This is a genomic window from Niabella terrae (genome assembly GCF_054783135.1).
The window spans coordinates 461,372-519,042 of record NZ_BAAGRD010000003.1 but is presented as its reverse complement, the minus strand read 5'-3'; the positions used below and the strand labels follow the sequence as shown (position 1 = coordinate 519,042).

The following is a 57,671-nucleotide window of genomic DNA, read 5'->3' as shown; positions in this document are numbered from 1 at the left end:
GGTCGCTATGAAACGGCATCTCCCTTTATATTTAAGATCGTTTAAGTTATTTTTCCCCCCATGATACTTCGTCCCCTGCATATGATCCTGCTGCTCCTGTTGGCCCTGCTCATCGGTCCGGCCGGCAGCGTAAATGCGCAGGACAACCTGTGGCACGGGCAGCAAAGGATACTGCATTACCGGCCTGCGGGTCAGGATTTTATTTTACACGAGGGAAACAAAAAATTTAACCGCGCCCTGTATGGCACCCATACAGCCTTTAGGGTGGAGACCGGTGACCTGCCGGAGTTTGCCCTATACATGCCCGGCATGGGGGGCAACTGCAAGATCGGTATTATCAGCGGCAGGGAAAGCAAATGGCTGACGGCAGCAGACCAGATCCGTACCCGGTATCGTCCGGGTAGCATGCAGTACGAGATAACCGACCGGCTGCTGGAAAAAGGATCCCTCCGGATCACCGTGCTGGCCATGGCGGACCGGGAAGGCATGGTCCTGAAAATCGACACCCGGTTGCTGCCTGCAGGGACCCGGCTGGTGATCGCTTACGGAGGTGCTTCCGGCAGGAAATTCAGCCGTGACGGCGATATTGGCGCCGATCCGCCCAGCAGTTTTGAATTGCAGCCGGCCTATTGTCGCGACAATATTTTTCGGATCCGGGACCATCGATTTGACCTGCATTACGGTTTCAGTGAACCGTTAAGTGAACAGCAGCGTTATGTCATTCAAACGGGAAAGGAACAACCGGACAGCAGCAAGGCCCGGCCACCCCGGCATCAGCAGGGCATCCTGCCACCAGGATCCCGACTGCAACTCGCGGATGCCCGACAGCAGGCCAGTCCGGCCGTGCTGCTCGGCAGCAAGGCCGCCCCCGCCACCACCATACTGGCTGCCGCAACGCCCGCTGCGGGCACCGGAACCTATTATTTCATGGTAGAGAACAGCAATGCCAACAGGCGGTATGAGACGGCTGCGGCAGTTTTCCGGCAGGCGGAAGCCCGCCGGCAGGCCACGGCAGCGCAGATCGAACTGGAGACACCTGACCCTTATATCAATCCACTGGCCGGGGCATTAGCTGTTGCCGCCGATGCCATCTGGGAAGCACCCAGCTATTTACACGGCGCAGTGGCCTGGCGTATGCGGCTGCCCGCCTGGCGGGGTGCCTATGCCGCAGATGCCCTGGGCTGGCAGGACCGGGCCCGGCAGCATTTTGACAGCTACCTCAGATCACAGGTTACCGGGATACCACCGGGCCGGGTCGAACCTGATACGGTCAGGCATTTTGCCCGCCAGAAAGAAAGCATGGGCAATGCCATGTTTAGCAACGGCTATATCTGCCGCAGTCCTGATGGCAAGATCCAACCCCACCACTATGATATGAACCTGGTCTTTTTTGACCAGCTGCTGACCCATTTACAATATACCGGCGATACGGCCTATATCAGAAAAATATGGCCTGCATTAACCCTGCACCTGCAATGGGAAAAAAGAAATTTTGATCCTGATGATGATGGGCTCTATGATGCCTATGCCTGTATCTGGGCCAGTGATGCCCTGCAATACAGTGGTGGAGCGGTCACGCATGCGACCGCTTATAATTACCGGGCCAACCTGCTGGCCGCCCGGCTGGGCGCTTTGATTGGTGCGGATGGCAGCTCCTATGCCGGCGAAGCCCGAAAAATCCTGACGGCCATGAACCACCGGCTCTGGTCATCACAGGCGGGCGTCTTTGGTGAATACCGGGACCGTACGGGTTTGCAGCGCCTGCATACCGCACCGGGACTCTGGACCATTTACCATGCGATTGATGCCGGTACCGCCAGTCCGCTGCAGGCCCTGCAAATGCTGGATTATATCGACCGCCAGATACCCCATATTCCGGTGCGGGCCCGGGATCTGGATCTGGACAGTCTCTACCTGGTATCCACCACCAACTGGCAACCTTATACCTGGAGCATCAATAATGTGGCACTGGCAGAGAACCTGCAGACCGCCCTGGCTTACTGGCAGGGCGGCGCCGCTGACCGGGCTTTCCATCTCTGGAAAAGCGCCCTGGTAGAAACAATGTACCTGAGCTCCAGTCCCGGCGGGTTCCAGCAATTATCCTTCTATGATGCGGCCAGAGGGGAACTGTACCGCGATTTCGCTGATCCGATTGGTGTGGCGGCCAGAACGCTGACCGAAGGCCTCTTCGGCATCCAGCCACAGGCCCTTAGCGGCCAGTTGCTGCTGCGCCCCGGATTCCCGGCACACTGGGCTTTTGCGCGGCTGAAAACGCCCCGGATCAGTTTCGGGTTCAAGCAGCAGGAAAACCGGCATCAGTATACCATTGACCAGCATTATGACCGCCTGCTGGATCTGCATCTTTCTGTACCGGCGCTCAGAACGGGTCTCAGCAGTGTCCGGGTCAATAACCAGCCAGCGGTCTATCAATGGGATTCGACTGCCGTCGGTGGACCCGTATTGGACATCCGTGCCAGTGCCGCTACCCATTATGATATTCAGATCGACTGGACAGGAGACAGCATCCGGCGTTTGCCTGCCCGGATCAGCGGGCAGCAGGGGCAATGGCAGGAAATCGCGACAGGCCCGGCAAAGGTCCGGACGGTCCGGGACCTCCACCAGACAATACAGATCGACACAACAACCGCGGGGCAACTGAAGTTTTTTCCCACAAAACCCGGGAACCATACCCTCCTGGTAACCCTGCAACAGGGTCCGGCCCACTGGCAGCAGCTGATCACCATCAACGTAAGTCCCCGCATCGGAATGGCTGTTACCGCTGACAGCAGCGATCAGGGATTTGACCTGCAGCTTATCAATCATAGCAAAACGGTACAGAGAGGCCGGCTGCTGGTGAACCGGTTTGAAAAGCCGGTCGAACTGCAGCCCGGTGCCGCTGAACGGATATCACTGGAGCGGGAAATGCTGGAACAGGGCCATAACCGGGTAATTACGGAATGGCAGGATGGTTATCGTACTGATACCCTTTTAGCATACTGGGGCGGTGAAGACCCTGCCCACTACGAATCCCTGGACATCCGTCCCGTACTGAATGCCCGGGTGGCAGCTACTTTTCAGCAGCGCTATCTTGAACCCCGTCCGGCAGTCACCACCCTGCAATTGCCCTGGCAGGGCATCGGCAACTGGTGTTACCCCCTGGTGCAACCAGCGATCAGTAATGCCGGCATCCGCGGTAAGGACAATATCTTCCTGAACCGGATACCCTTTCGACTGGGCCAAACCCTGGATATCGCCTATACTTCCCAATGGGATAATTTTCCGGACAGCATCCGGATACCGCTCGGGGGTAGGGCCACCCACGCCTATCTCCTGATGGCAGGCACGACCAACCACCAGCAGAGTCAAATGATGAATGGAATCGTTTATATTGAGTATACCGATGGCAGCCGGGACTCCCTGCCCCTGATTAATCCGGAGAACTGGTGGCCACTGGAACAGGATTATCAGGACGATGGTTATGCATTCCAGGCGGGTCCGCGCCCCTGGCGTCTGTTGTTACACACCGGGCATTTTACCAGGAATTTTACCCAATATACCAGCATAAAAGGATTTACAGACCGGGCCATTGCCGGAGGTGCCGCTACGGTGCTGGACCTGCCTTTACGGGGTGACCGGAATCTGAAATCGCTCACCCTCCGCACCCTCAGTAATGAAGTGCTGATTGGTCTGATGAGTGTCAGTCTGAAAAGAAGCCCGTCGATTGCCGGAAATAAAAACGAAAAATGAACCGGATCTTCCGGATCCATTATTTAAAACAGCATGTGAATTATGAATTGTAACCGATTGTACCATCTAGGATTTTTTCTGAGCTGGCTCTTATGTTTTCAGCAGGCGGCTGCCGGCTCCCTGACGGCGCCTGGCGACAGTATCCCCTCGCGGCAGCAGGTGGGTGCTGCAGCAATGCCGGCAGCAATCGCACCGATCCGCGCCCCGTTTGACATGCCACAGTTGCAAAGGCCGGTTTTCCCGGATTATACCCTTCAGGTAGACCCGAAGGACCGGGATGCCAAAGGATGGGCAACCGCTGCCATTCAATCCGCCATCGATGCCGTACACCAACATGGAGGCGGCAAAGTGATTTTACCGAAAGGTGACTGGAAGAGCGGCCGGATCCATCTTAAATCCCATGTCAATCTGGAAATAGCGGCCGGAGCCAGTCTCTTTTTCAGTGGTGAGATCGAAGACTACCGCCCTGCCGTATTTACCCGAAATGAAGGTATCGAACTGATGTCGCTTGGCGCCTGTATTTATGCCAATGGACAGCAGCATATCGCTATTACCGGTAAAGGGCGCCTGATCGGACCCGCACTGGGCGGTTCGGTGCGCCGGCAGATCATGACAAAGGATGTTATAGAAAATGTGATTTCCTTCAAGACGCCGGTGGCAGAACGCATATATGAAGGTCGGGACGGTGCATTTATTTTTCCGCCCATGTTTATTTCTCCCATAAACTGCAGCAATGTACTGATCGAAGGCATCCAACTGGAACAGACGGCCTTCTGGAATATTGTACCGGTCTATTGTGACAGTGTGATCATCCGGGGGGTTACCATCCACTCGATAGGTATTCCAAGGGGAGACGGCATTGATATATCCTCCAGCCGCAATGTGCTGATCGAATACTGTACCTTAAGTACCGGCGATGACGCTTTTACCATCAAAGCGGGTCGCGGAGACGATGGACTCAGGGTCAACCGCCCTTCAGAAAATATTGTCGTACGCAATGGTCTGGTGTTGGAAGGTCATGGCGGAATAACCTGTGGCAGCGAAACCGCTGCCATGATCCGGAATCTTTCGGTGCAAAATTGTGTATTCGAAAATACCCGGTCGGCCATTCGTTTTAAGACCCGGCGGCCCCGTGGCGGAGGTGGCGAAAACCTCTACTATGAAAATATTCGCATCAGCGGTGCCAAATACGCTTTTGAATGGGACATGCTGGGCAGTGCCGTCCATGTAGGCCAGGCCGCCGCCCGGTATCCGCCCCGTCCCCGCAATCACCTGACACCCCTGTTCCGTAATATCAAAGCGCATCGGATTTCGGTTTCCCAATCAGAGCAACTGTTTAAAGCCGTGGCGATTCCGGAGAGTCCGCTGGAAAATGTCATGATATCCGGACTGGTATCCGAAACTAAAAAACTGATCAGCGCCAGCGATCTGGACGGCCTGCAACTTACCGATGCCCGGCTCCTTACGGACAGTGCCGATATCCGTTTGCTGGACAGTCGAAATATCAGGTTTAAAAATGTGCGATTCCTGTCGGCTACACCCCTGCGCGTGCTGACCGAAGGTCCCCTGACCGGTGGAATCCGCTTCATAAAATGCCATCCCAAAAAGCCGCAGGGCTGGTCCCGCAAATCCCTTCCTTCAAAAACCGATTAATTTAAAATATGATGATGAAAATATTTCTCAAATCCCTGTTACTCTATGTCTGCTGTCAAATCCAGTTAACCCCACCCTGTGCCGCCCAGGGTCGGCTGGTATTACTCAGTGAGCATCAGGGTCCGGTTATCGGCGCCCGGCACCCCGATGTACTGGCTTCCGGGAACCTGTCCGGTTTTGAAACCGGGCAAGTAATCAAAGAAGCGGACACCTACCATATGTTCGTCAATGAAATGTTCAAAAGGCCGCATCGGGATTTAAGGATTTCTCACTGGAAGAGCCAAGACGCCATCCACTGGAAGCGGGTAGGAACGGTCGTGGAAAGCATTCCCGGAAGAACCGCCTATAATCCCAAATCAGAAGTATGGGTCAATGCGGTTGTTTTTAATGCATCCGAAAATGCCTGGAATATTTTCTATGTTGCTTACCGGGCCGGTGACAGCAGCCGCGGGGAAATCAGCGGAAATGATTACGCGGGCCGGATCTGGCGGGCCAAATCTGTTATCCCCGGAAGAGAAGGCATCGACGGTCCCTATGCCGACATGGGCATCCTGATGCAACCGGATCAGTTCAGCCAGGACTGGGAAGGCCAGCAGGCCGTAGCCTCTTTTTTTCCTTACCGGGCCGGCGCGGGTTGGTTCGCAATGTATGACGGTCACTACCATACCCCCCGCGGAGGCTGGCCGACAGGGATGGCCTATGCTCCGCAACTGGAAGGTCCCTGGAAACGCATGCCGGTGGGTTTTAACCCGCTTCAGGTGGCCGAAGTATTTATGGAAAATGAAATTGTATACCAACTGCAGGATAGCAGCTACCTGATGATTTTTGATTCCTTTGGAGATCAACAAATCGGTTACAGCCGCTCCAAAGACGGCATTCACTGGGAGAAGGAAGAGCGGATCCGCATTCAGCGCCCCGGCAGGATCTGGGCCGAGGATGGCGATCATTTAACCCGGACGCCACTTTGTGCCATCCCGGAATCAGACGGCAGTTTTACCGTACTGTATACGGCACGCACCCAAATGAGCGGCCAACCCTTCTATGCCATTGGCAAATGCCGTATCGGCTGGCAACGATAAACCCGGCTGACGGGTAGCAGTGCCCGTCGGTTTTGAATCAGTACAGCCCAAAGCTTCGCAGCACCCATGTTATTGCTGAAGCGGCGCCTGAATTGCCAGGCCGATCTTTGCGGTTTTCAGGCCCCGGCCACTGACCTTCAGTTGCGCCCGGCCGGCGGTTCGGGCAGCCTGTACCAGTACCACCAGTTTTCCGTTGAAGGTTTGCATGGTGGGTAAATGAAAAGCTTCCAGTGATGTGGCATCTCCGTTACAGGCAGCCCGGTAACGGGCGGCACCGCTTACGCTGAATTGCAGTTGCTTTGCCGCCTGTGGACAGACACGGCCCGCTCTATCCACGATAGACACCGTTACAAAACTGATATCTTCACCATCTGCCTGGAGCAGGGTCCGGTCGGCTTCCAGCCGGATGGCATAGGGGCTGCCGGCAGTTTCCATCGTCGTTTCAGCAGCCGGCCGGCCTTCCTTGTCCAGTGCCACGACCCTCAGGGTGCCGGGCTCATATTTGACATCCATCCACATCAGGCGATAGCGCTCCTGCGGACTACCCCCCTCCTGTTTTTTCCGGATGCCCATGCTTTTGCCATTAACGAACAGTTCGGCGCTGTCATAACTCGTATAGACAAAGACCGGTGTGGTCTGCCCTTCCCTGCCGGGCCAGGTCCAGTGCGGCAGCAGGTGCAGGGTTGGTTCCCGGGTATTCCAGCGGCTCCGATACAGGTAGAACCGGTCCTTCGGCAGGCCAGCCAGGTCATTGATCCCGAAATAGGAACTCCGCGAAGGCCATTGATCATCATAAGGTGTGGGTTCCCCCAGGTAGTCAAATCCGGTCCATACAAATTCTCCGATCACCCAGTCTTTATCATCCTGCCAGATAAAATCATCATCGGGCAGGTTCGACCAGGAACAGTATTCCAGATCATAAGAAGAACATTGCCGGTCTTCGTACTGTCGCTGTGCGGCTTTCACCACCGGGAATTTATATACCCCACGGGAACTCACTGTCGACGCCGTTTCTGAGCCCAGCAACAGGCCTTGTGGAAAAGTCTGGTAAGCCTCTTCATACAAGGGCAGGCGGTAGTTCAGACCCGGTATATCCAGTACGGCGCCAAAACCATATTTCATGGCATTCTGTACCTGATCCATTCCCACGGTTACCGGACGACCGGGATCCTCCCGGTGAAAAACATCCTGTATTTTCCGTGCCAGTTTGGCACCGTCATAGCCCCATTGATCCGGAACCTCATTGCCGGCGCTCCACATCACGATGCAGGGATGATTGCGGGTCGCACGGACCAGGTATTCCACATCCCGAACCATGTCTTTTTCAAAATAAAGATGGTAGCCATTTTTCACTTTGGGTTTGGCCCATTCATCAAAGCTTTCTGCCAGAAACATAAAACCCATTTCATCACAAAGCTCCAGTTGTTCCAGCGAAGGCATATTATGGGAACTCCGTATCGCATCACAGCCCATATCCTTTAAAATACGGAGCTGCCGGCGCAGGGCCGCCTTATTGACGGCAGCGCCCAGTGGTCCCAGGTCATGATGCAGACAAACCCCTTTGAATTTGCGGGTTTTGCCGTTGAGCTGAAAGCCCTGTGCTGCGGAATAACGGATCGACCGGATTCCGAAACGTGTCGTTACCTGGTCTTTTAAAACACCGTTCTGGTAAAAACTGGAAACGGCCTTATATAGTGTGGGCGTTTCCGGGCTCCAGAGCGCCGGGTCCCGAAGGGCCAGGTTTTGCTCGAACTGCTGCTGAAACAACTGGTCACTGGTGTCTGCCGCCACCCGATGATGGGCTGCATCAAATATCTCAGTGACAAGGGTGCCGCTGGACACCGTAATATTGGTGCGCACATTGATTTTGGCAAAACTGTCTGTGGCGATCGGTGTGCTGATCTGTACACCCCATTGATCGATACTTTCCTGATTCTTCAGGATCAGTGATACTTTCCGATACAGACCCGCACCCGGATACCAGCGCGAGGATTCACCGGGATTGTTCAGCCGGACCGCCAGCAAATTATTCTCCTTATTCCGGATCAGCTCCGTAATATCCAAATAGAAATAACTGTAACCATAATGCCAGCCGCCGGCCTTGCGGCCATTGACGAAGACTTCCGGATTGCTCATAGCACCTTCAAAAAGCAGCAGGGCGGTCATACCGGGCTTAAGCGCGGGCGTCCTGAAGTGGTTGCGGTACCAGCCTTCCCCGATATAGGGCAGGGCACCGGTCCGGCCCGTTTTTTCGGTGGCCCTGGTTTCCTGGTTCTGTTGAATGGCGACAACCTGCTGATCGATCTTCTTATCGAAGGGACCATAAATGGCCCAGTCATGCGGAATGGATACCGACTGCCAGTTGCGGTCATCAAAATCAGGCGCAGCCGCACCGGGTTGTGGCCCCCTGGCAAATCGCCATCCATCCTTGAGCAGGGTGACGGTTCTTGTCTGTGCGTACAGGGGGGCATTCCAGAGGCCGGTCAGCAGTAATCCGGCGCAATATATCCATCGAAATCTTTTCAATTTATTCCTTTTAGTAGGGTGTACTTAATCTATCGGTGCATAGCTTTGAAAGGGATGTTTTTTTTCATAATGATTCCAGATAAGCGATGCAATTTTTCGGGTCAGCACCTCGGCTTCATTGGTATCCGTCCAGCTCCGGTCCTGATTATTCTTGGTCAGTATACAAAACACAATATCGCCTCCGGGCGCATTGACCAGTACGACTTCCCCGCGGGCCGCATCCACCGAACCTGTTTTACAAATGGTGCTCACTGTAGCGGGTAGTTGGGAAAGGGATCGTTCATTATAGAACTGATTTTTCAGGTAACGGTACATTTTATCTGAATACCGGGCATCAATAATTTTGCCCTGCCGGATCAGGGTAAACAGCCGGGCCATTTCCCTTGGCGTGGTCTGTCCCCATCCATATTTTTCCCATATCGCCTGACGTCCTTCCGTGCGTGAGTTCACCCGGGTGTCATGGAGCCCCAGATTTTCCATAAGTTGATTGATTACCGCACCACCGCCACTGAGTTCCTGCAACCAGATGGAAGCCACATTATCACTGTACGTAAGCATTAATGAAATCATCGTAGACAAATCGGTCCTGGCGCTGTCCCGATAGAACTGCATCAGGCCGGATCCGCCGTATTCCCGGCTGGAATCGTAGACGAATTCCTGCGCCCGTTTGAAGGTCCCGGATTTGATCTTATGAAAGATACCGACGAGGATGGGTATCTTGACAATACTGGCGGTAGGAAATACTGTATCCGCATGAATCGCCACCACTTTATTCTTTTTAAGGTGATGCACATAGACGCCGATATCACCTTTAAAACCCGCTATCTCCTTTCTGATGGCCGCTTCGAGTGGGCGATCTGTTTTCTGTGCATAGGCACAAATAAAAAATAACAGTAAGGGTAAAAGCGCTAAGAATCGTTTCATAATATCTGTATTGATCCTTTCAAAGATAACGGCAATTACCTGCTTCATCAATAAAATGAATAAGTGATCAGGGCCGGAACCTTCCTTTGTCCGGGCGTCCCGCTGACCGGAATCAGCGGATTTCCTGACCATTGATCCGGACCTGTTTCAGTCCGATATTTCGAATCAGCGTTTTGTCCATCGCAGCATCCCGGGTGGCGGTAATATCGATGCGCTCAAAGGTAAAATCATGCAGGCTGTATTGTTCCGATTTTTTCACATTCCATACCGAGCCGCATTCCAGCATAATATTTTTAAACCGGATATGATGCGCATCCGTACGGCGCATTTCTTTCTCACCTTTCAGATCAAAGAACTGGGTCCAGGCATTGATGTCCAGCAGTACTTCCGCATCTCCCTTTATATTTTCCAGTGTAATATATTCATAGTGCTGCGGCGTATCCGGGCGCATCTTCAGCTGCAGCAGTCTTTTGGCACCGTTTAATTTTGCGTTTCTGAGAATGATATTGCGGTTATGAATGGATTCACTGCCGCAGGTAAGGGCGCTGTGACAGAACCCATATTCACAATCTTCGATTATAATATTATAATTACCCCCATTGGTGGTATCCTTATCAGCGAACGGTCCCTTGCCACCTTTCAGTGCAATGGCATCATCGTTAACCGACATATAACAGTTTTTGATCAGCACGTCTTTGCAGACATCCAGATCAATGGCATCTGAGCTGGGTGCTTTTACGGGTTCATAGGGCGCGTAGATATATAAATCCAGCAGTTTGAGGCGTTCACATTTATAATAGTGCGAAGTCCAGAAAGGTGAATTTATCAGGCTTATCCCGGAGATCTGGACGTCGCGGCTATGGGAGACAAATAACAGGCGGGGTCTTTGTTCATCCTTATTGGTACACTGTGGATTCCATTGCCGCCGCAGCCAGAAGGCTTTCCAGAACCGTAAACCGTTCCCATCCAGACACCCCGTACCAGATATGGTAAATCCATCCACGCCATCTGCATTGATCAGGGCGGCAAAATATTTCAGGGATTGTCCCTCAATCCGGGTAGGCATCACTTTATAGTCAGAAATATCATCGCTGCCCTTGATGCGGCTGCCTTCCGAAAGATACAGATGGGTACCGGGCTTGAAAAACAGCGACCCGCTCAGAAAACAGCCGGCTGGAATGACGATGACACCGCCACCCTGGGCAGCTGCCTGATCAATCACGGCCTGGATGCCGGCGGTCTGTACTTTCGTGCTGTCATTGACGACTCCGTAATCGGTAATGGTATAGGATTTTCCGAGCTGTTCCAGTCGGGTCGGCTGGATCTGGCGGAACCAATCGGAAATCGGTGTGCCGTCCGGAAAACTTTCCTGTGCCATCACCGGCGCCGGCAAGATCCATCCGATTGTCAGTATCAGCAATAAACTGCTTATTTTCTGCATCTGCATTTTTTTAATGTTTACAATAATCTGCATTGAAAGAACGTCGTGACGCCGGACCTTCTTACTGCAGGGGTGTCAGGGTAACAGGACCCAGCAACCCCGAGGAAAGCGGTTGCCAGCCCGCGGCATCAAATCGGCCATTTTTGGCGTTCTCAGGGCGCCGGGCAGCCATATTAATATTGTAAAAAATCTTCCAGTCAATTTTCTGACGATCCATATAAGCGATCCGGTTGGCCATCAGATTTGCTACCCTGATTTCAAGGATATTCTGGCTTTTGAATGCCGATGCAGGCAGCACCAGCTGGAAATTTGGACCGGTCAGGGTACCTACCGGCCGGCCGTTCAGGGTCAGATCAGCGGTCTCATGCACCCGGCCCAGGTCCAGGAGCCAAGCCCTTGCTTTGCCCGGCAGCCGAAACTTCAGGCTGTACTTCGCCAGTCCCGAAAAATTCCGGTATCCCGCATCGGGGAGTTCGGTCCAGGAACGCAGGGAAGACAGGGTTTGGGCTGCGGGCAGTCGGGGTCCGCCTTCCAGAAATTCCAGGCGCCAGTTGCCTTTCAGCGCCACCGCAGATCCGGCTGGGCGGCGATATGGGAAAGCCGCTGCCTGGACCGGGGTAGGAAAACTTTGCAGGATCAGAGAAGCAAAAGGCGGCAGCTGGACCAGGACCTCGGTCCCACCCTGCGCCGACCTGCGCATCCGGGCCAGCCCCTTGCGTCCATCCATGGGATCAAATGCTGCGACAGCAGCAGCGGCATCGCTTAGGGTAATCCAGGATTCAAAATGCCGCTGACTGCGGTTATTGATAAAATAGTTATGACCGCCATCCATGCTGCGGCGCAGGATATATACCGAATCTGCCAGCGCTTCCCGGCGGGCGCCGGCTGCCTGCATCAGGGCCTGCAGATCACTGCTCATAAATATATGACCTGCTCCCAGCGTTGCCCGGGCACCGCCGGCATCTGCTGTGAATTTTATCTGATCCAGGAGGGCGGTTAATTTTTTACGTTCCGGGTCCAGATCACTGAGACCAGGTACATCCCGGGGCAGTTGTTTATAGACCAGCAGTGTGGCGCCCTGTTGCACCAGTTGCATCATTTTTTCGAAGGAAGCCGCGGTAATCAGCTGATTGGCCGGCAGCATCAGGGCCCGGTACTTATTACCACCCGCCTGCAGGCGACCCGCTGCCAACTGAAACCCTTCAAGTTGGCGGTCGGAGAAAAAATCGAAACTGTAGCCCTTTTCACTCATGGCTTCCGCCAACTTTTCAAAATCGGTACCCACGAAATTTCTTTCCATACCATCAAAATGCTGCAGCAGCGCCTGCCCCGGCTGGCTGTAACGATCTATAATCGGATAATACAGCAGTATATCGTTATCCGGCTGGCCTTTCTGCAGGAAAGACTGTATCCGGGTAACGTATTGATTGAGGGCAGCAAAATGGGCCCACTGGGGATTCTCGGACTGAAAATGCACCGCAGCATAAAACAACCAGCCCGGCCATGGGGCCTGGCGCGGGGAATAAGCCGTCCCATGGTAAACAATATGGTTGACCCCGCCCAGAAAATACAGGTCCAATGCTTTTTTTACATCCCCCCAGGAAGAAAGAAAATGTTCATTCAGCCAGGTGGCGGATTCGGCAGCCACCAGTTTTTTACCCGATACATTGGCCGCAGAACTGGCAAACTTAAACCGTAATAATTCGGTGCCTTCGGTTTCCGGAATATCGACCACGCTATAAAGATCCAGGGTATTGGCTGGTGAACCATGGCTTTGATTGCGCAGGATCTTACCCTGGCGGGCGCCCCATTGTTTCCATTTGCGGGTAAAATGATCCAGCAATAACGCATCAATTACCGACCGGTAGTCGTACCGCACCCGGCTGTTACGCTCGGGATCGGCAGCACCAAACAAAGCCGGTAATTCCTGCCGGAGATCATAACCTTTTCGTTGTTCAAACTCCTGGAAGAACAGGGGCGTCCAGTCGGCTTCACCACGGGCATCATCTACTTCATAGGAATCATTGAAAAATCCCCGCAGATAACTGATATCATAACCCTTAAATGCCGTATCAAATTTCCGGAAATAATGGTCCGCTGCTTTGGCCGAAAAATGATCGATCGCATATCCTTCACCGCCTGGCCCTGCCCTTTCTACCATTTTCCCATGCAGGCCTTCAAAAATAGCATACAGGGTCCAGTCTCCACTTCCAGTAGGTGCGGTCCAGTTCAGTTGGCCGGCATCGCCTACTTTCTCCAGGAGATCCAGGGCCGGCTGACCGGGTTTTGAACTATAAGCCATCAGGGCGATCAGTGGCAGATTCCCCGGAAACTGTACCTGGTCCAGGGCCATGGTCTGCAGATCCCCGTTGGCATTAATGGGCTGTTTGATATCGGCCACCTGCAACCGTTTTTGATTGGCCGTGCGTACAAAACCTTCCCTTTCATAGCGGACAGGTTCGGGGAGCCCCTTACCCCCCGCTACCGTATAGGTTTTATGATAAACTGATTTACTGGCATCGGCATCCGTGACCCAGGGTCCCCCAAAAGGCCATCCGGTTGCGTTGGCCAGGTCCACGCCCAGGTCCAGCCGGCGACTCTCTTTCAGGGTGTGGGTAAAAAGTTCCATCCAGCGCGGGCTCAAAAAATCCACAAACTGCGCTTCCTGGCCTTTCACGCCATAAATAGGCGTGATTTCCACGCCCCCCAGACCGGCTTTCTGGTACTGCTCCAGGTTCCAGCTCAGGTCTTTTTCTGTAACCGCCGAACCTTCCCACCACCAACGGGTCCAGGGCCGGTTGTCCCGGGTTATTTCAGGCCAGGAGAGCTGTGCCTGTAACAGGCTGCCACTGAAAAACAGGCCCAGTAGCAAGCTGGTCATCCTTAGTTTTGTCTGCTTCGGTATATAATTCATTATCTATAGAATAAAATAAGGGTGGTAAAAAACTAGCGCAAGAGGCCTGGCACCGGGTCAGGGCATGTAAAATACCTCCTGCAGCGGCAGGGATACGGGAGAATGGTCCTCGTTGGTATCCATAATATCTGCCATATACGCCCACCAGCGCTGCATCACCGGTGCCGCCGGCAGGTCCTCCATCCGATAGCCATCGGCCAGTTTCAGTACGCCGAATAATTCCCCGGTTGCTTCTTCCAGAAAAATGCTGTAATCACTGATGCCATTCGAGTGAAGCAGATCAGTGAGTTCCGGCCAGATTTCATCATGTCTTTTCCGGTAATTGGCCTGCTGCCCTTTATGAAGTTTCATTTTAAATGCAATACGCTGCATGTACAATCGTTTAATGGGTGAAAAACTGACGGGAAAACAGGAAGAAACGCCCTGCTTTCACCGGTTTGCAATATAGAGCAGGCCTGTTATAAAAGCATCCTGAACTGTCCTGCGCATCAAAAAAAAGCCTGTGGCAACACCACAGGCTCAACATCTTTGTTTCCTGAACCCTATTCCGCATCAAAAGCTTCCTGCCAGGCCAGTACGCCGCCTTCCAGGTTGATGGTATTCTTGAAGCCCATAGTATCCAGGAACTGACAGGCAGCGGCGCTGCGCTTGCCACTGCGACAGTGAATGATCACTTCTTCCGCTTCCTTACCTTCCAGTGCACCCAGGTCCATCTGCTGGATATTGCCCAGCGGGATCAGGGTGCCGCCAATATTGTACTCTTCATATTCTGCCGGTTCCCGGCAATCAATCAGGTTAATTTTTTCGCCGCTGTCTAGTCTGGCTTTAAGTTCCTGAACAGTTATCGTTTCCATATTACTTTTTTTAAAACTAAAATTAAGGCATTATTCAATAACAGGCTCATCTGCACCGAGGCTGCTATCGGGGTTGGGCGGCCGGTTCACTGGCACCCGAACGGTACTGTCCTGCACGGGGGGTTGACTGCTGACCCAGATATCCATGACCTGGCCGGCCCTGATGCTGATCAGATGACCCTCGTCATCAAAACGCTGCGGGCTTTGCCGGTAGATATAGGCGGTAGCCGTATCCCGTACATCGCCATCCGGAATAATGGAAGCCAGAATGATGCCCTTGCTCTCCAGTAGCAATCGGGCTTCCGCCGTTGTCATACCGACCAAATCCGGAATGGCATAGGCGGTATTGCTGAGTTCAGAGCCTATAATCAAATCAACTTTACTTCCCATCCTGATTTTGGCGCCTGGTTGAATATTGCCACCGTTATAGAGCTGTTCCAGCACCGAATTTCTGGCAAAATCCGGTCGGTAACTGGTATCCCCCAATTTAAGACCGGCGTTCTCCAGTACCAGTAAGGCATTGCGGAAACTATAGCCGACGATATTGGGCATTTCCACCAGTGGGGGGACTGCCCGGTTATAGGTCAGGTACACTGTCCGACTGGACTTGACCACTTCCAGCTCATCGGGCACCTGCCGGATGACCTGCAGGGGCGCGAGCGTATCATAATATAGACTGTCCTGTAACTCCACATAAAAACCCGCATCACTCAGGATTTTCTGCGCTTCCGGCAGGGATTTTCCGGTAACGGCGGGCACCGTTTTCGCATCATTATGGTTGGTAAACCAGCCCAGACTGCTGACAATCGCCGCAAATATGCCTACGGCCAGTAAGATACCCACCAATATATTTACCCAAAGCGGGCGCTGCGTAATAAATTTGAACATCCTAGATTAAATATTAGATGCGGTAAACCTACATAAATTTTTCTTTAGCCGCTTTATTTCTGCGGGGCCTTATGAAAAATATAAGAATCGCCGGCAGTTCAGGATACCGGGCTACTCAAAGCAGGCCGCTACCAGCAGGCTGTAAAAATCCTTCAGGTTGCCGCCGGCAGCAGCCACCTGTTGGGGAATGATGCTGGCATCGCTTTGACCAGGAATGGTATTTACCTCAAGCATAAATGGAGATGCACTGGTTTCTTCATATATAAAATCAATGCGTATAACCCCCTTGCAATTAAATAACTCGTAGACTTTCTTGGCTGCTTCCCTCACTTTTTCTGCGATTGGTTCCGCCACTTCAGCCGGTGTTACTTCGGTAGATTTTCCTTCGTATTTTGCTTCAAAATCAAAAAATTCTTTTGAATCATGGGCTTTTACTTCGGTAAAGGGCAGCGTAATGATTTGTCCTTTGGAGCGGTAGACGCCGATGGTAAATTCCCGGCCCTCGATCATTTCCTCCACCAATACCTGACTATCCTCCCGAAATGCTTTTTCTATAGCACCCTGAAGTTCATCAGCTTGCATTACCTTACTCATACCTATACTTGAGCCGCCGTTATTGGGCTTTACAAATAAGGGCAGCCGTAATTGCTCCAGTATTTTGCCGGCGGGTAAAGGACTGTGATCGAAAAGCAGCAGGGACCGGGCTACGGAAACCCCGCCTTTTGCCGCCACACCGGTCGCATAGCTTTTATTGAAAGTAATGGCAGAACAGGCGGCACTGCAGCCGGTATAGGGCAGTCCCAGCATATCAAAATAACCCTGCAGTTTGCCGTCTTCACCCGGGGTTCCATGCATGGCGATCAGTGCCGCATCAAAATGCTGTCGCTGTCCGTTCAGGAGGATGGAAAAATCATTACGGTCCACCGGACTACGCCGGCCCTGTTCGTCTTCATAGAACCAGCCATCCCTGCTGATATCGATCAGGTAGGGCTGGAATTTCTCGCGGTCGATATGATTGAAAATCGTACGGGCACTTTTGTATGAGATAACGGCTTCGCCCGAATAACCTCCGGTTACAATTGCAATTTGCTTTTTCATCTGCGCTTCGGTTCCGGTAAGAATCCGGATTTTAGTTAAACTTTAATTGAAGTAAAATCAATTTAATATATTAACAATCAATGTCTGATTTCTATTAAATTGTCATTCCGGATCATTTTCGGCGGTCAGTGCTTAGAGGTGCAGTTTCTCCTTCTTTGCCATTAATTCGTCCACGGTTTCCTGGTACATTTCATCGGGTACACAGCAGTCTACCGGACAAACCGAAGCGCATTGCGGTTCCTCATGGAAGCCCTGGCATTCCGTGCATTTATCGGGTACAATATAATAGGTATCCACTGAGAGCGGTTCGTTCTTATGATGGGCATCGACCACCTGGCCGTCAAATAGTTTAAATTCTCCGTTGGCGGAAGTGCCGTCTGATATGGTCCATTCTACCCCACCTTCATAAATGGCATTATTGGGACATTCCGGTTCACAAGCCCCGCAGTTAATACATTCATCAGTAATTTTTATCGCCATAGCCTATTGATTAAAAATTTATTTTACTAGTAGATTCAATATTGCAAAAGTACTGATTGAAGGCGATATAAGCATTCTGCGATGCAGGCTCTTCCAAAGAAATGTTTGGCAGATTGCCCCTTTGCTTTAATTTTTGCACTCAGAAATTATGGATATGGACCTAAAGACAAGACAGGCACTGCTGCTGCAGTTGGGGGACTACCTCAGGACCAACGGGCCGGAATGGCAGACCGTCAAAGAAAACGCCAGCATCAAAAACCCCTGGTTCTTACCGGAATTTATCGACCTGGCCGTAAGCGGTATACTGGATCATTTCCTGGTACCTGAAAAACTGGAACAATGGCTGCAGCAATACCCCCGTATTGGCAGGCCGGAAACTGCCGCAAAGCAGGTCGGCATCGTCATGGCCGGAAATATCCCACTGGTGGGTTTCCATGATTTTCTCTGTGTGCTGCTCAGCGGACACCAGACCTGGATTAAAACCTCTTCCAAAGACGAGGTACTGCTTCCCCATCTGGTTGCCAAACTGACAGCCTGGGCACCTGAACTCTCCCAACAGCTTCAATTCGCAGAACTGTTGAAAAACTGTGATGCTTATATCGCGACCGGCAGCAACAGCAGTGCCGGTCATTTTGAATATTATTTCAGAAACCATCCCCATATTATCCGGAAGAACCGGACCTCGGTGGCTGTATTGGACGGCCAGGAATCCGAAAAAGAACTCGCGGCACTGGCCGATGATGTCTACCAGTATTTCGGATTGGGCTGCCGCAATATTACCAAGATCTATGTGCCGGAAGCCTATGATTTTATTCCCCTGTTAACCGCCTTCAATAAGTACAATTACCTGGCAGATCACCATAAATACAAAAACAACTACGATTACAACCTGGCATTGCATATCCTGAACCATAAGCAGTATATGAGTAATCCTTCGCTGATCCTGGTGGAAGAGCCGGCGATTTTCTCACCAGTCAGTCAATTGCATTATACTTATTATACAGACAGGCCGGCATTGATAGCTGAGTTGAAGAACCGGAGCGATATCCAGTGTATGGCAGGCCGGGATCTGCTGCCCTTCGGGAAGGCCCAGCAGCCGGAACTCAACGATTATGCGGATGGTGTGGATACCATGCGATGGCTGGAGCTCCTGGATAGTGAATCCGGACAAAGTCAAAAGGCCGTTACTGCTGATTAACATATATTTAAACAGGGGAAGCGCATCGAATACAAATAATTGCCATCTAATCCATTAGGAGAAGTACGAAAGTCTTAGTAAAACTTTGTTAAACTAAATTCCCGGTCATACAAAACAGGCAGACAATTTGTTACTTTGTAGTCCTCGGGTACAATATTTGACATAGAAATAGGATAACGCAATAAAATAAAAGACAAGAATATGAAAGTGAAACAGTTGATACTGGTCGTTGTAATCAGTTTGCTATCTGCTTTTGCAGGCGTATATATATACGGTAAGTTTTTCCGTAGTCCGTCTGCCAGTTTTGGTGCACCGGTGGACGGTAAAATGCCGGTCAATTATGCCAGTTATTTAGAAAACAAAGGCAATGGCGCCGAGCCTACCGATTTTACTAAAGCGTCTCAGACAGCGATTCCTGCAGTCGTCCATATCAAGACCAAAATCCCTGCGAAAAAAGTGACCAATGACCTGCCGAACAGCCGCAGCCGTGGTTATGATCCGTTTGAAGATTTTTTCGGTGATTTTTTTGGCGGCGGCTATGGTCCCCAGATTATACCGGAACAGCGGGCTTCGGGTAGTGGCGTAATTATCAGCCAGGACGGTTATATCGTGACCAATAACCACGTTGTTACCGATCGTAACGGCAAGGATGTGGCACCTGAAATTAAAGTCACCCTGAACGAGGGTCGTAAGACTTATACCGCCAAGGTAGTAGGCCGGGATCCCAGTACCGATCTGGCGGTGCTGAAAATCGAAGCAGAAAAGCTGCCTTATATGATTTATGGCAATTCTGATAATGTGCAACTGGGTCAGTGGGTACTGGCCGTAGGCTATCCTTTTAATCTGGAAGCTACCGTAACCGCAGGTATTATCAGTGCCAAAGGTCGTAGTATCGGTATTAATGCCCAGCAAAGTGAATCTCCCGTTGAATCCTTTATACAAACTGATGCGGCGGTTAACTCCGGAAACAGCGGTGGTGCCTTGATCAATACCAATGGTGAGCTGATCGGCATTAACTCAGCCATTCTGGCACCAGGCGGCACTTATGCCGGTTACTCTTTCGCCATTCCGGTGAATATTGTTAAAAAAATTGTCAATGATATCGTCAAATACGGGGACGTAAAAAGAGGTTATCTCGGCGTTACCTATTCCTCATTGCCTTCACAGAATGAACAATATCTCAGAAGGGCAGGCATCCAGGACGGTGTATATGTATTGGGCGTTGACCCCTCCGGTGGTGCCGCCAAATCGGGCATCAAGAAAGGTGATATCATCACCAAGGTCAACGGCAGATCTATCATTTCAGGTCTGGAAATCAGCGGCGCTATCGCCAGTGCGAAACCCGGCGATAAAGTGGAACTAACCTATGTCCGCAGTGGTAAGGAAAGCACCACCGATGTCACCTTATCTGCACAATCCAAAATGGTAACGATTAGTTCCGCTGAAGCCATTGGCGACCAGCTGGGAGTGGATCTGAAGAACCTGGACAGCAAAAGGGCAGAGCAGTACCGGATCAACGGCGGTGTGGAAGTAACCAATATCCGTGACAACGGGCCATTGAAACGTACCCGGATGGAAAAAGGCTTTATCATCACCTCGGTAAATGGTATGGCCATCAAGAATGTTGATGAACTCGCTAAAGCACTGGGCACTGTCAACAGCAGCACTTTGGTCCTGGAAGGAATTTACCCGGGATACAGTGGTCGGTATTCCTATGAGATTAATCTCAACGGTACCGATGGCGAAACCTTTTAATCAATAGGTCTGTATATATCGAAGCCGGTTTCTTTCGAAGCCGGCTTTTTTACATTTACAGGTGTTTGCTGATCAACGGAAATACCGTTAATTTGCTTTCTGTGCCATAAGAAAAATAACTGATATGAATAAATACGCTATCACCATGCTAACGCTGATGGTATGCCTCGGGCTACAACCGGCCCTGGGCCAGGATCTAATAACCGAACCACATGGGCAACCTTATCTCAGCAAATTCTGGGGCGGCCTCAGAGGTGGCTATTTGTTGAAAAATCAATCCTTATCAAAAGATCCCTATTATTATCTGGGCAGTGGTTTTTTTGCCGAAGCAACAGGCGGTTGGCGCCAGCAGTCTTTTGGCTGGGACCTTGCCCTGGGGCATCTGAACATTCAACGAAAGCCGGCCAGAACCGCCAACAACAGCCTCTCGGTCACCCAGACCCTGAACGGCAGCCCTGCTGCGGCTGCTTATTTTGAAACCGCCTTGAAATCAGGCGCTACTAACGGTGACTATTTTATCATTGCCGGCAATGCTGATCCGATAGTGCTGTCCAAGAACCTCTCCGGCATCTATGCTTTGACCGGACCCCGTTTCTGGATTGGGAAGAACAAACTGCAGGGATCTGTTTTTATTCAAGGTGGCATCATAAGCCGAAAATTTGGCTATTACCTGCTGAGCAGCAGCGGTGCTGCCACCAATAGTTTCACCTATCCCGCTGCACCGCTTTCAACGGATCCGAAAGAGCCCGAACCCGTAAAAACAACAGCCACGGTTACAGCACCGGTGATTAATTATCAGCAATACGGCTATACGGAAGCCCTGGGCAGTACGCTGACGGATGCAGACCGGAGCAGCGGCCAGGGTTTTACAGAGAAATCGTCCATTCAGTTTCTGGCCCGGGCCGGTGCAAATCTGGAATATTTTATCAGTCCGAAAGTTTCACTGAGCGCCGGTGTGGATTATTTCTATCTGCCGTCCCCACAGATGCAAACCGCCCAGAATGCCAGCGGACGCCTGTCTTATTACACCACGCCGCCGGGAGAAAGTTCAGTGGCTGTTGATGCTTTTTCCTTCTCCTCCCAACAGTCAGGAAAATCCAATCTGGGATTTCTGGGTGCAGCCCTGGGCATCAAATTTTGGTTTGGCAACCAAAAAGCCCGTTCGGTGGCTAAAGACCCCGAACCACCTGCCGCCTATAAAAATCTGATGGTAGTGGTCATGGACAAACCTACAGGGAAACCCCTGGATGGCGTCACGGTGAAAATCATGCGTCAGGGTGATCGAAATTATACCGAAGCCCTGACCGATGAAAGCGGAAGTATTCCGCTGATCCGGGATATTGACCGGGGCATCTATACCATAACAGGCACCAAGAACGGCGTGGCAACTACAGCGGCATCCATTACCATCGATGAATTTACCGGTAAAAACAAAACCATACACAAGGAATTGATCCACAATGACCTTCGTTTTAGTCTGGCAGGCAGGACCGTAACTAAAAACGCCCAAAGTCCGCTCCCCTTCATTCAGACCTCGCTGACCAATGAAGACCTGGGTGTGGCCCGGCAGCAAAGCTCCGATTCCGTCGGTCATTTCAACTATCAACTGGAACATAATACCGACTATAATGTTTTTGCCCAGCATAAGGGATATTTCTCCAATAAGGAAAAAGTCAGCACCCGCGGACTGAACCGCAGCGAGGTCATCTATGTCAACCTGGAACTGGAAGTAGTGGAACTAAAACAAGGCAATTCCATCATAGTAAAAGATATCTATTATGATTATGACAAATGGGATATCCGACCGGATGCGGCAAGGGTTCTGGATAACCTGGTACAAAACCTCAAAGACAATCCCGGTATCCGCATCGAACTGTCTTCCTATACGGATAGCCGGGGTAGTGATGCCTATAACATGACGCTCTCCCAACGAAGAGCCGATGCAGCAGTTCAATACCTGGTAAGCCGGGGCATTACAGCAGATCGACTGGAAGCAAAAGGTTACGGTGAAACCAAACTGTTGAACGAATGCAGTAATGGCGTAAATTGTTCAGAAACGCAGCACCAAAAGAACCGCCGTACAGAAATGAAAGTACTGGAATAATCCAGAACGAATCCAATGGGTGGCAACTAAGGAACAGGCGCTTTTACAAAAGACATTTAATTTTACAGCTGCTGGAAATCCTTCGACAGGTTAAGGACATCCTACCGGGCGGCTTTTTTGGAATGCCCAGGCTTTTTGAAGGCGTAAGTACATCTTGAAGGCGTAAGTACATCAAGACCCGCAATTCTAGTTCCCTTTTCAAAGATGGTGTACAAACTGCCCCACAACGGTAGCAATACGCAACTATCTGCGAAGTCCGAAGCCCAGCCCATCAGCTTTGATGAGGGTGGGTAGTTCACAGGGGAGCCCGGAACAATAAGTATTTGCAGGAACCGCGTAGTATTTTCTGATCTCAGCCTCAGCTATTCTGGTATTTTTCAGAGAAGGGCATAAATTGTTTGAAAGTATCGCCCCGCAATCCAATTCGTAATGTTTCCAGAGGAATGACATCATCCGGGGCGATATTGCCCAGATTGACATTGGCGCCCAGCAATCCGATAAACCAGGCCTGCTGGGACTTATTCGGAGCTTCCCAAAGTATCTTCTCCTGGGGCACACTTTTTAATATTTTACCCACCAGCGCCGAGTGCGCATTGCCGTTCGGACGGTAAATCCCAACCGTACCACTTTCCCTGGCTTCGGCAATGACCTTCCAGGCGCCACATTCAAGCTCCTTGTTCATCATCGAAATCCACAGGTTCGGCCGTATCATGATACCGGCTTCCTTGGAACCTACTTCAGAAAGCACCGTGAATTCCTTTGAAAGTTCCTGAATATACTGACATTTCTCGTCATGGGGCATTTGCAGACTACCATCAGACACTTCCACGAACTCCATTTTAAACTTGTTGACCAACCGGCGGTAATCGTCAAAAAGCCCCCTTACTATAAACGCTTCAAATAGTGTTCCGCCAAAATAAGTTTTGATACCCGCCTGATGATAGATATCCAGTTTCTCGCTAAGGCCATTGGCTACCAGCGAAGTGCCAAATCCCAATTTTACTACATCGGTGTAACTACATGCCACATTCACGAGGTCCTCTGCCTGTCGCAAACTAAGTCCTTTATCCATCACCATGGTAATGCCACTTTCCCGTGGCTTTTCACTTCGTTCCGGTAATCCGGGCAGTTCAAAGTTCCGCATTAGCTCTCTCTGTGTTTAAATTTGAAATCCAGGGACTGGAAGACAAGATGGCGATAATTTCCGGATGAGTTCGCAATAAGATTCATCGTATTTTGCCCGATTCCTGGCTGTACCACTCGGTTTTTTGGTATCGACATCGGATGCAATATTACATCATTATCCTATTTTTTCAAATTGTAAATCTCCCGGTAATCTGAATACAGGGCATGGTTCCATCCTGGCGATCTATGAGAATAAGCAGATTCGGCGATGGTCTTCACTCTTAAAATATAGATAACCTGAAGAATCAGCCCGCTACAGCAGCCCCTGAAATTGCGTTGAACGGAATCTGATGATCATAACAATAATAAAAAGTTTAACTTGGGCAGCATCCGTAATAATGTGCAGATGAAATACAAATACAAGCAACGCTCCCGGTATCTGTTGCTGTTCATAGCGGGGACCCTATCGCTATGGACCTCCGGACAGGTCCGACCGGATCAGATACATTTTACCAGACAGGCAGTCCGTCGCTTCATCTTCGATGAACAGCATCTTATTCCGCTGGCGAATATCCAACCCGCGTCCATTATCGGGATTGATGCCATGCATCCGGCAACGCATCGTTTAGAAAGGAAAGCTGAACTGTCGGTTCAGACAGGACAACTGGTCCTGCATACCAGGGATAGTTCAGCGACGGATATCTGGCTGGGTGGCTTCAATCCTTTTGCCACCTATATACTAGATGTAGAAGAGCCAACCGGTGACGGTGCCATGGGTATCCTGTTTACGGATGACGCTGCCAGCACCCAGTTTTCGATAGTATTACGTTACCAACAGGGGCAGCTGCTTGATGTCCTGCAACAGGTCACCCGGCCTGGCCAGCCGGATCAGGCAAGTTCTATTCTAACCTCACGGCCGGCAAACAAAACGCTGAAAGGAAAAATTTTTATTCAGTTACTGGGCAGCGGACTAACAGTCTATCTCCAAAATGAAAGCCTGCCTTATCCCGTGGCACAATCTGATTTTTCCCAACTGATCGACCTGCGACAGAAAAGTTACCTGTCCCGTTTTAAAACAAAACTGTTATTTGTGTCGGGTCCAGGCACCGTAAAATTGAACAACGCATCCATTGCATTGAGTAGTGGAATAGGCCTGGCGGATATCAGAGCACTTACCTATGAAGACGGCACACCGCTATTGGATCAGGGCCGCGTATGGTATACGATGTCCATAAGGGGCCGGGCCCTCCCCCATCACCTGCAGGGTATATTCAGCATGCATCCGACAATATTTGATCTCCGCTTTGAAGGCATCGTTGTATTTGACCGCGGCGATGGTCTGTTGCGCAATGAAATTGCCTCGCATATTTTCTTCGACCGCCGGGACAGTATCTGGCGGGGGATCACTACGGGCTTCAGCAGTTTTGCCAGCCCGAAAATGCCGAAGGAGCTACTGGCTATAGAAAGTAAAACGGATCCCCGATTTGGATTTTCTGTCATGAGGGCAAGACCTTTCGGTATTACAGGAGATATCGAGGACCCGCATATTCTGTACGATAGCCAGGCCCGCAAATGGCGCCTTCTGGCCTGCGAAAATATCGATGGCTATAAGGCAGTGCTGATGGAATCTTCCGTCTGGAATAAGGGATACCGTCGTATTGCAGGCCCCGGACAACATAATGCTACCGGTACTTCCATTCAACGTATTGCAGGGGTGCCCTATTGTTTTTCGGGCAGCGACGAACGAAAAATTTTCATATACAGCTATCCCGATCTCAAAGAAGTCGGGCAGCTACAGATGGACCTTCCTCCCTGGGACAGTCGTTCGGGTACCCGGGTCTGGCCCAATATTATTGAATTACCGACCGGCTATCCTTTTCGTTATCTGGCGCTGATGATGGATCGGTTCAATTATCCGGGACTACAGGGACCGAACTGGACTTACGGTGCCCTGTACCTGTACCATGGAAATATTGATTGAAAATACGCAGCCAGCAGCTCCGAATGAATGAAGCCGCTTTAATTTAAGTTCAACCTAATTTTTTGGATCAGATGCCTTATCCCGCCTTTCTGAACGATCCCGGTTCTGGAAATGGTACGCGACAGCCCGCCCCTGCCAGAGGGGACTACTATTGTCACCGAAAATTAAAAATGCAGCTGGTTATATTTCATTAATCCAGGACAGTGAAGGCACCCCGAATTGGCCTTTATGCAGAACGGTAGGTTGAAAATTTGTGTTCCAGTCGACGCAGCCATTTTTGCCGCTTCTTGTCAGTGACAAATTTGACCATCGACAGATTCATCCATTTCAGGTTGCGGTAACCCATTTTCCAGAAAGTGCCGGTCAGTACTGCCTTTTTCACCGCATTACCAAATAAAAAACGGTACATCAGTCGGGGACTGTTCATCGTCGTAATCAGGGTAATCCGCTTCATTCCTTTAAACAGCGGGATCATGCGACGGCCATCGGGGCTGTGTTCATAAGCCACTCCCGGGAAAATGACTCTATCAATAAAGCCTTTGGTAAGTGCCGGCATCAATTCCCACCAGACCGGAAAGATCAGAACCAGGTGCTCCGCTTTGTTCAGGCGTTCTTTATAAGCTATCACCTGGGGGTCCACAGGCTTCTGCGCCTTAAATGCTTTCAGATCGCGACTGGTCATTACCGGATTGAAGCCGTCCCGATCCAGGTGTATCAGGTCCATGGGTTGATCGGTTCTGGTCAGCCCGCTGCTAACTGCCTGCAGGATGGCATGGCAAAAGCTGTCTTCATAGGGATGATTAAACACAATTACCGTTCTCATTTTCTGACGTTTTGTTGTAAAACAAAATTGAGAACCGAATTATCCATGGACGATAACTTTTGTTAATTAATTTGAAAAGCAGCAGTACTATCCTGTGGAGCATCCATGAGAAGAGGATAAATATAACGGGACGGAAAGATAATGCTATCGACGGTTTCTTATTCTGCTCAGCGAAACTGCCGTAATCCCCAGATAGGACGCGATATAATGCTGTGGAACCCGTTGAAGAATCTCCGGGTGCTGCGCAATCAGTTCCTTATAGCGCTGCTCCGGCTTATCCTTGATACGGGAAAGAAACAGTTTCTGATAAAAAAACAATCGTTCCAGGATCTGTTGCTCCACCATTGTTTTAAGTATCGGGGACGCTTCCAGTATTCCCATAAAATCCGATTTACTGACACGCAGGATATTGCAGGTCTCGATGGTTTCAATATGGTACATTCCCGGCTGGCCGGTCATAAAACTTTCAATAGAAGATACGCCCTGTCCTTCGAAAAAAAACTGAAAAGTGACGTCCCGTCCATCATGATTGAACCAGGCCCGCAAACAACCTTTTTCGACAAAAAAAGCAGTACGGGAAACAGCCCCTTCCTGTAATAACAGTGTTCGGGGTGCGACGGTTTCCGGCTGGAATAAATGCCGGTATTTTTTCCATTCTTCCGCAATATCTGTTTCTGATCCGATCATCGTTTACATTTTTTCAAATTGGGGCCGCTGCGTATAAGGTTCTACAAATATCCGGTATAATGGGTTTAACAGCGTCTTTTGTCTTGCGGGCCTCCGATTTCAGAAAAAATCCGGCCAGCCATCCTAACGAACTTGAAGTTTATTTATCTTACCGGCTCAATTCAGGTAAGTTATGGAACATTGGGAGCTGCTGTTTTTCTTTTTGGGTATTGCATTTGTATATGCGTCTGTGGGATTTGGAGGAGGTTCCAGTTACCTGGCGCTTCTGGCATTATATGGCCTACCTTTCAAGGAACTGCGGTTAATCGCTTTGCTTTGCAATATTATCGTCGTTACGGGAGGGGTTTATATCTATTTTAAAAACAGACAGGTCGACCTGAAAAAGATCGTTCCTTTTGTATTATTGAGCATCCCCCTGGCCTATCTCGGCGCTATTGTCCGCATCAGTCAGGCTTTGTTTTTTGTCATCCTGGGTTGCAGCCTGGTGGTTGCCGCGATCCTGCTTTGGATTCGAACCGACAGTAAAATGCCGACTCAAAACGAAACCTATACCAAAAATTCTTTCATTAAAAACGGCGCCCTTGGTGGTGCTATCGGCTTTTTATCCGGATTGGTAGGCATTGGCGGTGGCATCTTTCTTTCTCCATTGCTCAATCTTATGAAATGGGATACCGCAAAAAAAATTGCGGCAACCGCTAGTGTTTTTATCCTGGTCAATTCCCTTTCGGGCATTGCAGGCCAATTGAGTCAACCACCGGAGAATTTGAATCTTCAAAGGATTTTGCTGCTTTGTCTGGCAGTTCTGGCAGGCGGGCAGTTGGGTTCCAGAACCGCGATTAAATTTAATCCGCTGGTGATAAAAAGGATGACTGCCCTATTGGTCTTCTTGGCGGGGGTTAATGTACTGATCAAACATTTACCGGCTTTACTATAATAACTGGTGGCCCATAGGATACATGGTTTCAATAATCAAATATCCTTCTTCCTGTAAAAGGCCGGAATATATGAACCGGGTTCGGACCTGATGGTCTTGATTCGTTAATTTTCGGCGGAATGGGCCTGGCAGGAGCCATATAGCATCCTGTCTAAATTCTCGTTGACCTGTCCAAAACTACAAAAACAACCCTTTTGGAGTTGCTTTTGTCTGTGAACCTTACTGGATTCGAACCAGTGACCTCTACCATGTCAAGGTAGCGCTCTAACCAACTGAGCTAAAGATTCGCGAGCGCAAATGTAGCACAAATCGACTAAAAATAGTAGAAATTATTCGGTCCCGGAATTTATGCGTTAGCCTCTAATCCGGTCATTCTGTTGCTAAAAGGCCAGCGAGAATAAGCCCTGCCATGTTTCCCCGAAACCGTCTGGCCACCCATCGCTCAAATTGGCCAATAGTATTTCTCCAAACTGCTTTTTTAGTTCATTAATACTTAAGTATATTTGGAAAGCAGATGCCAAATCCAAAGGTAGTAATATGCCTTATTACTTTAAAAATTTGACAGCTGAAAGAGTCTTTAAAATGGCTGCTGCTGATAGGAACCAGAGGATCGTATTGACTTTTGACCAAAACAGACGCAAAAAACTGAATAAAAGATGTGATCGATGGGCTGGTTCAAGTGGATTCCGAGGGCACTCACTCATTATAACAGTTTAATTTACAACTAATTGCTAAGTAAAACACCCTTTAAATCATAAATGATTACGTAGCAATATGAGCATAATGAGCAAAACCAAAGGTTTTTTTAACCATTGCTTCGAAGTAATTCAAAAACAAAGATTTCCTTCCTGGATAAACAATTGGACGCTGGCATTCTCTGTGATGTTTTTAGCCGGACTGCACGTTGCTAATTATTATCAGTATGTTCCGCCCTTATACCTTATCATTTCCTTGTTATTTTATGTTTTAAGCGGGCTAATCCTTTCTTTCCTCATTGTTTGGAGCTTACAATTATTCAGCTTTCTTCCGGCTGTTTTAAAAGTAGCCATTTTGTTCGCCCTCCTATGGATTTTCTATTATCTCCGCATACCAAAAGCCTATGGTGGTATATTAATGGTTGGGTTGATCTTATTTCCCATTTTGATTTTGTACGGATGCCACAGGTGGAGGAAAGCAGCTCATTCCCACGCGAAGAAGCGGCAAATTTTATTATGGATTTCTTTGGCCCTAGCCGCTTCAACAGCTTTGATTATTTCCGCCGTACTCTTTTTCAATTCCGGGGCAAGGAACGCTGAGGTTACCAATTACAAAATGACCGGGAACCTCCCCCCTCCGCTTGACCTGCCAAATCCGGCCACTAAGGGGACATACAAATCCGCCCATATGTATTACGGCAGTGGCACGGATAAACATCGTCCGGAGTTTGGAGCTGGCGTGAAAATTCGCACGAAGCCAGTCGATGCTTCTCGCATACTTACCTCCTGGACCGGAATTTCTGGAAAACTAAGAAGCCAGTATTTTGGCTTTGATCAGACGGCATTGCCGCTGAACGCCCAGGTATGGTATCCGGAAAACAAAATGGGACCGCTCCCTTTGGTGATGATTGTACACGGCAATCACCTGGCTCAACATGCCTCTGATGCCGGCTATACTTATCTGGGAGAGCTATTAGCCAGCAGGGGTTATTTAGTCGCCGCAATCGATGAAAATTTTTTAAACTCGTCATTTACAGATTTAGAAATTTTCGGTCAGCAGCTGAGCAATGAGAATGCCGCCAGGGCATGGATTTTATTGAAACATCTGCAACTTTTCCGCAACTGGAACAAGGATTCGTCTCACTTATTTTACCATAGGGTTGACATGGACAAGATAGCAATTATCGGGCATTCCAGAGGTGGTGAGGCTGTCGAACTTGCCGCGGTATTTAATAAGCTCAGCCGGTATCCCGATGATGCAAATGAGCTGTTCGATTTTAATTTCAACATTCAATCAGTAATCGCCATCGCCCCGGTAGATGGTCAATACAAACCTAGCGGGGAACTGATAAGACTTCGGGATGTGAATTATTTTGTTATACAGGGCGCACTCGATCTGGATATCCAGAGTTATGTAGGACTGGCTATGTATAAAAGGGTCGAGTTTTCAAAAGATTTTAAAGGTTTCAAAGCAGGTTTGTATATCAATAAGGCCAATCATGGCCAATTCAACAGTTCCTGGGGACGCAAGGACGAAATAAGCCCCGGAATCAACAGGTTTAATTTACACCAATTGATGAGCGGACCCAAACAGCGAATTATTTCCAGAGTATATATCAGTGCCTTTTTAGAAATCACATTAAACAAGAATGAAAAATACAAGCCGCTGTTTATGGATGAAAGGTATGGCAGAAACTGGCTTCCCCAAATGATTTACATGAATCAGTATGAACCGAGTGAGAAAACAGTGCTAGCAGATTTCGAAGAAGACGTGGATGTGCAGACTACAACCCTATCGGGTGGGCATATAACCAGCTCAGGACTGCAGGAATGGAAAGAACAGGAAAATGAGCTTATATGGGGGCAAGGGCTTAGCAAAGCAGTCTATCTTGCCTGGGATAGCACAGGGAAAGCGAAAAGCTGGTATTCCATCAGGATTGCTAATTCATCGACAAATCCAGCACCTAGGCATATATTGAGTTTTTCACTGGCTAACGGCCGAGAGAATTCCAAAGACAGGGAACAACTCATTGATTTTACAATTCAGTTAGAAGACGGCCAAGGTCAAAGAATTTCCTTTCCACTCAGCCGGTGCAGTTATTTGCAACCGCGAATCTCCAAAAACATAAGCAAGTTTCGAATCTTTAATAATTCACCCAATTCAGAGGCCATACCTGATTATTTCTATTTTGATTTAACCGGCTTAGCAAAGGCCAATCCCGCATTTCATATAAATGAATTAAAGCAAATTAAATTCCTGTTTGACAGAACAAAATCTGGTTCTATTGTCCTGGATGATATATTCTTAACAGCATGAACATTTTGGTAATTCAGGACTGTGTCCCGTCCTGAAAAAACCATACAGGTTTTTAAAATAATCCTGGATTTTATTTACAGGTTAAATTAGTGAGCAATCCATTCAAGATAGTTATCTTTTGAAATGACTTGAAAATCTATATCAGGATATGCGTCCGCAAAGGCAGCCGGTTCTTTCACTTTCCTATCGGGAGCGTATTTGAACTCAAAAGCAGCGAGATAGCCGTTTTTCGCCTCGATTAAGTCAACTTCCTGTTGATTGTAATTCCTCCAAAAATAGTACTGTGCGTTTTCTCTTTCATATGCATTTTTCTTTAACCTTTCAGAAATTAGGTAATTTTCCCACAACAATCCTGTATCGTTTCTAAGTGTCAGTAACCTAAAATCATTGATAATCGCATTTCTGATCCCATTATCATAAAAATACCATTTAGAAGATTTTGAAACTTCCTTCCGTAAATTAGTACTATAAGATCCGATCCGGTACAAAATAAATACCTTAGATAAAAGATCGAGATACTTTTCGACTGTGTTCTTGCTGATACCTAACTGGCGCGCGAGCTCGTTGTAGGAGACTTCAGCTCCGCATTGAAAAGCAATAAGCCGAAGCAGCTTAACAATCTTATCGGATTGCCTGATGCCATCATATGCAAGAATATCTTTTAATAAGTAGGATTGAACAAGTTGGAGTAAATAGGTTGATTTTTCCTGGTAAGCTGTCATGTGTATCAATTCAGGGTAGCTTCCAAATACCAGCCTTTCTTCAAGATTCTGCATTGTCTCGAGGGCATTTTCATGTGTTGAGATTTCGGCATACGATAAAGGATAAAGATAAAACTGAAGCGATCTTCCGGTTAATGGATCGCCAGTTTTGTTTGCCAAATCGAATGAAGATGATCCAGTGGCAATGATGGTAAGCTCAGGAATATGATCTATCATCAACTTTAGAATCTGCCCTATATCCGGAAGTACCTGTGCTTCATCTATGATTAGTAAGGTTGCCTTTCCTATAATCCGCCTGTAGTTCGCTACAGAACGATTTTTTAGGATTGCCTGAACATCGAAATCTTCAGCATTAAGCACTAGTACCTGACCTTCGTATTGCTGCTTAATTGTGTCGACCAGCACTGTCTTCCCTACCCGACGTGTTCCCATTATCAGAATAACCTTATTTTTACCTAATTGTCTCGTAACCAGCCCTTCAAGCTTTCTTTTTATTAGATTCATATAATAATCGTCATTTAATTGACTAAATTACTTAAAATTCAGTCAATTAACTGACCAAATTACTTGTTTTTTACTAAATAATTGATACACAAGGAGTAACCTTAATGAATATGCAAGTAAACACAGAATGATTGCGTGGTTGATGGCGTGGCCGTACAACGATGATTCTGTTTTAAACCCATTTTTGAAAAAATCAGTCTGGCCTATTGGAGGATTAATACAATCAATACAGGTTCGTCATCTGTCGGTCTAACAAAATTGAGGTATTATATAGGATCATTCATATGCTTGTAACGCAATGCTATTGATGTGCGTCGCTTCCTCCAATGTCCGCCATGAAATTCTGCATCCCAAGGTTTGGTCCTAAAGGACACAAAAAAACCCAATCTTACGATTGAGCTTCATTTGTGAACCCACTGGTACAAAACTCGAACTCTTTATTGGAAGATTTAAGGCGATTGAACCAATTGAAAGACACCTCTTATAAGTATGATCTAGATAAAAATAAAGTTAGCTCCGCTAAACCGAAAATTATCTTAAACACGGAAAAACGGAAATTGTAAAAAATGTCAATAAAGAAAGCTATACTAAAGTCTTCAACCAGCTTTATTACTACATAAAAAATGTCTTCTCAATCGAGCTATACTCAAATTTAAAGCCGGTTTGTTTTATTTTGTAATTGCTGACCCTAGAACCCTTTAACAACATCACGGACATTTCCCCCAAAAATAACCTTACCAGAAATGCTGGTACATTGGGCAAAAAACTCGTTTTTCCGAATGACCTTAGCAGGGCTTTAGAAAAATCATTCATCATAATGTGCTCGGAAGAAACAGCATTAAAAACCCCGCTGAGTTCATCTGTCTTCAAGATGAATTCATACAACCGGACTAAATCCCGGATGTCAATCCAGGGTAAGTATTGCCTGCCATTTCCTAAAGATGTATTGATGCCCAACTTCGCCAAAGGTGCTAATTTTTGATACATACCACCATCTCTCCCAAGGACAACGCCTTTTCTTAAAATCACGGTAGCAACACCCAAACTGTCAAATTGCAGTGCTGTTTTTTCCCATTTCCGGCAAACCGAAGCCAAAAAATCGCTGCCGTTATTGGATTTCTCTGTAAATATTTCATCCGTAGTAATCGCACCATAATAACCTACGGCAGAAGATGAAATGAAGATATCTATGCTAAAATTCCTTGTTTTAACATAGGTAAAAAGTAAATCTATTGCCTTGGTCCGGCTTTCGATTATTTCAACTTTCCTTTTTTCCGTCCAACGCTTTTCGGTAATGTTTGCGCCTGTTAGATTGATGATTTTCGAAACGCCCTCAAATGCTTTTTCGTCAATAAATCCTTTCTTTATATCCCATTCAAAATACCGAATGTTCTCCATGCTGCTGATTTTGTTCCTCCGTGTTAACACATTGACCATATAACCACAATTTACTAGGTGCTTTATCAATGCTTTTCCGACAAAACCTGTACCTCCGGCGATTAATATCTTTTTCATGAATTGATTTTTGAAAGCAGCTCCGGAAAGGCCTGTCTGAACCAGACCGTATAATGTGATGGATTATTTTTTATATCAGATAGAATTTCATCCGCATTCATCCACTTATAGTCCTGTACTTCATCTTTGTTTAAAACAGGACATTGGTCAGAATAACCAACAAAAACATAATCCAGCTCATGCTCTGTCAAATTGTTTTCAACCCGCTCATTGTATATAAATGAATAGACCAATCTTAAATCACATTTCAGTCCCATTTCATAGATTAACCGCTCCTCTGCACTTAAAGCAACAGTTTCTCCCCATTGCGGATGCGAACAACAGGTGTTCGTCCATAACCCTGCTCCGTGGTACTTGTGGCTTGCCCGCTGCTGCAAAAGAAGCTCTCCCTTATCATTAAATATAAATACCGAAAATGCCCGGTGAAGACGCCCTTGCTCGTGGGCCATCAATTTTTCCATTTCAGCAATGGCATTATCGTTTTCATCGACCAACACTACATTGTTTCTCTCCATTTTACTTTAATTAAAGCGTTATTGATTGTTTTCCTTGACGGCTTCTCCATATACTTTCAACGCTCTGTCTCTTGCGAAACTGTGTTCTACTATTTGTTGGGGGTAAGCATCTGTTCCAAATCCGGGAATCCATTTTTTGATATATTCCAACTTCTTATCAAACTTATCGGTTTGAACAGTTGGGTTAAACACCCTGAAATACGGTGCAGCATCACAACCCGAACCCGATGCCCATTGCCAGTTTCCATTGTTGACCGATAAATCGTAATCGTTCAGCTTTTGTGCAAAGTAGGCTTCACCCCAACGCCAATCTATCAGTAAATGTTTGCACAAAAAACTCGCTGCAATCATCCGTACCCGATTGTGCATAGATCCTGTTTGGTTCAATTGTCGCATTCCTGCATCGACAATCGGATAACCTGTTTTTCCCTCGCACCACTTTTCAAATTCCCATTCATTGTTTCGCCATTTGATGTTATCGTATTTCGATTTAAAAGATTGATTAACCACTTTAGGGAAATGATATAAGATCTGCATAAAAAACTCTCGCCAGATCAATTCATTCAGCCACGTTTGATTGTGGTTCCATGCAAAAGCTACACATTTACGAATACTAATGGTGCCAAATCGAAGAGCGATGCTCAATTCTGTTGTCCGTTGCATTGCAGGATAATCCCTGAATTTGTCGTATTCGTCAATGATTTTTGCATCTAATTTCGGCGGATCAAAAGTGATATCTGTTTTTTCAAAACCGAATTCATTCAACGAATGAATTTCGGCAAACCGCTGTCTGAAAAAATTAGTGCAATCAGGATTATACGACTTGTAATCTTTTTCTGTCAATAGCTCTTTCCATTTTTTTGAATACGGGGTATAAACCGTATAGGGTGTGCCGTCATTTTTCAATACATCGTTTTTATCAAAAATGACCTGGTCTTTGAATGCCTTAAAAGGAATGTTCTGTTCGTTGAAAAACTGGTAAATCTCCGTATCCCGTTTAATGGCTTGCGGTTCATAATCCCGATTGCAGAAAACGCCTTGAACAGCATATTTTTCGGAAAGCATTTTAAAAACATCCAAAGGATTTCCATAAAATGTATTCAATCTTGCGTTGAATGTCTTCAATCCGCTATTTATTGCCGAGAGTACCTGATGGATATAGTCAACCCTTCGGTCTTTTTTATCTTCTAATTTATTTAGGATGGTCTCATCAAAAATAAAAACCGGCAACACGGGTAATTCGGAAGCAAGTGCCTGATACAAACCCACATTGTCTTCCAAACGCAGATCTCTGCGAAACCAAAAAACGGAGACCCTACTTTTCATTCAAAAATGGATTATCGTTCCTGTCGTGCTTTACCCAGATCAGTTTAGAGGTATCATAACCAATCCCTTCTGCAATTCCCAAATAGTTTGCTTTAACCTCTTGGGGAACGTTCTTTGTTCTCGATAAAATCCATAAATACTTTAGGTTTTTTCCCGCAACCAGCGCATACTGGTAATTTTCGTCCAATGCGACCACATTGTAACCAGAATAAAAAGGACCGAAAAAACTTACTTTCAATTTTGCAACATTTTTATCTCCTCTGAACCTTGCTAAACCGTCCGCTTTTTTCCATTCTTGCTTATTATGATTATAGCCACTGTTCAAGACGATGACATTGCCATTTTCATTCAGACTGTATTGAGCGGAAACATTGTCCAAGTCTCTTTCAAAACGAGAATCAAAACGGGCAATTTCGTACCAAGTGCCTAAATACTCATCGACGTCAAAGTTTTTCACTGCTTTTGCCCTTTTGGGGATCGAGGCGCAGGAATGTAAAAGAGCAATTAACGCTATGGAAAAGGCCACTGTTAAAATTTTATTTTTTGCTTTCATCATCTATATGTTTAAACCGTTTAAAAAAATAAAGAACCAAAAGGAACTGCGTATATCCATAAACGGCATCCTCAATTGGTATCGTTAGTATCCGTATACCCAGAAAATCTCCCGGGTTGTAATTTACGATAGGTGTTTCGATACCAGTCCCCGTCAGCACGCCATTTACAGGAAAGAAACCTAACATCAATATCGTAAACACCGACGATGCTTTGCCTATCCAATCCGCCTTGGCAACAAAATGCAGATAGATCAGGGTTGTAATGGTAGCTGTGGCCGTGATCAGTGTATAGATCTTATCAAAGTGCAACAGAGCCATCACGGAACAGATAATGACGCTGACAAAAACGATCAGGTTATTTAAGCCGGATAGCCATTCCCAACTGAAAAACTTATCGAAACAGAAATAGGTAAATACACATGAAAACGGAATACAGATAAAAAAAAGCCATTCTTCAATTGGTAACCCAGCCAATGCTATTCCGAGCGTATAATCTGTGTTGAACCACCAAACACCTTTTGCCGTAAACCATACATCCCAAGCAATGAAGGGAATTGCCACAAGGATTGCAGACTTTATAAACGCACCAAAATGGCGGTTAAAAAGAATCCGCCTGTCAAAAGACGCGATGAAACAAATAATGACCGAAAAAAATAATACCAAGGAGTAAGTATATCCCATCATTTTTTCGCGGAATTAAAATACATTTTGAAATATTTGAAAGGCACATATAAAAACCCGAAACATTCGCCGTCTTCTTTTCCGATATGTTTGTGATGTTGTTTGTGTGCCCTGCGCAGTGCCAAAAAATAGGCACTTTGGGTCTGGGACAGAAATTTGATCCGTTGGTGGATAAAAATATCGTGCACAAAAAAATAAGCCATTCCGTAAAGCATAATGCCCAATCCGATATAAAACAGATAGTTGAAATTTTCAAGCGAACCGAAATACATCAAAGCAATCGTGGGTATAGCAAATATGACAAAGAAATAGTCGTTCTTTTCAAGAACGCCCTCATTGCTGTGGTCATGATGGTCTTTGTGCAAAACCCAAAGAAAACCGTGCATAACATATTTATGGATAATCCAGGTTGCCCCTTCCATCAATGTAAACGTGAGCAATACGATTAAAAAAGCCATATCAGTTTTTTATTGGGTTAAAAAGTTTCTCTAAAACGTGGTATCGGAAATCAAAGATGTACGCCAATTTCTTTTTCACAAAAAGTAGATGTGCCATCTTCCCCAAAAAGCCGAAAGGCAATTCATAATCTACCGTATCTTTCATCAGCACTCCGTCTTTATTGGGATAAATTCGTGAAAATGGCTCCAGTATTTATAAGGTCCTTTCTCCTGAAAATCAGTAAAGCTTTTATTTGATTCCACATGAGTAATTCTCGTTCTCCACTTCAACGGAACTTTCAGCAACGGCGAAACGATATAATCGATCACCATTCCTTCAGCAATCTGTTCGCTGTTATAATCCGACAGCACCGTAAAACCCATATCTTTGGGTGTGATCTTCGAAAGGTTCTTAGGAGAAGAGAAAAAATCCCACGCTGCTTCGATATCGCAATTCAATTGTTGCTCCCTGTATAACCGATGTTTCATAGTCTAGTCCTTTAAAAGCGTTCCTATATTTTTCTGCAAAATCTCCGACCTGATTTGGTGTCGATTTTCCTTAATAAATTTGGCATCCTCATTTATGTTTGATTTATATCCTAAAAAAGACGGAGCATTTTTTTGAACCGAAAGTCGGATAAACCTTAATTCCACATTTTCAGGTTCTTTTTTGATTGCCTGCTCGATGTTTTTCTTCCCTTCTTTAAACGTATTGAGTTTACTTATCGGACTAAAGACGTGATTTGCCCAGATAGTTTGTAAACCACCCAAATAAGCCAAATGAGTAGCTGAGTTATTCTTTGTTTCCGTCAATTCTGCCATCATCTTTTCGCACAACGCTTTGTCTGATACCAGTTTGTTGTAGTTAGCCCTTACTACATCCAAACCTGTTGCATTAAAACTCATAAGAAAGAATATGGCCGATATTAGTAAGCCAGGAATTTTGATCATAAAAACGCAGTTTTATATCTTACATAACTTTTGAACGCCACAAATGCCTTTTCAGAATTAGGAACCCGAATCCTGTTATTCAATATCTCTTTGGAGGATATTCTTTTTATTTTTTGGAACAAAGACAAATAGTACATGTAAGCTAAATACACCCCAAACATTGCGGAATTGGGTAGCTTCTTAATCCCGATTAAAGCCTCCTTAAATTCTTCCTCTATTTCCTTTTCAATCTGACTTTTCACACTATTATCAAATATGCACAAATCAATATTCGGGAAATAAGTCCTGCCCAAAATCTGATAATCATCTTTCAAATCCCTTAAAAAGTTTACTTTTTGAAAAGCTGACCCCAGTTTCATTGCATATGGTTTCAATTCTCTATATTTTTCCATATTCCCATCCGTAAAAACTTGCAGACACATCAGCCCGACTACTTCGGCTGAACCAAAAATATATTCTTCGTATCGTTCTGAATTGTAATCTATTTGTTGCAGATCCATCTCCATACTGTGTAAAAACTGTTCGATCAGGTCTTTGTCGATTTTGAACCGATTTACAGTTTCTTGGAACGATTGCAGAATAGGGTTGAGTGAAATCCCTTCATGCAGTGCATTGTCCGTTTCTATTTTTAATCGATTCAATAACTTCACTTTATCGTACCCGTGAAAACTGTCCACGATTTCATCTGCCAGTCTCACATATCCATATATCGCATAGATAGCGGAACGGATAGACGGTTTCAGCGCTAAAATTCCCAAGGAAAAACTCGTACTGTATTTTTGGGTTGTTATCTTGCTTACCGAGTAAGAAAGTTCGTCAAACAGCTGTTTCATCGTTCTTCTTGTCTAAGTTTGATTATTTCGTTCGCTACAATTTTGCCCGATATGATGGAAGGAGGAACTCCCGGGCCGGGAACGGTCAATTGACCCGTGTAGAATAAGTTTTTCAGCTTTTTATTTCTTATTTTAGGTTTTAGAACCGCAGTTTGACCGAGCGTATTTGCTAGTCCGTAAGCATTGCCACCATAGGCATTGTAATCTGAAACAAAATCGCTGGCACAATAGCTTCTTTTGTATTCTATCTTTGACCATAAATCGGTTATGCCTGTATGTTTTTCAATTCTTGAAAGCATTTCTATTAAATATTTCTCGCGAATGACCTCATCATCCTTTATCCCAATAGCCAAAGGCATCAAAAAAAATAGGTTTTCTTTGTCTTCAGGGGCAACGGCATCATCTGTTTTTGACGAACAACAGGCATAAAATAATGGTTTCTCGGGCCATTTTTTCTCGCCATAGATGCAATCAATATGTTCGTCTAAATCATTTTCAAAGAAAAGTGTATGATGCTTTAGGTTGGGAATAGCTTGATTGATACCTAAATAATAGATCAAACTTGATGGTGCAAATGTTCTGTTTTGCCAGTATGCTTCGGAATAATTTCTATATTCTTTATTTAAAAGTGTTTCTGTATGATGATAATCCGAAGAAGCAATTACAGTATCAAATTCATAGATCTCGTCATTGATGGTTAAAGAGGCTACCTTACTGTTGTGTGTATTAATGCTTTCAACTGTTTTGTTAAAATGAAAAACAGCACCTTGCTTCTCGGCTACTTTTTTCATCGCCAATACCAATTGATAAAAGCCGCCCTTCGGATAATGCGTTCCTAAGGCATAACCCCCATAGTTCATCAAACTATACAATGCAGGAATATTTTTTGGCGAAGCACCCAGAAAAATCACAGGAAACTCCATCAATGTTCTTAATTTTTCACTTTTGAAGTATTTAGCAACATAGGTTCTGAAGTTCGTCAGCAAATCCAATCTCAGTGCACTTTTAGTTATTTTAGGAGAAATGAATTCTGACCAATTATGGCAAGGCTTATTCACGAAATCCTGCATACCGACTTCATATTTGAATTTAGCCGATCGCATAAATTTTTCTAATTGTAATCCTGCACCCTTTTCGATTTGTTCGAACAAGATTTTTAATTCCTCTAAACTTTCAGGTACACTGATTTTCTCTTGTGAAAAAATCATTTCAAACTGTGGGTTTAATGAAATCAACTCAAAGAAATCAGAGATTTTGTAGCCGAAATCAGCAAAAAAACTTTCAATAATATCAGGCATCCAGTACCAACTTGGTCCCATATCAAATACGTAACCTTGTTGGGTAGAAAATTGCCTTGCTCTTCCACCTGGCTGCTCGTGTTTTTCAAATACGTGAACCTCATTTCCCGCTTTTGCCAAATAAGCTGTAGCAGACAATCCCGAAAAACCGGAACCGATAACGGCTATTTTTTTCTTCATCGCCTTTTATCTTTTAAAACTTCATTCAATAAATATTCTGGTTCAATATTTTTATCGTAGATCTGTTGATGAAAATCATTGAGTTTATTGAGCAACCGGATCAATTCCATTTTTTCGTTATGGGTTAAATCTCCTGTAACGATTTCAGTTGCTTTTCTGATTTTGTCCATTTGCTTTTCTAAAACCTGAATTCCCTTATTGCTTATTTTTAAAACTTTACTTCTTTTGTCGGTCTCAGAATCGGTTTGATTTACCCAACCTTGTGCAATCAACCGGTTGATAACTTGCATTCCGGCAGGTTTTTCATGTACATTCTTTTTTATCAAATCCATTTTAGTCATTTCGCCAAATGCTTTTAGATTAATGAGGTAGATAAAATCTTCCTGTGTTGAAAAATCCGATCCGAATATGGCGGACTTGGAATAACTCTTGGCATATCTGTTCATATGGACAATTAAAGTATTAATGACACTTTCTGCACTACGTCCCTTTTCTTTTCCATCCCAATTAGGTTCATTATTTTTTTCTTCACCTTTATAATTGGCAACTATCCATCTTTTAAAACCTTCGATATCATTAGGGTATGTTCTTCCTTGAAGAATATCTTCTTCAAATTCCTCAAGCAGATTGACAACATTTTTTAAAATATCATATTTCATATAATTATATTAGTTCACAAATATACTATATTCAACTTATTAAATGTATAAATTTATACTAAATTCTTTGCGGGTTTATTTTTAGCAATACAAGACTCTTGGTAAGGTCGGTAGTATATATATTATGAGGATGTAATTAGTGGATGAAACGGCAATAATGTATCATTCAATTTATTACCGAAAATTAGCTAATAATAAATATTGGAGGTGAATCTTATAGAAAGAAAAGAAATAAAAGCTTACCCAAAAACCATATGGACTGTTTAACAAATCAGGTAGAAATAAAACAATGGTTGGTTGTTGACAAAAGCGACTGGGTAACCACAAGTGAAGATACTCATACCAAAAAAAGCCAAAAGGTACCCTTTGGATTCAAATGGCGCCTTTTGGCTTTTGTTTGTGATCCCGCTGGGGCTCGAACCCAGGGCCCATACATTAAAAGTGTATTGCTCTACCAACTGAGCTACGGAATCTCCACCGACACCTTTTCAGGCATCTGTTTCCCGATTTGGGAGTGCAAAAATAGGGTTCTGCCTTTATTGTACCAAAATTTTTATCGCCAAATCCTGGGTTTTTAGTCCGGTAAACGTTCCATATGATATCCCAGCAATTTCAGCTTCTTAATGATGGTACCTAACTGGTTGTAGAGTTTGTCCTTTCTACGGGAATCGGTACCCAAATGAATGAGCAGAAATGCACCCGAGAGCCCTTTATCCGACTCAAATTCAAACAAATGATTCAGCAGCCAGCGACTACTGCGGTAATTCTTCATTCCCGGCCAGGTATAATCTGCGTTGGTACCCGTGCCAGGCGTAAAATTGATTACAACGGCACCTTCGGACCGGCACCATTCCACTGTCTTTTTATTATACCACTCATAGGGTGAAAGGTACCATCTTCCCGGCTTCTGACCGGTTACCTGGGAAAGTACCCCGATGGCCCGATTAAAATCGGTTCGGAACGAATCCCTGCTTACCAGCAGCGAATCCCTATTCGACCAGTCGGCATATAATAAATGTTTATCGGAATGCGAGCCGACATAATGCCCGTCCTGTACCATCTTTTGGATATAGGGTTGAAATTCGGGATTTCTGAGAAAATCACCCGTCAAAAAGAAATTCCCCTTTACTTTATACTGTTGGAGTGTTTGTAGCACTGTTGCCGCTCCATCAGCATATTCATGTGCTGAAAAAATCAGATAAACATTTTTGCTGGTTCCGCCCAGGCGGATCATTCCGCCTTCGGTATCATAAACAGTATCTTTTGGGACCGCTTCCTGCTGCAGTGCTGATAAATAATAACTCAGCGAAGCAGTGCCGTCCATCGTCGGCTCATTGGTGGCATAGTCCCCGAAATCATCATGATAAACAACCCGATCGGACTGAAAAGGCGCAAACTCATCCGGATGGTATAACTGTATGCCAATAAGTTTATTCCAGATACTTCCATACACCGGCCCGTCAACCAAACCACCCGGTATCTTATAACCATATAAATGGGTAAATGCCGAATGCGGATCCTTCGGTGCCGTTCCCGATGCGGGTAAATCGCAAATCATGGCAGTTCCCCAGGGATTACAGCCAAACAGCCAGTCCCTCAGGGCCGCTTCTTCCTTTATATATGTATTGTCTCCCGTAAGCTGCCGATATAAGTGCATCTGTGTCAGTATACCCACCACCAGATTATTGGAGCACCAGATAAATGGAACGCCATTTAAAAAAGGACTATTTCGCCCCCGGTTGACCACTCGTTGAATGCCCTGTCGCATAAAATCCAGGTATTCGTCTCGGTGCGCACTATCCAGCCGCGCCCCCCAGTAATGCCCCAGATTCACAAAAGGATACCACTGATAATGGCTGGCAGAATCTGCCCCCATCCAGGGCGTTACGGGTTCCTGCCTTGCGTACCGAATGGCAGATTGCAGGTATGCAGGATCACCCGTTAGCTGATATAGACTGAGTGCCGCCAGTTGCATATCATCGACATAATTATCTTCAGCATATATATAAGGCGATTTTACTGAAATCGTCTGTGTATTACCCGGATAGGCTTCCCCAAAAACAAAAGCATCGATGGCTTTCTGACGGAGGCTGCCGGCAAACTCCGGATAATAACCCTGCATCCTTATGGCACCCAAGGCAAATGCAGAGGCAAACTTCCCAGCCGAGGAAGCAACGCCCCGGGTACGGTTTTTATATTTTTCACCCTGGGATTGCCCACTGATAAAATATACCGGTCTTGCCAGTCCCTTACCCGGCGCATAGATAACGCTGTCTCTGGTCGGCAGGCGCATACCGGCATGATCCCGATCATCGGCGATCTGATTGTAATAATTCCCCTTTTCGGGATTCATCTTCACCAACCAGTCCAGGCCCCATTTGGCCTCATCCACTATATCAGGAACCTGATTGCCGCTGGGATTTCCCCAGGCGTCAAAAACATCATCGAATACCTGTGGCTGCTGCATATGGGCAAAAAGCATTTGGTAAGTAGCATTGGCCGAAGTCGGCAGGTACTGTAGATAATCCGAGGCATCATGCCAGCCCCCGGCAACATCCAGTCTGGTAGAATCCAGGGATTTATCCGGATGATAGACAATAAAACCGTCTTCCAGATGGCAACTATCCTTAAGAAACGGGTTGTATTTGCTCCGTTGTTGTCGCATATAATTCAGGATAAAATCGGCAGTACCATCATAAACATGATCATTAATGTCAAATACCGGGGATTTCAGGTCACCTGCCAGCAGATAATAAGTGCCGGCCCGGCTGAATTCCGTAAAATCCAGCCGCCAGCTGGCATGAAACGGTGCATAGGCCCCATAGGCCTTCATCCGTCCATTGCGGTAAACCGTTCGGTGGGTACGCGCATCTTTCAGTTCAAATGACTGGTAAAGCCGGTCAGACTTGCTGACCAGTACCGCGACTTTAACATCCTGAAGCGTATAGCCTAACTGGTTGATCCTGATCCATCCTTCCTGCGCTTTCAGGAAGCTGACATTCATTAAAAACAACAGAACAGGCAGATAATGTTTCATAACGCATCGTTTATTGAAGGTATTTGGCCGACCAAACCGGCAATTTCCTTAATACCATAGTGGCAAACATATTGTTTTTTACCTTTTTCTAAGTAGGTTTGTTGCCAACAAAAAAAGTGCATGGAGCAATACTATAAGGATAAGGTTGTGGTGGTTACCGGCGGAACCGACGGGATCGGACATGCCCTTGTAGATCGCCTACTGGCCCTGGGGGCCAAAGTCGCCACCTGCGGTCGTAACCATGACAAGCTTTATGCACTGCAAACGCAACATCCTTCCAGTCCTTTGCATACACTGGTAACAGATGTAAGCGTTCTGGCTGATTGTGAGCGGTTCATAGAAACAACCCTGAATGTCTTCGGTCGTATTGATATTTTGATCAATAATGCAGGCATCAGCATGCGCAGCCTGTTTAAAGACCTGGAACTGGAAGTCATTGAAAAAATTATGGGTATTAACTTTTTTGGGGCCGTTTACTGTACCAAGCTGGCGCTGCCGGCGCTGATCGCCAGCAAGGGGGCCATTGTCGGAATTTCTTCTATCGCCGGTTATCGGGGACTTCCGGGCCGGACCGGCTATTCTGCCAGTAAATTTGCGCTGCAGGGTTTTCTTGAATCCTTAAAAATTGAATTAGCCGATGATCAGGTTCACGTTATGTGGGTCTCTCCGGGCTTCACTGCTTCAGGGATTCGGGATCATGCCCTGAATGAAAAAGGCCGGCAGCAAAAAGAGAACCCCATGGATGAAGGCAAGATGATGTCGGCGGCGACCTGCGCAGAACACCTGCTGCGCGCCATTATGAAAAAGAAAAGAACCCTGGTATTGACCATGACGGGCAAAGAAACCGTCTTTTTGAACCGGTTCTTTCCGGCCCTGGCAGACAAACTGGTCCACAAATTTTATTTCAGAGACAAAAAACTGATCAAGTAGTAAGGGTCGACAGGAAAAAAAATCAATAAATTGCACCAATAATACGGCAGACTGGCATAAGATTCTAAATGAACTTTGTAACACTTACATCAGATATTGGACATAATGATTACCTGATCGGGGTAATAAAGGCCCAGCTGCTGCAAGCAAATGCCGAACTGCAATTAATTGATATTTCCCACAGCATCGCTCCTTTTAATTTTCCCCAGGCCTCATATGTCTGCCGGGGCGCCTTTAAAAACTTTCCGGAGTTCACCTACCATATCATCCTGGTCAATCTGTTCGACAAAAAGCCCAAGAACCTGCTCCTGGCATTTCACAAGAATCAGTACATTTTCTGTGCAGATAACGGTCTATTGAGTATGATCCTGGAAGAAAAGCCCGATATGGTAATGGGGCTGAAACTGGACAAAAATGCCACCAAGGATACTTTATATTGTACCAAAGTAATCGCCGATACCATTGCCCGCTTATGTGACGGGGTTTCAATTCAGAAGCTGGGCGTACCCGATATCAATTTCGTGGAGAAAAATCCCCTCCTGCCCCTCGAACATCCAAACTATCTGGAGGGTCAGATTATCTTTATCGACAATTTTGAAAATGTAGTGGTAAATATCACCCGCAGCCAATTCGAAGAACAACGGCGCGACCGGTCTTTCAAAATCGTGTTTCTGAGGGATGAAGTCATCAATAAGATCAGCGAATCCTACGCGGATGTACCACAGGGAGAAAAGCTGGCAATTTTCAACAGTGCCGATTACCTGGAAATTGCTGTTAACAAAGGCAATGCTGCCGGATTATTTGGCTTGCAGGGATATTCCGACAAAGCGAGTCACTCTTCTGTTATTATGCAGAACAAACTACTCTATCAGACCGTAAAGATATATTTTGATTAAGGGACTTGCCTTTATCAGGCTTACTGTAAACTATTAAAACGCGGCGGGCTTCAAACGCAGGCCCAGGGTCTCTTCCAGTCCGAAAACCAGGTTCATATTGTGTACGGCCTGACCGCTGGCACCCTTGAGCAAATTATCCAGCGCAGAATGGATGACCAGCTTGTTACCGGCTTTTTCCAAATGTAAGATCGCCTTATTGGTATTGACCACCTGTTTCAGGAATATCGGACTGCGACTCACCTGGGTAAAGGGATGGTCATTGTAAAAGGTTTCAAAAAGGGGAAAAACTTCTTCCAGACTAAGGTCACAGGAAACGGTTGAACTCACGAAGATGCCCCGGGTAAAATCTCCCCGCCAGGGCACAAAACTCAGTTCAAAATCACTGCCGGGTTGCAATTGATTCAGTGACTCCCCTATCTCGCCCAGATGCTGGTGCGTGAGGGTTTTATAAGCCTGGATATTATTGGCCCGCCAACTAAAATGGGAAGTCGCACTCAGTGACTGACCTGCGCCGGTACTGCCTGTAATTCCCGTGGTATAAATCTCTTTCAGCAGCCCTTCTTTGGCCAGCGGCAACAAGCCCAGTTGGATCGTAGTTGCGAAACAACCAGGATTGGCAATATTTTTGGCTGTTTGAATAGCCTGTAAATTCAATTCCGGAAGACCGTAAACAAATTCCCGGTTAATGGCCGTTTGCTGGCGGTCTTTTCTTAAACGAAAATCATTGGCCAGATCGATTATGGTAATGCTTTCGGCGATGACATTCTCCTGTAAGAACTTCGTCGACTCCCCATGGCCCAGACAAAGAAATAAACATTCGATATCCTGTTCGATACGATCCGTAAATTTCAGGTCGGTATCCCCGAGCAGGTCTTTATGAACTTCATAGACAAATTTACCTGCATTGCTCCTGCTATGTATAAAACTAATTGTTGTTTGCGGGTGATTGATGAGTATCCTGATAAGTTCGCCTCCCGTATAACCTGCGCCACCGATAATTCCAACTTTTACCATTACTTATTTTTGATTTAGATGCCCGGCTGTATATTTCCGTATTACACGCAGTAGTATCAGCGTTTCGGGCTACTTAATATTCACTTGCATTTCTGTGATGCACTTCCTCTTTGACCATGTGATAAATGGAAGTCTGGTTCCCAAAGATACGGGTAAAACCTTTGACATCTTCTCCGGTGTAACCAGCGTTCATTTCCCCGTAACTGCCAAAAGCACTGTTCATCAGGTCATAATCACTTTCTATTCCCAGCACCTGAAAGCGATAGGGAAAGAGCTGAATAAAAGCTTTACCGGTAACATTGCGCTGGCTGCTTTCCAGAAATGCTTCCATATCCCGCATCACCGGATCCAGTATCTGTCCCTCATGCATCCAGTTACCATAGAACTGTGCGATCTGATCTTTCCACTGCAGTTGCCATTTGCTCAATACATGCTTTTCGAGTGCATGGTGCCCTTTTAAAATCAGCATGGGTGCTGCAGCTTCAAATCCCACCCGTCCTTTGATTCCGATAATCGTGTCCCCCACGTGAATATCCCGGCCAATGCCGTAAGGACCGGCAATCGACTGCAGGTACTGGATGGCTTCCGAGGGGTGGTCAAAACTTTTATTATTTACTTTTCTCAATTGTCCCTGCTCAAATGTAAGTGCCACTTCCTCTGTGCCTGTCTTTGTTACCTGTGTCGGCCAGGCATCTTCCGGTAACACGCCTTTAGAGCTTAAGGTCTCCCGTCCGCCAACGCTGGTCCCCCAGAGGCCTTTATTGATTGAATAAACCGCTTTTTCAAAATTCATATCAACACCCTTGCTCTTGAGGTATTCGATCTCTGATTCGCGACTTAATTTCAAATCCCTGATAGGTGTTATGATCTCTATTCCCGGGATGACTATATGAAAAACCATATCAAAACGCACCTGGTCGTTTCCTGCACCGGTACTGCCGTGTGCGATAGCCTCGGCCTGGATGCTTTTGGCATACTCGGCGATATGAATCGCCTGGCTCAACCTCTCGGCAGAAACACTGAGCGGATAGGTATTATTTTTCAGGACGTTTCCGTAGATCAGGTATTTTACAATGGAATCATAATAGTTCTTAACCGCATTGACGGTCTTATGCGATTTCACGCCCAGTCGCTTGGCATGGGCTTCAATTTCGGACAGTTCCTGTTCACTGAATCCTCCTGTATTAACCACGATACTATGTACCTCATACCCTTTTTCTTCTGTCAGATACTTGACACAAAAAGAAGTATCCAGACCACCACTAAAACCTAAAACTACTTTCTTACCCATTTTCAATTTTTATTTTAATGAAACAGTGTATTGAATAACATTTTAATCTGGTTGCTGCCCCCACCGTTTTTCTCCTTTCGACGGAAAGATTTCAAAAATTTCCACTGCTTGAAACGCAACAGTCTTTCCAGTCCCGACTTGTTTTCTTCGAAAAAAGCTTTCGTTTCCTCGGGATGATAATGATCCTTGGGATCATACAACATGGCAGTACACATACAATTCTTCCGGTCCTTACTCATCAGGATGTCGTAGTTCACGCAGCTTTTACACCCTGCCCAGAACTCTTCGTCCTGCGTCAACTCGGAATACGTAACCGGCTCATAGCCTAAATCGCTATTGATCTTCATCACTGCCAGACCAGTCGTCAATCCGAAAATTTTCGCATTGGGGTATAGTTTCCTGCTGAGGTCAAAAACGGCTTTTTTTATCTTTTTCGCTACGCCACCTTTTCTGTGGTCGGGCGCAACGATCAGCCCGGAATTCGCGACATATTCGCCATGGCTCCAGGTTTCAATATAACAGAAACCGACCCAGTCACCTTTTTTGGTCAGCGCAATGACCGCCTTGCCTTCATCCACTTTTTTCTCTACGTATTCGGGAGAACGCCTGGCGATGCCGGTACCCCGGGCTGCTGCAGAAGCTGCCATTTCATCGGTGATAATTTTCGCGTATTTTTTATCGTCGGCTACTGCAACTCGAACTATAATTTCCTGATTGTCCACCTGCTTGTATTTGTATGTCTGGGTGCCTGCCCCTATATTGTTGAATCCGGGAGTTTTTCACTGACAGGGACCTCTGGCTTTAGGTGTGGCCTGTCAGCAACGACGGCGCTGAGGACGGGGAGAGAAAATAAACACATCAAAACCAACTGCATAAACACCCGTGGTAATCCCCGGATGAAATACAAAATGTTTTGTATGTTTTAAATAATTGCTCATTGCGAAACAAGTAGTATTTTTAGATTGGCAAAGTTAGTGCAATAATTTAAATTGGAACCATTAAAATTTCTTTAATAAAAAACTTTTTCCTATGCCTGTTGAATCATTACCTGAACAAGCTCCCGGTGTCAAAAAACGAAGTGGCTGTGCGAGATTTCTATGGATTTCCACCCTTTTGGGCCTGCTTTTACTGGGGGGCTATATTTACTGGAAATTTTACTATCCTTTTACGTCGGATGGGGTCAAATCCGGCTATCTCAACTTTGCCGTTCAGAAAGGTCAGCTGTTCAAAACCTATGAGGGCAAACTGATTCAGGAAGGCATCCGGGGTTCGGCTGCCGGCGGGGTCCAGTCCAATGAATTCGAATTCTCCATCATCGATAAAAACGTCTTCGAAATACTGAAACTGAACTCAGGCAAGCGTTTTGACCTGCACTACAAGGAGTACAATGGCGTGTTGCCCTGGCGCGGAAATACCCGTTATATCGTCGACAGCATCATTTCGATGACCGAGGCGCCGCAGGGATCAGGCTTTTAGCAGAAAAATCACCGGTCTTTTATGCAGTGAAGGCTGCTGCTGCTTCCATTGCTGTACGGTCATGGTTTTTATAAACTCCTCCGGCCCGGTAATATCGGCTGCGATACAGATCCGGGTGGCCGGATGGCAGATTTTCAGCAGGGTCTCCAGTAACTGCTGGTTCCGGTAAGGCGTTTCAATAAAAATACGGGTGCTGTTCTGGCGTTTGGAAACCGCTTCCTGCTCCCGGACGGCTTTTTCCCTTTCAAGTTTATCAATGGGCAGATAGCCCAGAAAAGAAAACTGCTGCCCATTCATGCCGCTGGCCATCAGGGCCAGTAAAATAGAACTCGGACCTACCAGCGGCAGCACCCTGGCGCCCAGTTCCTGTGCTTTCGCCACCAGCAGCTGGCCGGGGTCGGCTACACCGGGACAACCTGCTTCACTGATAATACCTATGGTTTTACCCAATTTCAGCCTTTCGGTAAAGGATTGCAGGACTTCGGCTTCTGCCTTACCAATGGCAAACCACTCATAATCATCGATAATGATCTCCCTGTTGAGTTGTTTCAGGTACCTGCGGGCACTGCGCAGGTTTTCCACAAAAAGTACCTGACATTGGGCCACAGCGGCCAGCACGGCGGCGGGCATATCCTGCCGGGGCTGTTCGTGCAAAAAACTGGGAATCAGGTATACATTGCCATTCATAGCTTTCTGACCGGTTTTGTTTTAAACTACGCCCTGCGAAAGCATGGCTTCCGCAACTTTTACAAATCCGCCGATATTAGCGCCTTTCTCATAGCTGATTTGCCCGTGATCGTCTTTTCCGTACCGGGTACAGATCTGATGTATATCAGTCATAATACCCCGAAGTTTATGATCTACTTTTTCGCGGCTCCAGCTGTAGCGCAGCGAATTTTGTGACATTTCCAGTCCGGAAACGGCCACCCCGCCGGCATTGGCCGCCTTACCGGGTGCATAGAGCAGGCCTGCTTTGTTAAAAGCAGTTACTGCTTCCGGAGTACAGGGCATATTCGCACCTTCCGCGACACAGTAGCAGCCGTTTTTAATCAGGGTCTCGGCGTCCTTGAGGTTCAGTTCATTCTGTGTTGCGTTGGGCAGGGCGATATCACCCGCTATTTTCCAGGGTTTTTCTCCTGCATGGAAGGCACATTTGTATTTTTCCGCATATTTCCGGATCCGCCCCCTTTTTTCGTTCTTCAGTACTTTAATAAACTCCAGTTTTTCCTGATCAATGCCGTTAGGATCGTGGATAAATCCTTCAGAATCGGACATGGTCAGTACCCGGGCGCCGTAGCTGATACATTTTTCCGCGGCAAACTGGGCGACATTCCCTGATCCTGAAATCAGAATTTTTTTACCCAGGAGGTTGTCCTCCCTTTCCTTGAGCATGGCCTCCACAAAATACACCAATCCATATCCGGTGGCTTCCGGACGTATCAGACTGCCCCCCCATTCGCAGGCTTTTCCGGTCAGTACCCCGTTAAAAGTGCCGGTAATTCTTTTGTATTGTCCGAACAAATAACCAATTTCCCGTTTTCCTACCCCAATATCTCCGGCAGGTATATCAATATCATCACCCACATGCCGGTAAAGTTCCGTCATAAAGCTTTGGCAGAAACGCATGATCTCCTGATCCGATTTGCCTTTCGGATCAAAATCAGCCCCACCCTTCCCTCCGCCCATCGGCAGCCCTGTCAGACTATTTTTAAACACCTGTTCGAATGCCAGAAATTTCAATACGCTGAGGTTGACGGTAGGATGAAATCGCAGCCCTCCTTTATACGGACCGATCGCACTGTTCATTTGCACCCGAAAACCCCGGTTGACCTGCACTTCACCCCGGTCGTCCTGCCAGGGCACCCTGAATATGACAACTCTTTCAGGTTCTACAATGCGTTCCAGGATTTTCTGTCCCTGAAAAGCAGATTGGGATTCTATATAAGGGATCAGTGATTCTGCGACTTCGGTAACGGCTTGCAAAAATTCAGGCTCTCCAGCGTTTCTTTTGGAAACAACCTCTACAAACTGCTTTAACTTCTTATTCATAGCACTTCAAATACTGGTTATTCGCGGGAAATTACTGAAAGATTCGGGATTCGGGGATCGAATTGAAAAAATTAAGACTAACGAACAGTAATTCGCAGCATCGGCTGAAACGGTTGGATCCGATACAATGGATAGCGGGAAATCCGGCTTTATGAACCGTCAATATTGGGTCTTGCTGCCGTAGGCGAGATCGCCGGCGTCTCCCAGTCCGGGCACAATATAGCCCTTGGCGGTAATTTCATCATCAATATCGCCACACCAGATCTTGGCTTCGGGGACCTCCCGGCTGACATATTCCAGCCCCTCAGTACAGGCAATAGCCGCGGCGATATGAATCAGCCGGGGTTGACCTTCATTTTTTAAAAACTGCACCGTCTTTACCAGCGAGGCGCCGGTAGCCAACATGGGATCCGAGAGAATTAAAATCCGGTTGTTCAGATCGGGGCTGCTGACATATTCCACTTCGATTTCAAAACTACCATCCTTATGGTGTTTGCGATAGGCGGAGATGAAGGCATTATCAGCTTTATCAAAATAATTGAGCAATCCCTGATGCAATGCCAGTCCCGCCCGGAGTATTGTGGCCAGTACCGGCTGTTCGCTGAGCACTTTACTATCAGAAATCCCCAGCGGTGTTTGGGTTTCCTTCATTTCAAACGGCAGCTCCTTGCTGATTTCATAGGCAATTACTTCGCCGATCCGCTCCAGATTCCTGCGGAACCGCATCCGGTCGCCCTGAATGTTCAGATCCCGTAGTTCACTGACCCAGTTACTCATGAGACTATGATCTTTGCTCAGGTTGATAATCATGAAGCTGCGTTTTAATTTGGAACCCGTTTACAATTCTGATTGTTTACTTTTGGCAAACTTAGCAACTTTGCCTCTTTTAATCACTTAAACAGTACATCTTTTAATGATCTATCGTGCAATAGGCATCATGAGCGGAAGCTCACTGGACGGACTGGATATCGCGTATGTAGAATTCCTGGAAAATGGCAGTAACTGGGCCTTTGAAATCCAACAGGCTGAATGTATTCCTTACGACCAAATCTGGATCCATCGACTGCAGGAGGCTACCGGCCTCAATGCCCTTGATTACCAGTTGCTCCACGCCGAGTATGGTCACTATATCGGTGAACAGGTCAACCTGTTTATTACCAAACACCAACTTCAATTTAAGGTGGCACTGGTAGCCTCTCACGGCCATACCACCTTTCATATACCGGCCCGTAAAATGACTGCCCAACTGGGGGATGGCGCCGCGATTGCCGCAGTTACCCAACTGCCTGTAGTATCCGATCTGCGGGCCATGGATATAGCTTTCGGCGGTCAGGGTGCGCCCATTGTTCCCATCGGAGAACAATTGTTACTCAAAGGGTATGATTATTTCTTAAATCTGGGGGGTATTGCCAATATCTCAATAAACGCTACGCCCTATCAGGCTTTTGATATCTGTCCGGCCAACCGGGTACTGAACCTGCTGGCTGCAGATGCGGGCAGGGAATTTGATGATGAAGGCGCTTTGGCCAGAAGCGGTCAGGTCCACCAGGAACTACTCAGCATCCTCAACGAGCAGCCCTATTATCAGACCGTTCCTCCCAAATCCCTGGCCAATGAATTTGGCACCGAGCAGCTCTATCCATTGATCCGGCAGTTCGGATTGTCTACAGAAGACGCCCTGGCGACCTGTTGCGAGCATATCGCCGTCCAGCTGGCCCGCGCTGTCGGTTGGAGGACCAGCGCTGCATCCCCGCAGGCAAAAATGCTGGTAACCGGAGGTGGCGCCTTTAACAATTTCCTGATGGAAAGGATTGCGGAACACCTGCTCCCCTTGCAAATAACGGTGGAAGTCCCGGATCGGCAACTGGTCGCCTATAAGGAAGCCCTTATTATGGCGCTGATTGGCGTATTGCGCTGGCGGGAATCCTATAATACCCTGAGTTCAGTCACCGGCGCCCTCCGGAATAGTGTGGGTGGCGCACTCTGGATGGGACAGGAAGAATAGACTTCGGAAATTTCTGCTGACCAGCCCCTGGTTCCCAAACGCAAACATTATCTTTGAATCATGGAAGTAAACGACGCATTGGTAGATAAACTGGCGCATTTGTCCAAACTGAGTTTTTCTGAAAATGAAAAAGATCAGATCGCTGCCGACCTGAAAAAAATGATCGGTTTTGTGGAAAAACTCAATGAACTGGAACTGGAAGCTGTGGCGCCTCTGATGCATATGAGCGAGGAAATCAATGTATTGCGGGAAGATACCGTCCAGGGATCCATTTCACGTGAAGCGGGTCTGAAAAACGCACCCGCCACCGATGGCCAGTTTATCCTGGTACCCAAAGTGATCAAAAAATAAACCTGAGCCGGCTTAACGCACAGGTTTCATGGAATCCCCACTATAAATTAAATACCGCATCCAACTTTGTCTGGCATTATACATATCGAAAAACTGGAAAAAAGCTACTTTATGGGCCAGCAGGAATTGCGGGTGCTTAAGGGGCTTACACTGGAGATTGCCAGAAATGAATATGTCGCCCTGATGGGCCCTTCCGGCAGCGGTAAAAGCACACTGATGAATATCCTGGGCTGCCTGGATAGTCCGACTGCGGGCACCTATATCCTCAATGGGCAGGATGTAAGCCGGATGGCGGATAATGCCCTGGCAGAAGTCCGGAACCAGGAAATTGGATTTGTGTTTCAGCAATTCAACCTCCTGCAAAGGCAGACGGCCCTGGAGAATGTCACCCTCCCATTGATTTATGCGGGTGTGCCACCGAAAATCCGTACTGAAAAAGCCATGCATATGCTGGAGCGGGTGAACCTGGCCGACCGGAGCCACCACAAACCCAACGAACTCAGCGGCGGGCAATGCCAGCGGGTTGCCATCGCGAGGGCCCTGGTCAATGACCCGGCCATCATACTCGCAGACGAACCCACAGGGAACCTGGACACCAGGACCTCTTACGAGATCATGGATATTTTCGGACAAATACACAATGGCGGCAATACCGTGGTACTGGTCACCCATGAAGAAGACATTGCCCGTCATGCCCACCGCGTCATCCGTTTGCGGGACGGCATGGTGGAAACAGATGAAAAAGTAGCAGATCCCACTGTCATACACAACCCGTCCCAGGCGCAATAGATCTTCAGTCGACAATATTCAAACGATTGTTATTATGGCCTTAAAAATCTATACGAAAACCGGAGATAAGGGGAAGACCGGCCTCATCGGCGGCACCAAAGTATCGAAAGCAGATTTGCGCATCGAAGCTTACGGTACGGTAGATGAATTGAATGCCCAACTGGGCCTCTGCCGGGACCTGCTCCGGGACGCTGCATCCAAAAAAACCCTACTGGAAATCCAACAGTTATTATTTGTAATTGGTGCTGTTTTGGCGACAAGCCCCGGGAAACCGGTAAAAATGCAGCTGCCTGAAATCCGGGAATCCGATTGCAGCCATCTGGAACAGGTGATCGATCAGATAGAGGCCGTTTTGACGCCGATGAAATTTTTTATTTTACCTGGCGGCCATCCGGCTGTTTCCACCTTACATATCGCCCGCTGCGTCTGTCGCCGGGCAGAACGGACCTGCGTCCGACTCGCAGAACAGAGCGAAGTAGCGCCGCTGATCCTGAAATACCTGAACCGGCTGAGCGACTATCTGTTTGTGCTGACCCGATTTACCGCCCAATTGCTGCAGGTCGAAGAAATACCCTGGAAGCCTGATCTTCGGAAATGATCAGACCTGAAAAGTATCCACGGCGATTATTGATCCCGGGAAAAATCCGGGCCGAAACAACTGAAGCGCCTGGCCTTACTCGAACAGCCAGTCCACCTGTCGTTGATTACCGGAAGCAAAGAGGCCCGCATCATAAACCGGCAGGGGTGCATCGGCGTCTATAAAACCCAGTATCAGGGCAACACCTTTCCCCAATTTAAGCTGATGTTTACCTGCAGGAAAATCATAACTGTGTACCTGTAAAGGCGGCAGGTTTTCCGAAACCAGAGCATTAGCGATCTTAGTTTCCGCCTGGCCATAGTCGTTGGCACTGGCGTTGGTCTCCAACTCGGGCTGTTTCATAAAAGTAGTATCTTTTGAAAAGGCGGCTTTCCTGGGTTTAAAGAATCCCACGAGTACTTTTACCGGCCGGGTGCTGGTGAAAGAGATTGCTGTTGCCTGCCTGATTTGCCCGGCAAAGGAAGTCCGGATTGCGCGCAGGCCCGTTAATTCCGGCGCCAACTCCTTCAATACATGGGCACTATCGGTAAATAACCGGGCTCCGGGCCGCAGTGGGTACCATTGATGCGGGCTGTTTACTGTTACCGCAGCATCTTTTAATGGAATAATTTTTTTTCCGATTCCCGGTTTTAATCGTTTCAGCGAATCGATCCTACCGGTAAAAACGGCCAGTTCCTTTTCATAGACAGGCAGGAGTTCCGTCCAGTGTTTGAATTTCCCACCCTGACCACTAATCGGTATTTTTCGGGCGCCTGTTTGCATACTATTGGCATATAAATAAGTGCTGCTGGTCAGCCGGGTCAGCTTTCGGTACCAGTCCAGACTTTGCTGCAACAATTGCCGGGCCGTATCCAGGTCGCTGAGTTCATTCGAATATTTATACCGTAACACTTTAAGCGCAGCTTCGGCTTTTAGTGTAAAATGCCAGGCCAATGCCTGGTAGGCGGTTGCATCATTTTTAAGGCGCCCGAACTCAGACTGATGCCGGCGGATACCTTGTACCTGGCTCAGGAATGCAACAGCCCGGTCGCCTTCCTCACGGACCTCACGAATTACCTGTACCGGGGTCTCTCCTGTATGTTCCAGCCCCTGCCATTCCCGGTCGGCATAAGTCGCCAGCGATTCACCTTCCGGACTCTCAGACTCATACAGCAGGGTAAACAGGCCATAGCGATATGGATTGATGAGTTGCGTCATCTGCATGCCCAGCGTGAGGGTTTGACGATTACCGTCGGTGATGCCAAAGCGCCTTAAAAGCCTGGGAGCGATGGAGCCCATGGCTTCATATCCTTTCAGTATCCGTCCACCCTGGCTGCTGTCTGTACCAAAATGCGCAGCCAGGGTTTCGGACCAGTAGGCCGCTTCTTCATTTTCAGGCCTTTTGGCTTTCCAGGCATAACGACTCCAGGCACGGTACCATAGCCAGTCCCGCTCTATCTGCAACAGCCGTCCGCCACCGGCGATACTGTCTGCTGCATAGGGCCAATCCCAGTAAGAAGCCTGTGGATATAAATGCAGGCCATTACCACCCATCACTTCATGCATACCCTGAACGGATCTTTGAATAAAATCCACCGCACCATAACGAAAAGGCTCCAGGTTGGCCAGTATATGGACATTCTCGATCTGCACACTGCCCAACCGGCTCAGCGACTGATGCAGTTCCGCCCAGGCACCCCGGGGCCGTTCATAAGTCAGTGCTTCCCCATTAAATTTGGCGATCGTGTAAAGGTTCTTGTACAAAGGCAGGGCAGCTTTCATCACGGCCGGCGCATCGGTATCATGTGCCCGGAGCACGAGTGGGGGTTCTTTGGTAATCCCCAGTGATTTCAAGCCA

49 protein-coding genes and 2 tRNA genes (2 of these 51 running past the window's edge) are annotated in these 57,671 nt (G+C 47.1%); 17 read left to right on the top strand and 34 right to left on the bottom strand.

The window, feature by feature from the left end; translation table 11 throughout:
- The 4 genes in view from ACYVI9_RS05030 to ACYVI9_RS05015 are tightly spaced (at most 57 nt apart) and all read left to right on the top strand, a layout consistent with a single transcriptional unit that may run on beyond the window.
- Nucleotides 1-45 carry the final stretch of a glycoside hydrolase family protein gene (locus ACYVI9_RS05030; RefSeq protein ID WP_460761495.1) on the top strand. 1,017 nt of this gene lie to the left of the window's left edge, so 45 of the gene's 1,062 nt are visible here — the last part of the coding sequence; its start codon lies beyond the left edge, outside the window; it ends in the stop codon at nucleotides 43-45.
- A 15-nt stretch (nucleotides 46-60) separates the two neighbouring features.
- Nucleotides 61-3,747, top strand: coding sequence for a DUF4450 domain-containing protein (locus ACYVI9_RS05025; RefSeq protein WP_460761493.1), 3,687 nt, complete (start codon nucleotides 61-63; stop codon nucleotides 3,745-3,747).
- A gap of 57 nt (nucleotides 3,748-3,804) precedes the next feature.
- On the top strand, nucleotides 3,805-5,400 hold the full coding sequence (locus tag ACYVI9_RS05020; protein ID WP_460761490.1) for a glycoside hydrolase family 28 protein: 1,596 nt from the start codon (nucleotides 3,805-3,807) through the stop codon (nucleotides 5,398-5,400).
- A gap of 11 nt (nucleotides 5,401-5,411) precedes the next feature.
- A complete protein-coding gene (locus ACYVI9_RS05015) occupies nucleotides 5,412-6,479 on the top strand; it encodes a glycoside hydrolase family protein (protein WP_460761488.1) in 1,068 nt (355 codons plus the stop codon).
- A gap of 69 nt (nucleotides 6,480-6,548) precedes the next feature.
- On the opposite strand, the gene ACYVI9_RS05010 is transcribed toward ACYVI9_RS05015, so the two are convergent.
- The 9 genes from ACYVI9_RS05010 to ACYVI9_RS04970 all read right to left on the bottom strand — a co-directional run bounded on the left by ACYVI9_RS05010 (nucleotide 6,549) and on the right by ACYVI9_RS04970 (nucleotide 17,604).
- Complete coding sequence (locus ACYVI9_RS05010; RefSeq protein WP_460761486.1) at nucleotides 6,549-9,005, bottom strand: DUF4982 domain-containing protein; 2,457 nt, start codon at nucleotides 9,003-9,005, stop codon at nucleotides 6,549-6,551.
- Nucleotides 9,006-9,029: 24 nt separating this feature from the next.
- A complete protein-coding gene (locus tag ACYVI9_RS05005) occupies nucleotides 9,030-9,929 on the bottom strand; it encodes a serine hydrolase (protein ID WP_460761483.1) in 900 nt (299 codons plus the stop codon).
- Between the two features lie 112 nt (nucleotides 9,930-10,041).
- Nucleotides 10,042-11,370, bottom strand: coding sequence for a rhamnogalacturonidase (locus ACYVI9_RS05000; RefSeq protein WP_460761480.1), 1,329 nt, complete (start codon nucleotides 11,368-11,370; stop codon nucleotides 10,042-10,044).
- 61 nt (nucleotides 11,371-11,431) lie between these two features.
- The gene (locus ACYVI9_RS04995; protein ID WP_460761478.1) at nucleotides 11,432-14,284 is read right to left on the bottom strand and encodes a glycosyl hydrolase; all 2,853 of its coding nucleotides are present in this window, start codon (nucleotides 14,282-14,284) and stop codon (nucleotides 11,432-11,434) included.
- 57 nt (nucleotides 14,285-14,341) lie between these two features.
- The gene (gene rhaM, locus ACYVI9_RS04990) at nucleotides 14,342-14,656 is read right to left on the bottom strand and encodes an L-rhamnose mutarotase (RefSeq protein ID WP_460761475.1); all 315 of its coding nucleotides are present in this window, start codon (nucleotides 14,654-14,656) and stop codon (nucleotides 14,342-14,344) included.
- A 170-nt stretch (nucleotides 14,657-14,826) separates the two neighbouring features.
- Complete coding sequence (locus ACYVI9_RS04985) at nucleotides 14,827-15,138, bottom strand: rhodanese-like domain-containing protein (protein ID WP_460761472.1); 312 nt, start codon at nucleotides 15,136-15,138, stop codon at nucleotides 14,827-14,829.
- A gap of 30 nt (nucleotides 15,139-15,168) precedes the next feature.
- Nucleotides 15,169-16,026, bottom strand: coding sequence for a PASTA domain-containing protein (locus tag ACYVI9_RS04980; RefSeq protein ID WP_460761470.1), 858 nt, complete (start codon nucleotides 16,024-16,026; stop codon nucleotides 15,169-15,171).
- 111 nt (nucleotides 16,027-16,137) lie between these two features.
- On the bottom strand, nucleotides 16,138-17,124 hold the full coding sequence (locus ACYVI9_RS04975; RefSeq protein WP_460761468.1) for a D-alanine--D-alanine ligase: 987 nt from the start codon (nucleotides 17,122-17,124) through the stop codon (nucleotides 16,138-16,140).
- A gap of 132 nt (nucleotides 17,125-17,256) precedes the next feature.
- Nucleotides 17,257-17,604, bottom strand: coding sequence for a 4Fe-4S dicluster domain-containing protein (locus ACYVI9_RS04970; protein ID WP_460761465.1), 348 nt, complete (start codon nucleotides 17,602-17,604; stop codon nucleotides 17,257-17,259).
- A 154-nt stretch (nucleotides 17,605-17,758) separates the two neighbouring features.
- Between ACYVI9_RS04970 and ACYVI9_RS04965 the strand changes: the two genes are divergently transcribed.
- The 3 genes from ACYVI9_RS04965 (at nucleotide 17,759) to ACYVI9_RS04955 (ending at nucleotide 22,661) form a co-directional block, all read left to right on the top strand.
- Nucleotides 17,759-18,802 (top strand): acyl-CoA reductase, encoded by a 1,044-nt coding sequence (locus tag ACYVI9_RS04965; RefSeq protein WP_460761463.1) that lies wholly within the window; start codon nucleotides 17,759-17,761, stop codon nucleotides 18,800-18,802.
- A gap of 201 nt (nucleotides 18,803-19,003) precedes the next feature.
- Nucleotides 19,004-20,557, top strand: a complete 1,554-nt coding sequence (locus tag ACYVI9_RS04960; protein WP_460761460.1) for a trypsin-like peptidase domain-containing protein — start codon at nucleotides 19,004-19,006, stop codon at nucleotides 20,555-20,557.
- A 124-nt stretch (nucleotides 20,558-20,681) separates the two neighbouring features.
- The gene (locus ACYVI9_RS04955) at nucleotides 20,682-22,661 is read left to right on the top strand and encodes an OmpA family protein (RefSeq protein WP_460761458.1); all 1,980 of its coding nucleotides are present in this window, start codon (nucleotides 20,682-20,684) and stop codon (nucleotides 22,659-22,661) included.
- Between the two features lie 358 nt (nucleotides 22,662-23,019).
- Here the strand turns inward: ACYVI9_RS04955 and ACYVI9_RS04950 are convergent, their stop codons facing one another.
- Complete coding sequence (locus tag ACYVI9_RS04950; RefSeq protein ID WP_460761455.1) at nucleotides 23,020-23,805, bottom strand: phosphosulfolactate synthase; 786 nt, start codon at nucleotides 23,803-23,805, stop codon at nucleotides 23,020-23,022.
- Nucleotides 23,806-24,192: 387 nt separating this feature from the next.
- Between ACYVI9_RS04950 and ACYVI9_RS04945 the strand changes: the two genes are divergently transcribed.
- Nucleotides 24,193-25,767: a hypothetical protein gene (locus ACYVI9_RS04945; protein ID WP_460761453.1), complete on the top strand. Its 1,575-nt coding sequence runs from the start codon at nucleotides 24,193-24,195 to the stop codon at nucleotides 25,765-25,767.
- 226 nt (nucleotides 25,768-25,993) lie between these two features.
- On the opposite strand, the gene ACYVI9_RS04940 is transcribed toward ACYVI9_RS04945, so the two are convergent.
- Complete coding sequence (locus ACYVI9_RS04940) at nucleotides 25,994-26,590, bottom strand: NAD(P)H-dependent oxidoreductase (protein ID WP_460761450.1); 597 nt, start codon at nucleotides 26,588-26,590, stop codon at nucleotides 25,994-25,996.
- A 144-nt stretch (nucleotides 26,591-26,734) separates the two neighbouring features.
- Entirely contained in the window at nucleotides 26,735-27,277 is a 543-nt protein-coding gene (locus ACYVI9_RS04935; RefSeq protein ID WP_460761447.1) for a Crp/Fnr family transcriptional regulator, read from the bottom strand.
- Between the two features lie 172 nt (nucleotides 27,278-27,449).
- On the opposite strand from ACYVI9_RS04935, the gene ACYVI9_RS04930 reads away from it, so the two are divergent.
- Nucleotides 27,450-28,211 carry a sulfite exporter TauE/SafE family protein gene (locus tag ACYVI9_RS04930; RefSeq protein WP_460761445.1) on the top strand — a complete coding sequence of 254 codons (762 nt, stop codon included), beginning with the start codon at nucleotides 27,450-27,452 and terminating at the stop codon, nucleotides 28,209-28,211.
- A gap of 213 nt (nucleotides 28,212-28,424) precedes the next feature.
- Here the strand turns inward: ACYVI9_RS04930 and ACYVI9_RS04925 are convergent.
- A tRNA-Val gene (locus ACYVI9_RS04925) sits at nucleotides 28,425-28,498 on the bottom strand.
- A 496-nt stretch (nucleotides 28,499-28,994) separates the two neighbouring features.
- On the opposite strand from ACYVI9_RS04925, the gene ACYVI9_RS04920 reads away from it, so the two are divergent.
- Complete coding sequence (locus ACYVI9_RS04920) at nucleotides 28,995-31,223, top strand: alpha/beta hydrolase family protein (protein WP_460761442.1); 2,229 nt, start codon at nucleotides 28,995-28,997, stop codon at nucleotides 31,221-31,223.
- Between the two features lie 86 nt (nucleotides 31,224-31,309).
- Here the strand turns inward: ACYVI9_RS04920 and ACYVI9_RS04915 are convergent, their stop codons facing one another.
- The 14 genes from ACYVI9_RS04915 to ACYVI9_RS04850 all read right to left on the bottom strand — a co-directional run bounded on the left by ACYVI9_RS04915 (nucleotide 31,310) and on the right by ACYVI9_RS04850 (nucleotide 44,435).
- Nucleotides 31,310-32,449, bottom strand: a complete 1,140-nt coding sequence (locus tag ACYVI9_RS04915; RefSeq protein ID WP_460761440.1) for an ATP-binding protein — start codon at nucleotides 32,447-32,449, stop codon at nucleotides 31,310-31,312.
- Between the two features lie 612 nt (nucleotides 32,450-33,061).
- Nucleotides 33,062-33,964, bottom strand: a complete 903-nt coding sequence (locus ACYVI9_RS04910; protein ID WP_165319620.1) for a TIGR01777 family oxidoreductase — start codon at nucleotides 33,962-33,964, stop codon at nucleotides 33,062-33,064.
- On the bottom strand, nucleotides 33,961-34,479 hold the full coding sequence (gene idi, locus ACYVI9_RS04905) for an isopentenyl-diphosphate Delta-isomerase (protein ID WP_165319619.1): 519 nt from the start codon (nucleotides 34,477-34,479) through the stop codon (nucleotides 33,961-33,963). Before idi ends, ACYVI9_RS04910 begins: the two co-directional genes overlap by 4 nt.
- Nucleotides 34,480-34,497: 18 nt before the next feature.
- Nucleotides 34,498-35,805 (bottom strand): cryptochrome/photolyase family protein, encoded by a 1,308-nt coding sequence (locus ACYVI9_RS04900; protein ID WP_460761436.1) that lies wholly within the window; start codon nucleotides 35,803-35,805, stop codon nucleotides 34,498-34,500.
- The gene (locus tag ACYVI9_RS04895) at nucleotides 35,795-36,361 is read right to left on the bottom strand and encodes a lipocalin family protein (RefSeq protein ID WP_460761434.1); all 567 of its coding nucleotides are present in this window, start codon (nucleotides 36,359-36,361) and stop codon (nucleotides 35,795-35,797) included. Before ACYVI9_RS04895 ends, ACYVI9_RS04900 begins: the two co-directional genes overlap by 11 nt.
- On the bottom strand, nucleotides 36,342-37,043 hold the full coding sequence (locus ACYVI9_RS04890) for a lycopene cyclase domain-containing protein (protein ID WP_460761431.1): 702 nt from the start codon (nucleotides 37,041-37,043) through the stop codon (nucleotides 36,342-36,344). The genes ACYVI9_RS04895 and ACYVI9_RS04890 overlap by 20 nt, the downstream gene beginning before the upstream one ends.
- The gene (locus ACYVI9_RS04885; protein WP_460761429.1) at nucleotides 37,040-37,498 is read right to left on the bottom strand and encodes a sterol desaturase family protein; all 459 of its coding nucleotides are present in this window, start codon (nucleotides 37,496-37,498) and stop codon (nucleotides 37,040-37,042) included. The genes ACYVI9_RS04890 and ACYVI9_RS04885 overlap by 4 nt, the downstream gene beginning before the upstream one ends.
- A gap of 144 nt (nucleotides 37,499-37,642) precedes the next feature.
- Nucleotides 37,643-37,966, bottom strand: coding sequence for an SRPBCC family protein (locus ACYVI9_RS04880; protein WP_460761426.1), 324 nt, complete (start codon nucleotides 37,964-37,966; stop codon nucleotides 37,643-37,645).
- 3 nt (nucleotides 37,967-37,969) lie between these two features.
- Entirely contained in the window at nucleotides 37,970-38,428 is a 459-nt protein-coding gene (locus ACYVI9_RS04875; RefSeq protein WP_460761424.1) for a hypothetical protein, read from the bottom strand.
- Entirely contained in the window at nucleotides 38,425-39,261 is an 837-nt protein-coding gene (locus tag ACYVI9_RS04870) for a phytoene/squalene synthase family protein (RefSeq protein WP_460761421.1), read from the bottom strand. The genes ACYVI9_RS04875 and ACYVI9_RS04870 overlap by 4 nt, the downstream gene beginning before the upstream one ends.
- Nucleotides 39,258-40,739, bottom strand: coding sequence for a phytoene desaturase family protein (locus tag ACYVI9_RS04865; protein WP_460761418.1), 1,482 nt, complete (start codon nucleotides 40,737-40,739; stop codon nucleotides 39,258-39,260). Before ACYVI9_RS04865 ends, ACYVI9_RS04870 begins: the two co-directional genes overlap by 4 nt.
- Nucleotides 40,736-41,398 carry a MarR family winged helix-turn-helix transcriptional regulator gene (locus tag ACYVI9_RS04860; protein WP_091099023.1) on the bottom strand — a complete coding sequence of 221 codons (663 nt, stop codon included), beginning with the start codon at nucleotides 41,396-41,398 and terminating at the stop codon, nucleotides 40,736-40,738. Before ACYVI9_RS04860 ends, ACYVI9_RS04865 begins: the two co-directional genes overlap by 4 nt.
- 400 nt (nucleotides 41,399-41,798) lie before the next feature.
- Nucleotides 41,799-41,871, bottom strand: a tRNA-Lys gene (locus tag ACYVI9_RS04855).
- Nucleotides 41,872-41,972: 101 nt separating this feature from the next.
- A complete protein-coding gene (locus ACYVI9_RS04850) occupies nucleotides 41,973-44,435 on the bottom strand; it encodes a glycoside hydrolase family 9 protein (protein WP_460761415.1) in 2,463 nt (820 codons plus the stop codon).
- A 120-nt stretch (nucleotides 44,436-44,555) separates the two neighbouring features.
- Between ACYVI9_RS04850 and ACYVI9_RS04845 the strand changes: the two genes are divergently transcribed.
- Nucleotides 44,556-45,365: an SDR family oxidoreductase gene (locus tag ACYVI9_RS04845; RefSeq protein ID WP_460761413.1), complete on the top strand. Its 810-nt coding sequence runs from the start codon at nucleotides 44,556-44,558 to the stop codon at nucleotides 45,363-45,365.
- 68 nt (nucleotides 45,366-45,433) lie between these two features.
- Nucleotides 45,434-46,261 carry an SAM hydrolase/SAM-dependent halogenase family protein gene (locus ACYVI9_RS04840; RefSeq protein ID WP_460761411.1) on the top strand — a complete coding sequence of 276 codons (828 nt, stop codon included), beginning with the start codon at nucleotides 45,434-45,436 and terminating at the stop codon, nucleotides 46,259-46,261.
- A gap of 33 nt (nucleotides 46,262-46,294) precedes the next feature.
- Here the strand turns inward: ACYVI9_RS04840 and argC are convergent, their stop codons facing one another.
- The 3 genes from argC to ACYVI9_RS04825 form a co-directional block, all read right to left on the bottom strand.
- A complete protein-coding gene (gene argC / locus ACYVI9_RS04835) occupies nucleotides 46,295-47,275 on the bottom strand; it encodes an N-acetyl-gamma-glutamyl-phosphate reductase (RefSeq protein WP_460761409.1) in 981 nt (326 codons plus the stop codon).
- Nucleotides 47,276-47,348: 73 nt separating this feature from the next.
- Nucleotides 47,349-48,566, bottom strand: coding sequence for an argininosuccinate synthase (gene argG / locus ACYVI9_RS04830; protein WP_460761406.1), 1,218 nt, complete (start codon nucleotides 48,564-48,566; stop codon nucleotides 47,349-47,351).
- A 14-nt stretch (nucleotides 48,567-48,580) separates the two neighbouring features.
- A complete protein-coding gene (locus ACYVI9_RS04825; RefSeq protein ID WP_460761403.1) occupies nucleotides 48,581-49,288 on the bottom strand; it encodes a GNAT family N-acetyltransferase in 708 nt (235 codons plus the stop codon).
- Between the two features lie 307 nt (nucleotides 49,289-49,595).
- On the opposite strand from ACYVI9_RS04825, the gene ACYVI9_RS04820 reads away from it, so the two are divergent.
- Nucleotides 49,596-50,042, top strand: coding sequence for a hypothetical protein (locus ACYVI9_RS04820; RefSeq protein WP_460761400.1), 447 nt, complete (start codon nucleotides 49,596-49,598; stop codon nucleotides 50,040-50,042).
- Here the strand turns inward: ACYVI9_RS04820 and ACYVI9_RS04815 are convergent.
- The 3 genes from ACYVI9_RS04815 to upp form a co-directional block, all read right to left on the bottom strand.
- Complete coding sequence (locus tag ACYVI9_RS04815; protein ID WP_460761397.1) at nucleotides 50,031-50,729, bottom strand: SAM-dependent methyltransferase; 699 nt, start codon at nucleotides 50,727-50,729, stop codon at nucleotides 50,031-50,033. The two genes, ACYVI9_RS04820 and ACYVI9_RS04815, sit on opposite strands and share 12 nt — an antisense overlap.
- 21 nt (nucleotides 50,730-50,750) lie before the next feature.
- Nucleotides 50,751-52,091 carry an NADP-specific glutamate dehydrogenase gene (gene gdhA / locus ACYVI9_RS04810; RefSeq protein WP_460761394.1) on the bottom strand — a complete coding sequence of 447 codons (1,341 nt, stop codon included), beginning with the start codon at nucleotides 52,089-52,091 and terminating at the stop codon, nucleotides 50,751-50,753.
- 159 nt (nucleotides 52,092-52,250) lie between these two features.
- On the bottom strand, nucleotides 52,251-52,901 hold the full coding sequence (gene upp / locus ACYVI9_RS04805; protein ID WP_460761392.1) for a uracil phosphoribosyltransferase: 651 nt from the start codon (nucleotides 52,899-52,901) through the stop codon (nucleotides 52,251-52,253).
- A gap of 103 nt (nucleotides 52,902-53,004) precedes the next feature.
- Between upp and ACYVI9_RS04800 the strand changes: the two genes are divergently transcribed.
- From ACYVI9_RS04800 to ACYVI9_RS04785, 4 genes are all read left to right on the top strand, one after another.
- A complete protein-coding gene (locus ACYVI9_RS04800; RefSeq protein ID WP_460761389.1) occupies nucleotides 53,005-54,096 on the top strand; it encodes an anhydro-N-acetylmuramic acid kinase in 1,092 nt (363 codons plus the stop codon).
- A 60-nt stretch (nucleotides 54,097-54,156) separates the two neighbouring features.
- Complete coding sequence (gene gatC / locus ACYVI9_RS04795; RefSeq protein ID WP_460761387.1) at nucleotides 54,157-54,447, top strand: Asp-tRNA(Asn)/Glu-tRNA(Gln) amidotransferase subunit GatC; 291 nt, start codon at nucleotides 54,157-54,159, stop codon at nucleotides 54,445-54,447.
- 66 nt (nucleotides 54,448-54,513) lie between these two features.
- Nucleotides 54,514-55,236 carry an ABC transporter ATP-binding protein gene (locus tag ACYVI9_RS04790; protein WP_460761384.1) on the top strand — a complete coding sequence of 241 codons (723 nt, stop codon included), beginning with the start codon at nucleotides 54,514-54,516 and terminating at the stop codon, nucleotides 55,234-55,236.
- A 34-nt stretch (nucleotides 55,237-55,270) separates the two neighbouring features.
- Nucleotides 55,271-55,834 (top strand): cob(I)yrinic acid a,c-diamide adenosyltransferase, encoded by a 564-nt coding sequence (locus ACYVI9_RS04785; protein WP_460761381.1) that lies wholly within the window; start codon nucleotides 55,271-55,273, stop codon nucleotides 55,832-55,834.
- Between the two features lie 75 nt (nucleotides 55,835-55,909).
- Here ACYVI9_RS04785 and ACYVI9_RS04780 read toward each other — a convergent pair whose 3' ends face one another.
- On the bottom strand, nucleotides 55,910-57,671 hold the 3' portion of the coding sequence (locus ACYVI9_RS04780; protein ID WP_460761378.1) for an alpha-d-galacturonidase. Its footprint extends 956 nt past the window's final position; 1,762 of the gene's 2,718 nt are visible here — the last part of the coding sequence; its start codon lies off the right edge, out of view — the gene reads right to left on this strand; its stop codon occupies nucleotides 55,910-55,912.

What these genes read in the sequence shown, in the direction of transcription:
- ACYVI9_RS04955 (WP_460761458.1), top strand. Translation starts at nt 20,682, where the DNA reads ATGAATAAATACGCTATCACCATGCTAACGCTGATGGTATGCCTCGGG.
- gdhA (WP_460761394.1), bottom strand. Translation starts at nt 52,091, where the DNA reads ATGAATAAGAAGTTAAAGCAGTTTGTAGAGGTTGTTTCCAAAAGAAAC.
- ACYVI9_RS04975 (WP_460761468.1), bottom strand. Translation starts at nt 17,124, where the DNA reads ATGAAAAAGCAAATTGCAATTGTAACCGGAGGTTATTCGGGCGAAGCC.
- ACYVI9_RS04965 (WP_460761463.1), top strand. Translation starts at nt 17,759, where the DNA reads ATGGACCTAAAGACAAGACAGGCACTGCTGCTGCAGTTGGGGGACTAC.
- rhaM (WP_460761475.1), bottom strand. Translation starts at nt 14,656, where the DNA reads ATGCAGCGTATTGCATTTAAAATGAAACTTCATAAAGGGCAGCAGGCC.
- ACYVI9_RS04845 (WP_460761413.1), top strand. Translation starts at nt 44,556, where the DNA reads ATGGAGCAATACTATAAGGATAAGGTTGTGGTGGTTACCGGCGGAACC.
- argG (WP_460761406.1), bottom strand. Translation starts at nt 48,566, where the DNA reads ATGGGTAAGAAAGTAGTTTTAGGTTTTAGTGGTGGTCTGGATACTTCT.
- ACYVI9_RS04860 (WP_091099023.1), bottom strand. Translation starts at nt 41,398, where the DNA reads ATGAAATATGATATTTTAAAAAATGTTGTCAATCTGCTTGAGGAATTT.
- ACYVI9_RS04920 (WP_460761442.1), top strand. Translation starts at nt 28,995, where the DNA reads ATGAGCAAAACCAAAGGTTTTTTTAACCATTGCTTCGAAGTAATTCAA.
- ACYVI9_RS04935 (WP_460761447.1), bottom strand. Translation starts at nt 27,277, where the DNA reads ATGATCGGATCAGAAACAGATATTGCGGAAGAATGGAAAAAATACCGG.
- ACYVI9_RS05025 (WP_460761493.1), top strand. Translation starts at nt 61, where the DNA reads ATGATACTTCGTCCCCTGCATATGATCCTGCTGCTCCTGTTGGCCCTG.
- ACYVI9_RS04870 (WP_460761421.1), bottom strand. Translation starts at nt 39,261, where the DNA reads ATGAAACAGCTGTTTGACGAACTTTCTTACTCGGTAAGCAAGATAACA.
- ACYVI9_RS04815 (WP_460761397.1), bottom strand. Translation starts at nt 50,729, where the DNA reads ATGAATGGCAATGTATACCTGATTCCCAGTTTTTTGCACGAACAGCCC.
- idi (WP_165319619.1), bottom strand. Translation starts at nt 34,479, where the DNA reads ATGGAGAGAAACAATGTAGTGTTGGTCGATGAAAACGATAATGCCATT.
- ACYVI9_RS04850 (WP_460761415.1), bottom strand. Translation starts at nt 44,435, where the DNA reads ATGAAACATTATCTGCCTGTTCTGTTGTTTTTAATGAATGTCAGCTTC.
- ACYVI9_RS04940 (WP_460761450.1), bottom strand. Translation starts at nt 26,590, where the DNA reads ATGAGAACGGTAATTGTGTTTAATCATCCCTATGAAGACAGCTTTTGC.
- ACYVI9_RS04985 (WP_460761472.1), bottom strand. Translation starts at nt 15,138, where the DNA reads ATGGAAACGATAACTGTTCAGGAACTTAAAGCCAGACTAGACAGCGGC.
- ACYVI9_RS04915 (WP_460761440.1), bottom strand. Translation starts at nt 32,449, where the DNA reads ATGAATCTAATAAAAAGAAAGCTTGAAGGGCTGGTTACGAGACAATTA.
- ACYVI9_RS04865 (WP_460761418.1), bottom strand. Translation starts at nt 40,739, where the DNA reads ATGAAGAAAAAAATAGCCGTTATCGGTTCCGGTTTTTCGGGATTGTCT.
- ACYVI9_RS05005 (WP_460761483.1), bottom strand. Translation starts at nt 9,929, where the DNA reads ATGAAACGATTCTTAGCGCTTTTACCCTTACTGTTATTTTTTATTTGT.
- ACYVI9_RS04785 (WP_460761381.1), top strand. Translation starts at nt 55,271, where the DNA reads ATGGCCTTAAAAATCTATACGAAAACCGGAGATAAGGGGAAGACCGGC.
- ACYVI9_RS04900 (WP_460761436.1), bottom strand. Translation starts at nt 35,805, where the DNA reads ATGAAAAGTAGGGTCTCCGTTTTTTGGTTTCGCAGAGATCTGCGTTTG.
- ACYVI9_RS04945 (WP_460761453.1), top strand. Translation starts at nt 24,193, where the DNA reads ATGAAATACAAATACAAGCAACGCTCCCGGTATCTGTTGCTGTTCATA.
- ACYVI9_RS04840 (WP_460761411.1), top strand. Translation starts at nt 45,434, where the DNA reads ATGAACTTTGTAACACTTACATCAGATATTGGACATAATGATTACCTG.
- ACYVI9_RS04820 (WP_460761400.1), top strand. Translation starts at nt 49,596, where the DNA reads ATGCCTGTTGAATCATTACCTGAACAAGCTCCCGGTGTCAAAAAACGA.
- ACYVI9_RS04980 (WP_460761470.1), bottom strand. Translation starts at nt 16,026, where the DNA reads ATGTTCAAATTTATTACGCAGCGCCCGCTTTGGGTAAATATATTGGTG.
- ACYVI9_RS05015 (WP_460761488.1), top strand. Translation starts at nt 5,412, where the DNA reads ATGATGAAAATATTTCTCAAATCCCTGTTACTCTATGTCTGCTGTCAA.
- ACYVI9_RS04970 (WP_460761465.1), bottom strand. Translation starts at nt 17,604, where the DNA reads ATGGCGATAAAAATTACTGATGAATGTATTAACTGCGGGGCTTGTGAA.
- ACYVI9_RS04880 (WP_460761426.1), bottom strand. Translation starts at nt 37,966, where the DNA reads ATGAAACATCGGTTATACAGGGAGCAACAATTGAATTGCGATATCGAA.
- argC (WP_460761409.1), bottom strand. Translation starts at nt 47,275, where the DNA reads ATGGTAAAAGTTGGAATTATCGGTGGCGCAGGTTATACGGGAGGCGAA.
- ACYVI9_RS04910 (WP_165319620.1), bottom strand. Translation starts at nt 33,964, where the DNA reads ATGAAAAAGATATTAATCGCCGGAGGTACAGGTTTTGTCGGAAAAGCA.
- ACYVI9_RS04950 (WP_460761455.1), bottom strand. Translation starts at nt 23,805, where the DNA reads ATGCGGAACTTTGAACTGCCCGGATTACCGGAACGAAGTGAAAAGCCA.
- ACYVI9_RS04930 (WP_460761445.1), top strand. Translation starts at nt 27,450, where the DNA reads ATGGAACATTGGGAGCTGCTGTTTTTCTTTTTGGGTATTGCATTTGTA.
- ACYVI9_RS04960 (WP_460761460.1), top strand. Translation starts at nt 19,004, where the DNA reads ATGAAAGTGAAACAGTTGATACTGGTCGTTGTAATCAGTTTGCTATCT.
- ACYVI9_RS04800 (WP_460761389.1), top strand. Translation starts at nt 53,005, where the DNA reads ATGATCTATCGTGCAATAGGCATCATGAGCGGAAGCTCACTGGACGGA.
- ACYVI9_RS04885 (WP_460761429.1), bottom strand. Translation starts at nt 37,498, where the DNA reads ATGGCTTTTTTAATCGTATTGCTCACGTTTACATTGATGGAAGGGGCA.
- gatC (WP_460761387.1), top strand. Translation starts at nt 54,157, where the DNA reads ATGGAAGTAAACGACGCATTGGTAGATAAACTGGCGCATTTGTCCAAA.
- ACYVI9_RS04890 (WP_460761431.1), bottom strand. Translation starts at nt 37,043, where the DNA reads ATGATGGGATATACTTACTCCTTGGTATTATTTTTTTCGGTCATTATT.
- ACYVI9_RS04895 (WP_460761434.1), bottom strand. Translation starts at nt 36,361, where the DNA reads ATGATGAAAGCAAAAAATAAAATTTTAACAGTGGCCTTTTCCATAGCG.
- upp (WP_460761392.1), bottom strand. Translation starts at nt 52,901, where the DNA reads ATGATTATCAACCTGAGCAAAGATCATAGTCTCATGAGTAACTGGGTC.
- ACYVI9_RS04995 (WP_460761478.1), bottom strand. Translation starts at nt 14,284, where the DNA reads ATGAATTATATACCGAAGCAGACAAAACTAAGGATGACCAGCTTGCTA.
- ACYVI9_RS05000 (WP_460761480.1), bottom strand. Translation starts at nt 11,370, where the DNA reads ATGCAGAAAATAAGCAGTTTATTGCTGATACTGACAATCGGATGGATC.
- ACYVI9_RS04875 (WP_460761424.1), bottom strand. Translation starts at nt 38,428, where the DNA reads ATGATCAAAATTCCTGGCTTACTAATATCGGCCATATTCTTTCTTATG.